The organism is Pontixanthobacter sp., from assembly GCF_049682855.1.
Classification (GTDB): Bacteria; Pseudomonadota; Alphaproteobacteria; order Sphingomonadales; family Sphingomonadaceae; genus Pontixanthobacter.
In genome coordinates, this window is the sequence record NZ_JBAUIK010000009.1 from 1 (window position 1) to 56442 (window position 56442).

Sequence of the window (56442 nt, forward strand, 5' to 3'; positions counted from 1 at the left end):
ATAAAGCTACGGAGAGTGTCGCGCATGATATCAGGGTTTTTCCGGAACGGTTCGCACAATTCAGACCGGGTCGTTAGCCGCTGCCCGTCTTGCTGGCAATTCGCCACCTGATCCGTCGGTCCAGAAATATTGGAACGATTGACCCGGCTGACCATTGGTAAAATAACACACAAACAAGGAGTTAAATATGACCCAGGTACTTATTATCGCCACCAATGGATTTGAGCAAAGTGAGCTAGCCGAGCCAAAACAGCAGTTGGAAGATGCCGGCCATACAGTGACCATTGCCAGCATTGACGAAGGTGAGATCACCGGTTGGAAAGACAATAATTGGGGCGATAGCGTCACCGTGGACAAGACCTTCGGCAATGTCACCGTGGACGATTATGACGCATTGCTGCTCCCGGGCGGGCAGATCAACCCCGATATCCTGCGGATGAATGCCGATGCGATTGACATGATCCGCAGCTTTAACATGCGCGGCAAACCGATTGCAGCGATCTGCCATGCGCCGTGGCTTCTCGCAGAGGCCGATATCGTGCGGGACCGGACCGTGACCAGCTGGCCGTCCTTGCGCACCGATTTGCGTAACGCCGGGGCCAATGTGGTGGATCAGGAAGTGGCGATCGACGGTAATTTGATCACCAGCCGCAATCCCGACGATATTCCGGCCTTCACCGATGCATTGATCGAGATGATGGTCGCGGATAAAAAAATAGCCGCATAAATCCTCTTATATTCAATGGGATAGAAACCCTCACCTCTTTTTAGGGGTGGGGGTTTTCTCATTTCAGCTTGACACAATATTCGATAAAGGCACAATTGTGGCATAAATAAGGCTAAAAGGAGGCTACATTGAGGCAATTATCTACTGGCGCCCGAATGATGGGGCATTGGAAATATGGCGCAGCACTGGCATTGCTGGGCTTGTCGCTTGCTGGATGTTCTGAAAATGCCGAGACCAGCCCAGAGGCCAGCTCAGACATTAGCGCCACCACAAGCACGCCCGGCGCAGCGGCACCGCAGAGCGCGCCCGCCGATGCCGAAATGGCGGCGCCAAGCGAAGCGTTTGATCCGGCCATCGCTACATCCATGCCAAAATTGGCGTATCGCTATGGCTATTCATACGAGATACCTGGCGCTGACATGCCTGGCCTCATGCGCAAACACGCCAATGTGTGTGAACAGCAAGGGCCAAGCAGCTGCCGGATAATCGGTATGGAAGTGGACGGCAGGGCAGAGGACAATTCCATCCGCGGCACCTTGCAATTGGCGGTGGCCGCCCCGCATGCCCGGGCGGTTGGTGCATTGCTTGAAGATGAAGCGGAAACGTCCGGCGCGGAGCAGCTATCGGCCAATATCGCAGCTGATGATGTTGCGAAAAATCTGGTCGATACGCAGGCACGCATCCGGTCGCAGACACAATTGCGCGACCGCTTGCTCGAAGTGCTCAAGACACGGCGCGGATCGGTGGAGGATCTGATCGCGGCGGAACGGCAGGTCGCCCAGGTGAATGAGGAGATTGACCAGGCGAAAAGCTGGCTGGCCGAAACGAAGGGACGCGTATCCTTCAGCACGCTCGACATCCAATATTCCGCCGCCAATGCCCCGGCATCATCCTTCACCGACCCAATCGAGGGGGCACTTGGTTCAATGGGTGCGATCTTTGGCTGGGTCATTGCGATGCTGCTGATGGTCGGCGCGGCGGTGCTGCCGATTGGTGCTGCCGTCTGGCTTGGCCGCACCATTAACCGGCGTTTGACCGCAGCCGAAGCGGCGGTTGCAGAAGGATAGGCTTACCGGATTGGAGGGGCGCTCCACTCGCATATTTCAGCGCCTCTCCCATGCCGCATTTCTGCGCCGCGCGATCAGCGCGACATATCCTGACTATCCTTCGGGATCGCCACGGTCAGCCCGTCCATCGTCTCGCTCAGATCAATCTGGCAGGACAAGCGACTGGTGCGCTGCACGCCGTAAGCGAGGTCGAGCATATCTTCCTCTTCCTCGCTCGCTTCTGGCAAACGGTCAAACCAGTCGGCATCGACGATGACATGGCAGGTGGAGCACGCCATCTGCCCTTCGCACGTCCCCTCCAGCGGCATGCCTGCGCCCTGCCCGGCTTCGAGCAGCGAAATGCCGATGGCTGCATCGCATTCCACCATATCGCCAGTGACCGGCCTGAAACGAATACGGACCATTACACCTCCTGCGCTTTGGCTGCGGCCAATATCACTTTTGCCGCCCTGTCCAGCTGTTCCATTGCCGTATAGCGTCCGAAACCCAGACGGATCGAGCTCTTGGCCTGTGCATCCTCCAGCCCGATGGCTTTGAGCACATGGCTGGGCCGTCCCGATCCGCTGGCGCAGGCCGATCCGGCGGAAAAACATACGCTGCGCGCATCGGATATCAACCGCGCCGCATCGAGCCCGTCTTTACGGATATTGAGATTACCCTGCCAGCGTGCATCGGCGCTACCGTTCAGCTCCCATCCGTCAAACAGCTCGCGTGCTCTGACCCATAGCGCGGCGATATGATCGGCATCATCCTGCATCCGTTCCTGCGCCAGCTTGGCCGCCGCGCCAAACCCTGCACACAGTGCCGGGCTGAGCGTTCCTGACCGCACGCCGCCCTCCTGCCCCCCGCCGTAAAGCAGCGGATCAATCTCCAGCCCATCACGCATCCACAGCGCGCCGATGCCTTTGGGGCCGTGGATTTTATGCGCGGAGATGGCGATGAAGTCGCATGCCCCGGCAATTTCCATCCGGCCATAGGCTTGCACTGCATCGCACAGAACCAATGCGCCATTCTCGCGCGCAATGGTGGCTATATCGCCCAGCGGATTGATCGTGCCAATCTCATTATTGACCATCATCGCCGCGATAATGGCGGTATCTTTTGTGGCGGCACCGCGCAGCGCGCTCAAATCAGCCCGGCCATCGGGTTTGACAGGCAGAATTTCAAATCCTCTGCCGCGCTTTTCAACCGGCGCCGCGCAATCGCGCACGGCGGAATGTTCGGTCGCAAATGTCAGCACATCGCCGGATGCGCCTCGCAGTACCATATTGAGCGCCTCGGTCGCGCCGCTGGTAAACACCACTGTCCCGCCCGGCGGCATCAACGCCGCGACACGGTCACGCGCGAGTTCTACAGCGGCGGCGGCACTGCGGCCCATCTTATGCGCGCTATGCGGATTGCCAAATCCCTGCCCGTCCGGCCCGTCCAGCCAGCGCAGCATCGCATCGCGCGCTTCGGGAGCGAGCGGAGTGGTCGCCTGATAATCGAGATAGATCATAACGCAGCCTTTATGGCCTGCCACGAAACAGGTGACAAAGGTGACACGGTGTCACTTTCAACAAACAAGGGTAAACTACTGATTCAAAGCTCCTATATTGACGGTAGCGAATGCGGACGGACAGGAAAACGCGGGTCTTTACGCTGCTGTGCCCTCTCGCAGACTACATATAGTAATAGGCTGCGCAACCAGCTGTAGGAAAGCCATAGTTTAATTTGGTAGCGCGCCGGTTTGAATTTCCAGAATTAAGCCCACGTCAGACATGTCCCTTCACGATATCGAATGTCTGATTTTGGGTGCGGAAACAGACTGTCTGCTTACGGCGAGCCGACATAAAGAGCAGCTTTAGCTAGATCACGCTAACCAACATTTCGACTGGTAGATCTATATGCCGGTCAAAAAAACTACTCTTCTACCGGATCTGCTTTGTTCACAACACGTGCTCGTAAAACGCCCGATAGCGCGGAAAACTTGAATTGATGCTAGGGTGTCAGAACCATTCAATTCTGACACCCTATTATCAATCAACCGCCGTCACGGAGTTGTGAAAAGCTTTACGTTCGTGGGACCGCCTGAAAGGCTGAAAACGCGGTCGATTGGCATATACAGGGCATAAGCAGTCGAGCCGCTACCATCACCAATGACATGTAGGCCCAATGCCGAAACCTCAGTTGTTGAGCTGACCACAGTCGACGTGAACCAAGGGCCACCGCTGTCTCCGCCGGCACTGATATTTGCTTGTTTGGATTTCGAAACTTTGACGAAGCGACCGTTTGGCCCGAAGTAGGTGTAGGGCCAGCTTAAGCTAACAACCTCTCCACAGGTCAAATCCGTGGTGTTACCTTGCTTGCAGACATACATTCCAATCCATGATGCGGATTGCCGAATGAAATTTTTCGTGCGCAGCCAGCCTTGTGGTGATGCAAGCCCCCCTGTTTTCCCGCCTGGGTTATAGTAGTTCAACCAATAACCGGTCGTCATACCGGTAATATCAAGAAATGCCACATCAATGCTGTCTTTCGACAATTTCCAAACCGCACTTTCGAATGTTGTTCTCACACCGCCTCCCCAGTCGAGATATTTATCAGCGTCAGACTGTTCGAAACAATGACCCGCAGATAAAATACCTTGACGGTTTTTCTGTCCGCCAAAACTATATGTTACGGGAAATGCAAGAGAGCATGACGGAAGGAGATCATATCCGGCATAGGCGGCCTTTCCCGTGGTGGCACCGGTGGTGTATGCCTGTTCTGGGATAGGAAACGGAGAACTCTCAACCACAATATCTCCACGGAATGTGGCTGGTATGGCTGCCGAAACGATAGCGGCAGTCGCTCCGGGCGCTTGTATCAGAAAAGTATCGTTCCTTTTGTCGTAATCTACGACCGCCTCAGTTCCTGCCGTGCTAAGGGCGCTTTTAATCGCATCTTCCCCACTTTTCCGTTGTCCGCGATTGAATTTTGTTTTCTTGATTTTGACGTATTGCCTCATCGTGGACGGAACTAGCTTTAATAAATCGCTTTTCGCGCTGTTATCGTCATATAGTAGAAAGATGCGATATTGAGGCTCGTTTTCAACTACAATGCCAGCAAAATCCGGGTCAGAGGTAAAAGCCGGGTTCTCAAGTAGGGCGGCAATTTCGCCTTGAATCTGAACTCGCTCTTCGGCCTTCTTTTTCGACACACCGTAAGCGTTTTGTATATACGCTACGACAGGATTTTCGCCGGTCCCGGCTTCATTCGAGTTTTCCGGCGGCAGGGGAGGAGCGCTTTGGGCACTTAACCACTTGTGCTGACAGCAGCATTGCGGCTGCTAGATTACTTATGATCCGGGTTTCTTTCGTCATCGATTATCTCTCCAATAATAAGCACTGAGTCGGAACACTCCCGCTGTTCCACAGATAAGTTCGTAACGTCACCTGAACCGCCGCCGACAACGATTATCTCTTCGCCAATCGCAACGTGTTTGTCCCGAATGACGATATTTGCTCCTGCAGAGGTGCGATCGATAGATGCTTCACCAGCAATTATTGCATTATATCGTTTGCCGCCAAGCACGGAAAAAAGAAGGCAGTTTCCGTCTATCACAAATTGACCTCTTGAAATTGCTTCTGGAGCAGGCTGGGAGTTGCTTCCCCCGATCACGACATTTACAAATCGGTCTGGCTCTAGCGCAATGTTTTGCGTTTGCCGTTCGGCAGGGCCAGAACATCCAGCTACCAGCAAAAAAGCGAATAACCCTGAAGTATTTTTGACCATTCACAATAAACAATCGGGTTAAGGTATTGTTCCTACACTGACTCATCATCTGCTGCCCGTTCGTGGGCCTTCCCATCTTCATGCTCCCCCTCTCTCGTGCCGTCTGCCGCTCATTGCGTGCTATCTTGATTGCATCAGGCGACGTTTCGGCTGTCAGTGTCGATCGCCGCTTAGTGCCGCGTCCGGCTGATCGCGACATAGGTGGTTTTCGCGTCCCCCGGTCATCGCTCGGTAGCTTGCCACATGCGTAATGGAGCAGTCGCCGGTCGCGCTCTGGTCACTAGCATGTGGCCCGCACAACCGTGGCGAAGGCTCTGGTCGTAGGTTTCGCCCAGTAATAGCGTAGGTTTTCTCCTGCGCGATTATCTGGCGGTGGCAAGTCGATTGAACGTCGGCTTTTGGTAGTAACAAAATGACATATGAATGACCGACTTTGGGTCGATAGCAGCCGTTCGCATTGCATCAGCCCAATGGCCGCTTTAGACACGCAGCAGACATGTCCCGTCATGCAATCCAATGTCTGGGATTGGGGTGGTTAGCGGAATAGTGGCTTGGTACTCTCAAAAGGTCATATGCTGGCAAAATGGCGGACCATCTGCCTTCCGTCATCCCGGACTTGATCCGGGATCACGCTTTTCTTGAAACACTGCGCCAAAAAAGAGCTGGACCCCGGATCAGGTCCGGCGTGACGGTGTGGTTTAAGACAGGCTGGTCCACGCCTTAGTAAACGTCTCCAGTTCCTCAGGCGTAGTATTCCAGCCCAGACTGACGCGGATGGTGCGTGCGGCGGTATCATCATCCACCCCGAACGCATCCAGCACGCGGCTTTTCTTGAGAGTGCCAGACGAACACGCGCTGCCTGCCGATACTGCAATGCCCATCGCATCGAGGCGGATCAGCAAAGCCTGGGCACTGATTGCGGGGTGCGTGAGCGCGCCGATAAAATCGACCTGCTTTCCGAATTTCAGGCGCGCATCGCCAAACTGGTCGTAGAAAGCTTCCCGCTTTGCCGATGTGGTGTGCCAGCCAGTATTTTCCAGCGCGGCAGCAAATCCTAGTGCTGCGGGCAGATTTTCGGTCCCGCGCCGATACCCGCGCTCATGCCCGCCGCCGGGATGCAGCAACCCGTAATCGCGCACCAGCAATGCTCCGATCCCGATCGGTCCGCCCAATTTATGCGCCGAGACGATCGCCATATCCGTTTCCGGTAATTCCAGCTTGCCCGCGCTTTGTGAACAATCGGACAGCGTCACCGCATCATAACTGGCCAGAATTTCGGCTGCATCGGTCCCCTGCAGTACCGCGCCGGTTTCAGAATTGACGTGCTGCATACATATCAGCGTGCGCCGCTCTTTCTCCTCAGGGCTGGTGCTGGCCGCGCCCACCGCTTCATGGATATTGCCGCGGCTGACCGATCCGTTGCTGTCCACCGGAAAAATCGCGTCAAAAGTCTCCAGCCCCGGCAGGAACACGGCATCATGCTCGACTTCACTCACGGCTTTGCGCTGTGCCTGAACATGATTGATGGCAAGCGCGGCGGCCTCACTCGCACCGCTGGTGAAAATAACTTCGCCGTCCCAATCCAGCGCGCGCTTCACCCGCACGCGGGCATCTTCCAATGCCTGTTTGGCTTTGCGGCCCTCGGCGTGCGGGCTGCTGGGGTTCGCCCAAATGGCGAAACCTTGCTCCATCGCGGCCACAGCTTCGGGCCGGATCGGCGTGGTTGCAGCATGGTCGAGATAGATACGGTCGGTGATCGGCGCCTCTTGATATGGTTATCGCAATTGCGAAATGCGTATGTAACACTATATAGACAGCGAAATACGGCGCGCTACCCGCGTGTCCGACCCATCTGACAGGTTGTTTTCATGCCATCCGTAATTTTCCCCGGTCCAGAAGGCCGTCTTGAAGGCCGTTATACCCCCGCACCGCGTCCGCGCGCGCCCGTGGCGATGATCCTGCACCCGCATCCGCAGGGCGGCGGCACCATGAACGAACAGATGACGCAAAAACTGTTCAAAACCTTCACCGATCGCGGGTTTGCCACCCTGCGGTTCAACTTTCGCGGCGTGGGGCGCAGCCAGGGCAGTTTTGATAATGGTATTGGCGAACTCAGCGATGCAGCAGCCGCGCTCGATTGGGTCCAGTCGATCCATGCAGAGGCGCAGACGACTTGGGTGGCCGGGGTATCCTTTGGCGCGCTGATCGGCATGCAATTGCTCATGCGCCGCCCCGAAGTGCGCGGCTTTATATCGATTGCGCCGCCCGCCAATATGTATGATTTCAGCTTTCTGGCCCCGTGCCCGGCATCGGGCATTTTCATCCAGGGTACCGCCGACACCGTCGTTCAGCCCAGCGCGGTCAAGAAACTGGTCGATAAATTACGGACCCAGAAGCATATCACGATCCATCACGAGGAAATCGCCCGTGCCAACCACTTCTTTGAAAACGAACAGAAAGAACTGATGGCATCGGTCGATAATTATCTTGATTTCCGCCTGGACCCGGCCTGCCCGATCAAATGATTATGAAGTCCGCTATCTAACCACCTGTTTTATATGCCTAAACAAATGAGTTGCAATGTGCAACGCGAAAATGCTTGTCAACATCATGTAACGTTGTAACATTACCTCTACTGATATTTTGAATAGGTGATTATAGCTGAGGAGAGAGATGATGGCGTTTATCGACGAAGGGATGCCCGCCGACCGCAAAAAAGCGGCGGCTGGGGTGATTATCATTCACGCGGCAATCGGGACGATACTTGTTACCGGACTGGCGACGAAATTTATTCCCGCAGAACCCGCCACGCCGCTGATCGGCGAAAATATCGAAGTCACCCTCCCCGTTCCGCCGCCCCCTCCACCAGAGACATTGCCGGATGAGCGGGTCGTCAACCCGCCCACTGCCGCGCCGGAAATCTATGTACCGGACCCGCCGATTGTGCTGGATCGCGGCGATCCTGAAGTGACCACGGCAGCCGAACCCCTGCGGCTTGACCGTACGCTTGAGGTCGCTGCTGGAACCGTCGGCGCAGGGCCGATCGGGCTGCCGTCACCGGCCCCGCCGGCACCCACTGCGTTTGATCCGATACCGGCCAAGCCCAGCAATGCGCCCGGCGGCTGGATCACGCAGTCCGATTACCGGCCCAGCTGGATCAACCGCGAATATACCGGCGTCGCAAAATTCAGGCTGTCGGTGGACAGGAACGGGCGCGCATCGAATTGCCAGATCCTGTCATCCACGGGCCATGCGGTGCTGGATACTGCCACCTGCCAGTTGACGCAGCGCCGCGCCCGTTTCACCGCTGCGCGCGATGCCAATGGTGACCGGGTGGCAGGCACCTATACGGCCTCGATCCGCTGGGAACTGCCCGATTAACGTCATCTGGCTGGCGGTAATTGGCTGGCGGTGATTGACTGGTCGTGACTGGCTAAAGGTGTTCAGCGCAACGTCTAGGCGGGCCTCCGCGCCGTTCAATTGTATCGAGGGGGGATGCCCCGCCCGCACCGGGTATGGTCCAGATCGCGACATTGATCATCGCGATCACCGCCAGCAGCACCATCAGCAGCACCTGCTTGACCGGCGCGCCCCGCCTCCACAATGCAAACGCGCCCAGCATCAATCCAAATGCGGCCAGAACCAAAATCGACAACACGATATTCATGGTGCCGCGTTAGACGCAACGGGCCCGGTTTTGAACCGCTTTCATAATCAGCCCCCAGACCAGATGCTTGGCCGCTGACTGAATGCGCGTGATCGCTCAACCTGTGCGGCGGATCGTGCATCAGAAACAGGGCCGATGCCGCGTTCTGTGAATGGATGCATCGCTCTGGCTTGCGGTGCACGCGGCTACGGGCCAAAGAGGACCTATGAAACGCGCCCTGTATTACGGTGATAATCTGCATGTTCTGCGCGGGCATATTGGCGATGAGAGCGTCGATCTGATTTATCTCGACCCGCCGTTCAATTCCAACGCCAATTACAACATTCTGTTCAAATCACCCGAAGGGCAGGATAGCGACGCGCAGATCGAAGCGTTTGAGGATACGTGGCACTGGAACGACACCGCCGAGGATGCCTTTGACGAGGTGATGAGGAGCGGCAACACACACGCCTTTGAATTGCTCCGGTCGATGCGCGCATTTTTGGGCGATAATGACATGATGGCCTATCTCGCCATGATGGCGATCCGCCTGATCGAACTGCACCGCGTGCTGAAGCCAACCGGCAGCCTGTATCTCCACTGCGATCCCACCGCCAGCCATTATCTCAAGCTGCTGCTGGATGGGGTGTTTGGGCCGACGAATTTCAAGAACGAGATTGTTTGGAAGCGTACTAGTTCTCACGGAAATGTGAGTGCTGGGTATGGCGATGTCACCGACACAATCTTCTATTATTCCAAAGGCTCTAAAGTGATTTGGAATAATCCGATGCAGCCTCTTTCGGAAAAGAATGTAAGCGAAAAATACACCTTCGACGACGGAGACGGAAGACTCTACACAACCCGTGACATGCGCAACCCCGGCATGCGGCCTAATTTGCACTACGAATACAAAGCATCGAACGGTAAAACATATCAGCCACACCCTAACGGCTGGACATGCACCAGGAAAAAAATGGAGCAGTATGACAAGGAAGGTCGACTTTATTTTCCAAAGAAGGAAGGCGGTCGTATTCGGTTGAAACTCTACCTTGACGACCATCCGGGCCAACCAATGCAGACGCTTTGGGATGATATTCCTCCTATCAATTCCCGCGCCCAAGAACGTCTCGGCTACCCCACACAAAAGCCGCTGGCATTGCTTGAACGCATTATCGCCGCCTCCTCCAATGAAGGCGATGTGGTGCTCGATCCGTTTTGCGGATGCGGCACTGCGGTTCATGCGGCGCAGAAACTGGGCCGCCAATGGATTGGCATTGACGTTACACATCTTGCCATCACGTTGATTGAAAAACGCATGAAAGATGCCTTCCCCGGTATTGCTTTCAACGTTGAAGGCCGCCCGCAGGATCTGCAATCCGCGATGGATCTGGCACGCCGCGACAAATACCAGTTCCAGTGGTGGGCGGTCAGCATGGTCGATGCGCTCCCTTATGGCGGTAAGAAAAAGGGTGCCGATGGCGGGATAGACGGGCTGATCTATTTCAAGCCCGACGGCAAGAAAACCGAAAAAGCCATCGTCTCGGTCAAGGGCGGCCAGAATGTCTCGGTCACCATGATCCGCGACCTGCACAGCGCGATGGAGCGCGAGGGCGCGGTTTTTGGCGTGTTCATAACTGCCGTCCTGCCGACCGGCCCGATGGAAAAAGAAGCCGCCGCTGTGGGCCGATATCAACATCCCATAACCGGCCGCACATCAGCGCGGCTGCAAATCCTTACCTTGGCCGAATTGTTTCAGGGCAAGAAACCCGATATCCCGTGGGTCGATGCCGCCATGCTGAAATCCGCAAGGCGCGAAGTGGACGAGAAAAAGTCGCCCAAACTGCTCTAGCCTGCGGATCCTGCGCGCGGCGGCGAGCCCTCGCCCTACCCCGCACCAGCCGCAAAAAAACGCGGCGCTCCGCTCATGAACCGCCGCGTTTTGCGTGTTGTATTGCAGGCGCGGTCCGTCTCCGGACCCCTGCCCTAGCCTGAATAGGGCACTGAACTGTGGTGCAGATTGATCTTTAACGCACCATCGTCACCGCGCACATAGCCGAAGGTATATTCCACCTTGGTTTCGTTGCCATCGGTGTCGGTGAAATAATAATTGCCCATTGCCATCGCGCTGTCGCCATCGGTGACGGTGCCTTCATTTTCCCAGCGCACTGCGGTCCACGGCTTGATCGCGAAGCCTTTATCCTCTGTACCCTCGGTACCGATGAAATAACTCAGAGCCTCATCGGCTGTGCCGCGGAACTGGTCTTCAGAGGTGAGCGTCGGCTTGAACAGGATCGTGTCACCGCCGCCATAATTGTAGAAATCGGCAATATGCTTTTCAGCGGCAGCTTTCACATCGCCCTGTTCGGTGAAGACTTTACCGATTGCGACAATGCCCTGGCCCCATGCCTCCTGCGCAGCGGCGACCTCTTCTGCGGTGATCGGCGCGGCTGCGCCTGCCTCTGCGGCGGCAGCGTCACTGCTGGCGTTGTCCGTTTCCGCTGCTGTGCAGGCTGCCAAAGCGAATGGAGCAGCCGCCGCGAGAATTATAAACTTGAATGTCATAGCTGGTATCCTTCATTATGCCTAAGCGCAGATATGCCCGCGCGCTTCCTGCGGTAAAATGGCGGGCAAGGCCGCTAGCCCTTCCTGCAACAGATGGGATGCGATGCGGGATAGACCAATAGGAAATGACTAAGGGCCAAGATAGGTTCCATCTATCGCGTGGAAAGTCGAACACCGCCCCGAAGCCCGCTTAGCGAGACGCGGGTGCCGGCAAAAACGCGGGCGACAGCCAAAATGCGCGTCACGGCTATGCCCGCAAGGCATGAAGGCCTGTCCGATCGCCATTGTATCAGGCTCTGCATAAAAGGGCCGGGGCTTCGCACAAACGGCGGCGGGACCATATCCCGCCGCCGCTCCTCATCTCGTGCCGTGCCGCCTGACCTTTGGCGGAAGATCGCGCCGGTAGCGATTGATCCTGAAACGCTGCGCCCGCCGCCGCACCCGGCCAGCTCCGATCAAGCTGGTCCACCGGCTATTTTTTGCCGAACAGTCCTTTGGCCATATCGGCCAATTCGTTGAGCGGATTGCCATCGCCATCCTTGTCGATCATCGCAGCAAATTTTCCAAGCGACCCTTCGCCGCCAATCTGTTCCCTGATCTGGCGGATCAGGTCCGTGCTCATCCCTGTTTTGCTGGCCGCGCTTGCAACCGTATCGCCATCTTCCTGATGCGCTTCACCCAACGCGGCTACAGCCCTGGCCGCTTCGGCAGGATCGATCCCAAGCGTGTCAGCCATGTTTTTCACAGTGGGGTTGTCGGTAACCTGGCCCAGAATGCTGTCAAACACACTCATGCTACTCTCCTCTATCGATGGTCAGATGCCACCCTAATGCCGGATTGCCAAAGATACAGCCCCTATCCGCATTTGAGGCAGAGAGACGTCTCTTTATCCGGTAAAATCCTGTCAACTGGCGGAGCCCCCCAGGCCCCACCCAGACTGGCTATCGATCTGGCCAACGATCTGGCAATCAGGCTGATAGTCAGGCGGCGGTCGGGGCAGCCTCTCTGACACCGGCATCGACATGCGCTTCAAATTCGGCAAAATTATCGACGAAAAGCTGGACCAGCCTGTGCGCGGTCCGGTCATACTCGGCTGCATCCGCCCACGTCGAACGCGGGTCGAGAATGGCGCTGTCGATACCCGCAGCCTCCAGGCTCGGCACCCCGGCCGGAACATCAAAGCCAAAATTCGGATCCTTGCGGAACGCGCCATCATTCAGCGAGCCATCGAGCGCGGCATTCAGCAGCGCGCGCGTGGCCTTGATCGGCATGCGGCTGCCGGTGCCATATTTACCCCCGGTCCAGCCAGTATTGACCAGCCAGCACGCCACGCCGCCCTGGGCAATGCGTTCTTTCAACAGATTGCCGTAAACACTGGGGTGGCGCGGCATAAACGGAGCGCCGAAACAGGTGCTGAATGTCGCTTCCGGCTCGGTCACGCCGATTTCCGTACCGGCGACCTTGGCAGTATAGCCGGACAGGAAATGATACATCGCCTGATCGGGTGTCAGCCGTGCAATCGGCGGCAAAACACCAAACGCATCCGCCGTCAGCATAATTACGTTGCTGGGTACCGGCCCCAGATTATCTGCCGATGTGTTGGGGATCGATTCAATCGGATAGGCACCGCGCGTATTTTCCGCCAGCGTATTGTCATCAAAATCAAGCTCGCGCGTTACCGGGTCCATCACCACATTTTCCAGCACCGTACCGAATTTTCTGGTGGTGGCGTAGATTTCCGGCTCTGCCTCCTGCGACAGGCGGATCATCTTGGCGTAACATCCGCCTTCGAAGTTAAAGACCGCCGTATCTGACCAGCCATGCTCGTCATCACCAATCAGCGTGCGGCTGGCATCGGCCGACAAAGTCGTCTTGCCCGTGCCCGACAGACCAAAAAACACCGCCGTCTTGCCATCCGGCCCGATATTGCTGGAACAATGCATCGGCATGACCCCCTTGGCGGGCAGCAGATAATTGAGAATGCCGAACACGCTTTTCTTCATTTCGCCAGCATATTTGGTGCCGCCGATCAGAACCAGTTTTTCGGTCAGATTCACCGCGACAACGGTTGCGCTGCGGGTGCCATGACGCTCCGGGTCGGCGCGGAAGCTCGGCAGGTCGATAATGGTATATTCAGGCGCAAAATCCGCCAGTTCCTGCGCAGTCGGGCGAACCAGCAGAGTGCGGATAAACAGATTGTGCCAGGCAAGTTCGTTGATCACGCGGACATTGACGCGGTGTTCGGGCTGCGATCCGCCAAACAGATCAGCCACATACAGCGTGTCTTTCGTGCCCAGCGCCGCCAGAAAATCCTCTTTCAGATTGGCAAAATGGCCTGGCGTCATGGATGCGTTGACTTTGCCCCACCACACGGTGTCTTCGGTCGTTTCATCGCGCACGATGAATTTGTCTTTGGCAGAGCGGCCCGTATGCGCGCCGGTTTCCACCACCAGCGGCCCATGTCTGGCCAGACGCCCCTCGCCATTGGCCAGTGCCTGCTCCACCAGTTGCGGGGTCCCCAGATTGGGATGGATCACGGCATCGGTGTGGATATTCTGGCTGGAAAGCGATTTGGCTAGGGGGGCAATCACACATGTCTCCTGCACCGGTTGAGGGGGCCCGGCAATTGTGCCGGTTTACGGCGTCATCGACTCGTCTGCATACGAATGCAGATCATTTGGCAAGCGCATAGTGTGCCCCTGCCAATAGGTCAAACCGCTGCGGCACCTGATGCGGAAAAGCAGCCTTATTGGCATATCGGCCATGCCGCGCCATAAGACGCGCGGAGACACCATGCCAGAATCGCCCAACCCGCCATCCGATACCGCCGCGCAGGACAGTCCGGTAACCACCGGGCGGGTCATTGCTTTGGTCGATGATGACCGCAATATCCTGACGACCGTATCCATCGCCCTGCAGGCGGAAGGCTATGTCACGCGCGTCTATTCCGATGGGGAGGCCGCGCTGGGCGCGTTGCTGGAAAATCCGCCTGACCTGGCCGTGTTCGATATCAAGATGCCCAAAATGGACGGTATGGAACTGCTTCACAACCTGCGCCAGCATTCAGCTTTGCCGGTGATTTTCCTGACCAGCAAGGATGACGAGCAGGATGAGGAGGCGGGCCTTGAACAGGGCGCGGACGATTACATTGCTAAGCCGTTCAGCCTGCGGCTGCTGCTTGCCCGCATCCGCGCCATTCTGCGGCGCAGCGATGCACGTTCGGGTCGCCCGGCACCGGCGCTGGAGGCACTGCCCGGCCCGGCGCCGCAGACATTGGTCAGGGGCCGGCTCGAAATGGATCCGGCGCGCCATCATGTGATATGGGACGGCAAGCCCGTTTCCCTGACCGTGACAGAGTTTCTCATTCTGGAAGCACTGGCAGCGCGGCCCGGCGTAATCAAATCGCGTAATTTACTGATGGATGCAGCCTATCCCGACGATATCTTCGTGGATGACCGAACGGTCGACAGCCACATAAAACGCATGCGGCGAAAATTCCGCGCGGTGGACAAGAAATTCGATTCGATCGAAACGCTTTACGGTGCCGGATACAGCTTCACCGATGGCTGATAAGACGCCTTCCTTCCCGCGCAAATTATCGCCGAGCATCGATGCCGGGATCCAGCGGTTCAACTGGGCGCGCAGCATCTCGCTCACCGCGCGTATTCTGGCGGTGAACCTGCTCCCTCTCGCATTTCTGGGCGGGGGCATTTTCTACCTTGATGGCTACCGCGCGCAATTGCTGGACGAGCGGTACAAGTTGGCGCGTATCGAGGCGCAGATTACAGCCGAAGCCTTGGCAGGAGCAACGCGCGAGCGGCAGGAGGCCTTGCTAATCCAGATTGGCAAGGAACAGCGCATGCGGCTGCGCATGTTCGATGCGGAAGGCCGGCTGTGGGCCGATAGCTTTGCTCTGGCTGAACCATCCTTCAGCTTTGCCGATACCTCGGCCGATAATTGGCAACAGGATTTTGCCCAAACGCTCGACAAGATTGTCGATACCGTTGTCGCGGCCAAGCCGGTGCCCGACTATATCGAGCCTGAGGCCGATATCGCCGATGCCTGGCCCGAACTCGTCCGCGCACGCGAGGAAGGGGTGAGCCAGATACAATTGCGCGATTGGCCCGATGGCACCCCCGTCATCACCGCTGCGGCGCCGGTCGGGCTGGTCGGGGCGACGTTGCTGACCACCCGCAACGCGGTTGATATCACCGAAGCGGTGCGCAGCGCGCGCACGACGCTGGGTGTTTCGGTTCTGATCGCGCTGACCGCATCGATCCTGCTATCGCTCTATATGGCGCGGACCATCGTCGTGCCGCTGCAATCATTGTCCAAAGCCGCCATCCGGGTGCGTCTGGGGCGGGAGCGCGGCGTGGAAGTGCCTCGCCTGCCCGACCGCCGCGACGAAATCGGCCTGCTCGCGCGCGCCATATCCGATATGACAGAGGCGCTGCGCGAGCGGATTGATGCGGTGGAACATTTTGCCGCCGATGTGGCGCATGAAATCAAGAACCCGCTCGCCAGCCTGCGCAGCGCAATCGAATCGCTTGCCCGGGTGGATGACCCCGAACTGCGCCGCCAGCTGACGGACATTGCATCGCATGATGTGCGGCGGCTTGACCGTTTGATCACCGAAATTGCCGATGCCAGCCGGATCGATGCAGAACTATCGCGGGCAGTCTTTGAACAGATCGACCTGACCGTTCTCACCAAAGGCATCATTGACCGGCGGCAATACCGCGCGGAGAATGGCGAATTACGCGTCGAGCTGACGCATCCCCTGGGCAAAGCGATAGTCATGGGTGTGCCGGTGCGGCTGGAACGGGTGATCGAAAACCTGCTCGATAATGCGGTATCATTCTCCCCGCCCGAAGGAATTATCAAAGCGCATATCGCCATCGATGACAGCTGCGTCTCTCTGTCCGTCACCGATGAGGGGCAAGGCATTCCCGCAGAATCGCGAGAGAAAATTTTCCGGCGGTTCCATAGCGACCGCCCCGAAGGCGAGGATTTTGGCAATCACAGCGGTCTGGGCCTCGCGATCGCGCAGACCATTGTCGATGCACATGAGGGTACTCTGGCCGCTATCGACAAGGCCGATGGAACACCGGGTGCGTGCTTGCTGATGCGATTGCCCCGCGCCGGTCCCGATGGCGTCTGATGGCAGAGATATTGCGCCAGGCCACTGCGGTTGCGATTGATGGCCGCGCGGTTCTGATTGAAGGGCCGCCGGGTTGCGGAAAAACCGGGCTGGCGATCCAGTTGATTGATCGCGGCGGCGTTCTGATCGGCGATGACGGGGTTGCGTTAAGCGATCGGGGCGGCGTTCTGCTTGCCTCTCCCCCGTCGGCGACCCGGGGCCTCATCGAGATGCGCAATGTCGCAATCGTCTCTCTGCCGGCATGCGCTGCGCCGGTTGCATTGGTGCTGACCATCACCGACACCGCGCCGCGATTTATTGAACAGGCGCAGATGATCCGCATCCTCGGCCACCAGATCGCCCGGATTGATTTTACCCTGACCGGTGTAGCCGATCCGGTCAGAGCGGAATTCGCCCTGCGCCAATATGGCGCGGCCCCGGCGCGATGATGGCTGGCCTGCAGGCGCGCAAATAGGGTCAGGACCGATTGATCCTGCAGGCGCGCAAAACGATGGGTTCTGACCCTAGGGCCTTTCCATCATCTGCAATAGCGCGCACACACTGCCGTGCATGGCGGACGATTCGAACATTCCCTCACCCCCTGAAAAGCAACGTATCGTGCTGGTCACCGGCCTGTCCGGCGCGGGCAAGACCACGGCCCTGCGCGTACTGGAGGATCTGGGCTGGGAAGCGATCGATAATTTTCCGATCCGGCTGCTGAGCGGTCTGGTGGATCAAAATGCGCATGGCGGGCAGCATTCCTCGCTGGCAATCGGATTTGATTCGCGCACACGCGGATTTGTGCCCGATGATATTATCGCAACGGTAAAGGGCCTGACTGCCCGCGATGATCTGATTGTCACCACGCTGTTTCTCGATTGTGCCAGCGGCGAGTTGGAACGGCGCTATAATGAAACCCGTCGCCGCCACCCGATGGCCAGCGGGCGCCCCGTTCATATCGGAATTCAGGCGGAACGTGAACTGCTCGAACCGCTGCGCCGCTGGGCCGATGCGGTGGTGGATACGACCGAATTTGCCAGTAACCAGTTGCAGCAGGCCATCCGCGAACGGTTTTCCGGCAGCGCCCCGCAGAAAATGTCCGTCATTATTTCCAGTTTCGGTTTTGCCCGCGGCACGCCGCCCCTGGCCGATCTGGTATTTGATATGCGGTTCCTCGACAATCCCCACTGGATTGAGGAATTGCGCGAGCAAACCGGGCTGGATGAGCCGGTCGGGGCGCACATCCGGCAGGACCCCGCTTTTAATGAGGTATTTGGCCAGATACGCGAGCTGTTGCTGACCCTGCTGCCGCGTTACGCCGCGCAGGGGAAAAGCTACGTCAATATTGCCTTCGGCTGTACCGGCGGGCGGCACCGGTCCGTCTATATGACTGCACAGATGGCAGCAGCACTGACAGACGCAGGATTTGACCCCACAGTCATTCACCGCAATCTGGCATCGCGCGCAGCAGACGAGATCGAAGGCCGCACCAGGTGATCATTTTGTCTGTGCCGGTTTTGCTTTACTGCGCAGCCAGTTTGCGACAGGTGCTGTCGCCATGATCGGGATGATACTGGTAACCCACGGCAACCTTGCCGTAGAATTCGTGTCCGCGATGGAACATGTCGTGGGTCAGCAGGGCGCGATCGCCACAATCTGCATCGGCCCGCATGATGATATGGAACAACGGCGCGCCGACATCGCCCGTTCTGTGGCCGCTGTCGATGATGGTACGGGCGTCATTATCCTGACCGATCTGTTTGGCGGCACGCCTTCCAATCTGGCGATTTCTCTTCTGCAAACCGGCAAGGTGGAAGTGATCGCCGGGATCAATCTGCCCATGCTGATCCGCCTGGCCGAAGCGCGCAAGAAAAACGATATCGGCACAGCGGTTATTGCCGCGCGCGATGCAGGGCAGAATTACATTACTGTCGCCTCGGAATTTCTGGGCCATGATGGCGGCGCGAAATGATCGGAGTGCGCCATGCATGAGGCGAAGCGCGAACTGGTGATTGTGAACCAGCGCGGATTGCATGCCCGCGCCAGTGCCAAATTTGTTGGTGCCGTGGCCCAATTGCCAGGCGATGTTTCCGTCACCATTGCCAAGGGCGACAATCACGCCGCTGGCGGATCGATTTTGGGCCTCATGATGCTGGGCGCGGCCAAGGGTGATACCATTGTTCTGACGGTATCGGGGCCCGATGCCGATCGCGTTATCGAACCATTGGCAGCCATGATCGGCGATGGTTTCGGCGAAGAATAATGGCGTTTGAAACGGGCGATCCGCCCGGCCAATCGGGCCGCCGTGAGATTACCGGCTTTTCCAACCCCACGGTCAAATTTCTGCGCAGCCTGCGCGATAAAAAACACCGCAAGCGCGAGGGCAAGTTTCTCGCTGAGGGCTTACGTCTGCTGACCGATGCCCGCATATCCGGGCGCATTCCAGAGCTGCTGGTGATGGCGGCCCAGCGCGATCCGCATCCGTTGCTGGCTCAGCTGGAAGAAGCCGTCTTGTCCTGCGGTGGCCAGATCATCGATACCACCGCGGATATTCTGACCAAGATTACCGGCAAGGATAATGCGCAAACGGTGGTCGGTATGTTTGCCGAATTTGACACTTCTCTCGGCTCTCTCGACCGGTCGCGAGGCGATATCTGGATGGCGGCGCAGGCTCTGCGCGATCCGGGCAATCTGGGCACGATGCTGCGCACATGTGACGCGGTGGGCGCAGGCGGATTGATCCTGATTGATGACTGCGCCGATCCGTTCAGCGTCGAAGCGGTACGGGCCAGCATGGGCGCGGTGTTTACGCAGCAAATCGCGATGGCTGGATGGGACGAATTTTCCGGCTGGCTGCGCAGCGAGCCAGGGCAATTGCCCGGTCAATTGCCCGGACAACTGGTCGCCGCAAGTCTGCGCGATGCAGTGGATTATCGCGGTGCGCCCTACTCTGCGCCGTGCTTCATACTGATCGGCAACGAATCGCGCGGATTACCAGCGGAATATGAGGATGCGTGCGATCTGCGCGTTACCATGCCGATGAAAGGCCGCGCAGACAGCCTGAACGCGGCCGTTGCCGGTGCCGTGCTCGCTTATGAGGTTTTGGCGTCTTTCGATTGATCGGGGTTCGATGGATCGGGGTTCGATGGATTGGGAAGCGCCGCAGCTTCGTCAGCCTGAACATCCGCCGCAGTGTATCGCGGAGCGGACTCCACCAACGGCACCTCTTCAATCTCGCGCTTGCCGACTTCGATGCCCTTTTCCGCGAGCCGCTTGCCTGAAGACAGCACATTGCGTTCAAAACTACCGACAAATTTGTTGTAATTGCCAACTGCCGTTTCGAGGCCGGAGCCGACTCGTTTCAAGTGGGAAGAAGCTGTCTCCAGCCTGCTGTAGAGTTCCGCCCCCGCCTTACCGATTTCGCGGGCTTCATCGGCGAGCTGATCCTGCCGCCAGACCTGCGCGATAGTCCGCGCGATGGCGACCAGATTGGTGGGTGAGGCAAGCAAGACGCCGTTCTGGAAGGCAAAGTCCCACAGATCAGGATCAGCCTCCAGCGCAGCGGCGATAAAATGCTCGCCCGGGACAAACATCACCACATAATCGGGCGCTTCATCGAACTGGCTTTGATAGCTTTTTGCGCCCAATTGCTGGACATGATTGCGCATTGATTTCGCGTGCGCGGAAAGCGACAGTTTGCGCGCATCATCATCATCCGCTTCAAACGCCTGCTGATAGGCATTGAGCGATACTTTCGCGTCGATAATCAGCTTCTTCTGGCCTGGCACATTTACAATCGCATCAGGGCGCAGCCGGCCATCCGCGGTATTGATCGACTGTTCAAGATTGAAATCAGTATGCTGCGACAGGCCGCATTGCTCCAGCACATTCTGCAAGGCACGCTCGCCCCAGCGCCCACGCGCTTTTGGCGCATTGGTGAGCGAATTTCCGAGCCGCTGCGCCTCGCGCCGGACTTCCTCCTGGCCCTTCTGCATATTGTCGATCAGGCCGGTCAGCTGGCCGAACGCATCGACCCGCTTGGCTTCCAATGTGGCGACTTGTTCTTCATAATTTTTGAGCCGCTGGCCGACGGGTTCCAGCAAAGCCTTGATCCTCTGTTCGCCGGTTTCTTCGGATTGCTTGAAGCGTTCATCTGCGCGCCGCAGGAAAGCTTCTTGCGCTTTTCCAAGCACTTGCGCGCCGGTGTTTTCAAATTCTTTGAGTAGCTTTTCGCGGCTTTCCTCGAGCAGCTTTTTCTGCTCGGCAAAACCGGCCCGCTCTGCTTTGAACGCCGCATTTTCATCGCGCGCCATATCCAGCTTTGCGGCCAGATCATCCGCCCGCGCCGCACGGTCGCTCATGGTCGCGAGTTCAGGCGCCAACCGCGCAACCGTATCGCTCGCGTCTTTCGCCGCCGCATCGCGCTCTGCAAAACGTGATTTCCAATCGGCGACCGGGCGCGAGCCGAAATACCAGCCCGCCCCTCCACCTAAAGCAAGGCCAATGAGCAGGATGATGATTGTCAGAACTGTAGTATCCATACCGTGTGATAAGCGGAACGGACGGGGAACGCCAGTGCCTCTCTGCGATACTCACACAAATTCGTCATTCCCAGGAAAGTGGGAAAGCGAAGCTGTCCGAAAGACATTCTAGGATGTCACAGCGATTGGTTACTCTGGGTTCCCGCTTCCGCGCGAATGACGAGGATTCGGCTTGCAATGATGGGGTTTGGGCTTGCTGAGTAGGCCTCAAGCCGCCTTACGCAGCTTGCCCAGTTTCTTCAGCGCCATTTGCTTCTTTAAGCGGCTGAGGTGATCGATGAACAAAATGCCTTCCAGATGATCCATTTCGTGCTGGATGCAGGTTGCCATCAGCCCGTCCAAATCTTCCTCATGCGTGGTGCCATCAAGATCCTGATAGCGCACGCGGCAGGTCGCCGGGCGGTCCACATCGGCGTAAATTTCGGGGACTGACAGGCAGCCCTCCTGATAGGTCGCCAGCTCTTCCGCCGGATCAAGAATTTCCGGATTGATGAAAGTGCGTGGTTCTTTTTTCAGCGGATAATGCTTGTGGGAATGCTGCCCGTCACCGTGGTCATGGCCGCATTCTTCGGGCTCTGCATCGGTATCTTCTGGCTGAAGATCGATCACCAGCACCCGCTTGGGCACACCCACCTGGATCGCGGCAAGGCCAATGCCCGGCGCGTCATACATGGTGTCATACATATCCTCGACCAGTGTTTTGAGCTCATCATCGAACTCGGTCACAGGGGTCGAAACGGTTTTTAGCCGGGGGTCCGGCACTTCAAGAATTTCACGGATAGCCATGCGGAGTATTTAGCCCCTTGGTGTGCGAATTACAACGGTTTGGAAACCCACCCCGTTGCGACTGGTTTCGCGTTGCTCAACACGTCTCACTGCCCCTCCCTTGAGGGAGGGGATAAGGGGTGGGTGTACAGCAGCAGTGGAGTGGTTAATCAACCGGTCGACGCGCACGCAGCGCCTGCGCCAATGTGCCCTCATCGAGATAATCCAGTTCGCCGCCCACCGGCAAGCCATGCGCCAGCTGGGTAATCCGCACGGGAAAATCTTCCAGCCGCTCGGCGATATAATGCGCGGTGGTCTGCCCCTCCAATGTGGCATTCATCGCCAGCACAATTTCGTCCGTGCCGCCGCCCGCAACGCGGTCCAGCAAAGCGGCGATATTCAGATCTTCGGGCCGTATGCCGTCCATCGCCGACAGTTTCCCGCCCAGCACGTGATAGCGCCCGGTAAACAGTTTTGCGCGGTCGAGCGCCCACAGGTCAGCCACATCCTCCACCACGCAGATCGATTTCTGGTCACGGCGCGGATCGGCGCAAATGCCGCAGGGGTTTTGCGTATCGACATTGCTGCAAATGCGGCATTCCACCAGCCGGTCGCGCACCGCCTCCAGCGCATCGACCAGCGGGCCCAGCGCATTATCGCGGCGTTTGACCAACCACAGCACGGCGCGGCGCGCAGATCGCGGGCCAAGGCCGGGAAGCCGCGCCAATGCCGATGCCAGTGTTTCGATCTCTTGCGATGCCATGCCGGGCAAGATAGGGCGCTTGCAGCTCGATAGGAAGGCCAGCAGACCCCGCTATGCGCATCATTTTCATGGGAACGCCCGACTTTGCGGTGCCGACGCTCAACGCTGTGTATGAGGCAGGGCACGATATCGCGGCAGTCTATACCCAGCCGCCCCGCCCCGCCGGACGCGGTAAGAAGCTGCAACGATCCGCCGTTCATCACCGGGCCGAGGCGCTGGGGCTGGAAGTGCGCCACCCCGTATCATTGAAAAAGCCCGAAGCTCAGCAAGAGTTTGCCGCGCTGGAGGCCGATGTTGCGGTGGTGGCTGCCTATGGCCTGATCCTGCCGCGCGCGGTGCTGGATGCGCCAAAGCAGGGCTGCCTTAATGTCCATGCCTCCATCCTCCCGCGCTGGCGCGGGGCCGCCCCCATCCACCGCGCGATTATGGCGGGCGATGCGGTGACCGGGGTTACCATCATGCAGATGGAAGCGGGCCTAGATACCGGCCCCATGCTGGCCACCATCCGCACCCCGATAGAGGATAAGACCACTGGCGAACTGACTGCGGAACTGGCCGAATTGGGCGGGCGGTTAATGGCAGAGACCCTGCGCCAATTGCCCAATCACATCCCGGTGGCGCAGGATGAAAGCGAGGCAACGCACGCCGCGAAAATCGATAAGGCAGAGGCGCGGATCGACTGGACCGGCCATGCCGCAGTGATCGAACGCACAATCCGCGCCCTTGCGCCCTTTCCCGGCGCGTGGTTTGAACTGAACGGCGAACGGATCAAGGTTTTGAAAGCGAACATTGCAGAGGGTTCGGGCAATGCTGGGGAGACGCTGGATGACAGGCTGACCATCGCCTGCGCGACCGGCGCGGTCCGGCCCGTCATGGTCCAGCGCGCGGGCAAGCCGGCAATGGCACTGGACAGTTTTCTGCGCGGCACAAAGGTGCCAAGGGGGACCAGGCTCGCGTGACCCGCTACGCGCTGACTCTTGAATTTGATGGCGGACCTTTCATGGGCCTGCAACGTCAGGATCATGGCCCCAGCGTGCAGCAGGCGGTGGAAGACGCCGTGCAGGAATTTTCCGGCCAACAGGTGCGGATGCAATCGGCGGGCCGCACCGATGCGGGCGTCCATGCGTGCGGCATGGTATCGCATATCGATCTGGAAACGCACCTGTCGCTGTTCCGCATGCGCGAGGCGATCAATGCCTGTCTGCGTCCGCATCCGATTGCCGTAACGCAGATCGAAATGAAGCCCGATGACTGGCATGCGCGGTTCGATTGCACCGCGCGCAGTTATCTTTACAAAATCTGCAACCGGCGCGCGCCGCTGACATTCGATCGCGGCAAGGCGTGGCAAATCCCGCAGGAACTGGACGCAGCCGCGATGCACGATGCAGCGCAATTGCTGACCGGATTGCATGATTTCACCACTTTCCGCTCGGTCAATTGCCAGTCACAAAGCCCGGTCAAAACACTCGATCTGCTGGATGTACGCCGCAATGATGAATGGATTTACGTGAAGGCAGAGGCACGCAGTTTCCTCCATCATCAGGTTCGCTCGATGGTCGGCTGCCTCGCCTATGTCGGCATGGGCCGGTGGGACAATGCGCGCATATCCGCCGCGCTGGAGGCAAAAGATAGGCAGGCTTTGGGGTTGAATGCACCGCCCCACGGCCTCTACTTCGTGAAAGCATCATATCCAGAAACGGAACATCAATCACAGGAGAGTACCCAATGACGACGACCGGCAAACAGATTTTCACCACGCTCGATGCGGGCGGCAGCTTGACCGTCGAAGTGGGTGAGGCGACTTTCCCCGAACCGACGGGCGCACAAGTGCTCGTCAAAATGGAAGCGGCCCCGATCAATCCGTCGGACCTCGCATTGCTGTTCAGCGCCGCCGATCTGGAAAATGCGGACTATTCACCTGGCAAGATCGTCGCGCAGATGCCGGAACCGTTTCTATCGGGTTCCAAGGGGCGCCACGGCCAGCGTCTGCCGGTGGGCAATGAAGGTGCGGGTACTGTCATCGCCGCAGGTGAAGACCCTGCCGCACAGGCATTGGTCGGCCAGCGGGTCGCCTGCGTGCCGGGCAATGCCTTTAGCGAATATGCGATCGCGCCCGCCGCCATGTGCATGCCGCTGGGCGAGATTTCCTCTGTCGATGGCGCATCGGCATTCGTCAACCCGATGACGGCGCTGGGCTTTGTCGAAACCGCCAGAATGGAAGGGCACAATGCGATTATCCATCTGGCGGCGGCATCCAACCTGGGTCAAATGCTGAATCGCATCTGTCAGGAAGACGGGATGAAGCTGGTCAATATCGTCCGCAAACAGGACCACGCCGATCTGCTCAAATCACAAGGCGCAGAATATGTGGTAAATTCATCCGATGATGATTTCATGGACCAATTGCGCGGCGCGATTGATGCGACGGACGCCTATCTCGGTTTTGATCCGATTGGCGGCGGGAAAATGACCGATGCGGTTCTGAAAGCGATGGAACAGGTTGCAGCGAGGAAAATGACCGAATTTTCGCGCTATGGCTCTGATCAGGATAAGAAGATGTATATGTATGGCCGGCTGGATCTGGGCCCGACAATCCTGACCCCGTCATACGGCCTGCAATGGACCGTATCGGGCTGGCTGCTGACCCCGTTCCTTGCCAAAGCGGGGATGGAAACCGTGGTCCGTATGCGCATGCGCGTATTGACCAATATGAAAACGACATTCGCCAGCACGTATAAAGCCCATGTCAATCTGGAACAGATGCTGGAAAAAGACGCCGCGCTGGATTACCGGGCGATGAAAACCGGCGAGAAATATCTTGTCACGCCGCATGGCTGAGCTGCGTAACGTGTTTTAACGCCGCGAAAATTCCTCTTGCACGCGGGTGGGGTCAGTGATCCCGTTCGCGAGCAGGAGCTGCAACAGAATGCGCGCCCGGGCCGGGCCAAGCGCGCGGGCGGCAATGAAATTGGCGATATCATCCTCCGGCTCGCGGTCCACCAGCCCTTCATCGACACGTGATGAGCGCACGACCGGGACACCCTGCTCGACCGCCTGCGCCAAGGCATCGCGGATGGCGCGCGGGGCATTGCCGTGGCCAAACCCCGCCAGCACGATACCCTTCGCCCCGCCCGCCAATGCCTGCGTGATGCCGTCCACCGACATTCCGGCATAGGCATAGAGTATCGGTACGGCCGGCATATCATCATGAAAAGCGTAGCGTGCCGCCTCGCCCGCCCGCCATGCCGGGCCAAACCATTCGAGCGATGTCGGCGTCACATGCCCCACCGGGCCGCGCGGAAACCCCTTAAACGCATCGGTCATCTCGGTATGGGCTTTGCGCGCATCACGCGCGGCAAATATCCGGTCACTCATCACCAGCAGGACGCCCCGCCCCGGCGCATCCGCATCGCCCGCCACGCGCACCGCATTAACAAAATTGCGCAAACCATCGGTGCCCACCGCATCGGCTGCCCGCATCGCGCCCACCACCACCACCGGTTTGTTTGTCGGAAGCGTTTGATCGAGAAGAAAGGCGGTTTCCTCCGCCGTATCGGTCCCGTGAGTAATGATTATGCCGCGGCAGCTATCCTGCGCCAGGGCATCCATCGCGGCCCAGTGCAGCCGTGCCCACAGCGCCGGGCCGATATCTTCTGACCCGATATTGGCAAACTGTGTGCCGCGTATCGGCGTATCGATGCCAAGGCGCGCCAGCGCAGCCAGAAAATCATCGATCCCGATCTGCCCGGGCCGGTAATCACGCCGCGTTGCCGATCCGGCCACGCCCGCAATCGTCCCGCCAGTGGCAAACACCCTGATATGGGGGGCGGTGCTGTCAGCTCTATTCCGGGGCGCGTCCATCCCCCGCCCTTAGCCCGCGATGAAAAAAGGTTCAAAGAAATCCACTTTGGCAATTGATTTTGAACCTTTGGCCGCTATTAGCACATCTTCCGATGGCTATCGGGCGCTTAGCTCAGTTGGTAGAGCATCTCGTTTACACCGAGAGGGTCGGCGGTTCGAACCCGTCAGCGCCCACCATTTTGCGCAAAGCGAAATTATCCGGCGTATGGTTTGCCGCAAAAAATCCCGATCGAGAGCGACCGGGCCATCCATTGATCACATATATTACCCTGCCAGAGCCGCACGAATGGCTTCCTGAGTTTCGGCACTGGACCAGTCATATTCGCCGGTAACGCGCCATAATTCCTGACCATTTTCATCATACAGAATAGTCAGCGGCAATTGCCCGCCGCCCAGACCGAAGCCGAGCTGGTTTTCCGGGTCCATCCATGGTTCCAGCCGGTCGAACTGCATCTTGGCGAAGAACGGCTCCACTTTTTCGGCGCCTTGCAAATCCTGGCTGACGGTCAGCACGCGCAATTCGCCGTCCATGTCAGCGGCAAGATCATCCAGCATCGGCATTTCCACCACGCAGGGCGCGCACCATGTCGCCCACAGATTGACCAGCACCGGCATGCCCTGAAGCGCGCCGAGATTGCGCTGCTTCCCCGCCGGATCGACCACATTGATCGCGGGCAGCAAATCGCCCGCGCGGCGATCATCAATCACGCCTGACAAGCTTTGCTTCGTACCATCCAAATCGCCCTGTTCTTGCGCAGGCTCCGCGGCTTCCCTATCGCAGGCGCTGAGCGCCAGGCCCAGCCCGGCAAGCATGAAGGCAGTTTTTGTGAGCGACGACGATAATAGCACAGCAGGCTCCAACCAGATGTGGGGCGGACGGTTCGCACAGGGACCTAGTGCGATCATGCGCGAAATCAATGCCTCGATCCCGTTTGACAAGGCATTGTGGCAGCAGGATATCACCGCGAGCAAAGCGCATGTCGCCATGCTCGGCGCGCAGGATATCATCTCCGCCGCTGATGCTAAGACGATCACAGACGGGCTCGATGCAGTCGCTGCCGAATATGCGCGCGGCGGCGTGCCCGAAGATTGGGATCTGGAAGACATCCATATGACCACCGAAAGCCGCCTGGCGGAATTGATCGGGCCGGTTGCGGGGCGGCTGCATACCGCGCGCAGCCGTAACGATCAGGTGGCGACCGATTTCCGCCTATGGGTGCGCGAGACGATTGATCAAACCGATGCCGGTTTGGAAGCCCTGCAACGCGCTTTAGTTGCGCAGGCTGATACGCACGCGGCCAGCATCATGCCCGGCTTCACGCATTTGCAAACCGCACAGCCGGTTACTCTGGGCCACCATCTGATGGCCTATTACGAGATGATCCGGCGCGACCGGTCGCGGCTGGCAGATGCACGCACGCGGATGAATGAAAGCCCGCTCGGCTCTGCGGCATTGGCGGGCACCGGTTTCCCGATAGACCGCGATGCGACATCGGCTGCGCTGGGTTTTGACCGGCCCACCGCCAACAGCCTGGATGCCGTATCGGACCGCGATTTTGCACTGGATTATCTGATGGCGGCGAGCCAGATTTCGCTGCATCTTTCGCGCTTGGCCGAAGAGTTCATTATCTGGGCGAGCCAGCCCTTCGGCTTTGTGCGGATGGCCGATAGCCTTTCCACCGGCAGTTCGATCATGCCGCAAAAGAAAAACCCCGATGCGGCCGAATTGATACGCGGCCATGCGGGGCGGATTATCGGTGCCTGCACATCGCTGATGATTACCATGAAAGGTCTGCCGCTCGCCTATTCCAAGGATATGCAGGATGACAAGCCACCCGTATTCGAAGCCGCAGGACTGCTCGCCCTGTCGATTGCCGCAATGACCGGGATGGTGGCAGGCAGCACATTCAGGACAGACCGGATGCGGCAGGCGGCAGAGCTCGGCTATGCCACCGCGACCGATCTGGCCGACTGGCTGGTGACGCAGGCCGACATCCCCTTTCGCGAGGCGCATCACATCACCGGCGCAGCGGTGAAATTGGCGGAAAGCAAAGACGCGCCCTTGGATGAATTATCCATCGAAGAGCTGACCGCAATCGACAGCCGGATTGATGGCCGCGTCTATGCGGCGCTATCGGTTGAGGCATCGGTGGCCGCGCGCACATCCTATGGCGGAACCGCGCCCGATCAGGTACGTAGCCAGGTGACACGCGCCCGCGCCGTTTTGGGGATGGAGGAATAGGATCATGAAATATTGTTCACCGGCGTTCCCGGGCTCTCTCGCGCTTGCGGCACTACTCGGCCTGTCGGCATGCGCCCAAACCGCAGAGCTCGAACCGCTGGCGGGTAACACATTGCCGCCCACCCCGACCGGCGCGGCAACCCAGCCAACAGCGGCCGATCTGCTGGCACTTACGCCGCAGGCCGCGCCAGAACGCAGCGTTGAGCTGCGCCGCCGCAGCGAAGAGCGCGAAGACGATCCATTCGATCTTCCGCCCCCTGAATAAGTTCCCAGAGGCGACCTGATGGACCATTTTCAACTGCGCGATGGTGTGATGCACGCCGAAGATATTCCCCTGCCCCGCATTGCACAGGACATCGGCACGCCCGTCTATGTCTATTCGCGGGCCACGCTGGTGCGCCACGCGCGCGTATTCCGCGAGGCGCTGGGCGGGGTGAACAATCCGCATATCGCCTTTGCGGTTAAATCGAACCCCAACCTTGCGGTTCTCAAAGTATTGAGCCGCGAGGGATACGGCGCAGATGTGGTATCTGGCGGCGAGCTGACCCGCGCATTGGCCGCGGATATGAAGCCAGAGGATATCGTCTTTTCAGGCGTCGGCAAGAATGCTGCCGAATTGTTGCAGGGGCTGGATGCCGATATCGGCCAGTTCAATCTGGAATCCGAGGAGGAAGGCCGCGAGCTGGCCGAAATAGCGGCGCACGCTGGCAAGGTGGCGCGCTGCGCCCTGCGGGTAAACCCCGATGTCGATGCGCGCACCCATGCAAAAATCTCCACCGGCAAGGCGGAAAACAAATTTGGCGTGCCGATTGACCGCGCGGCCGAAATTTACAGCGCGCTGGCCGCTCTGCCGGGCCTGGAAATGCGCGGGATTGCGGTGCATATTGGCAGCCAGCTATCGACCCTTGAACCGCTTGAAACAGCCTTTGGAAAAGTCGGCGCGCTGATCGCAGAATTGCGTGCGGCGGGCCAGAGCGTCACTCATGCCGATCTCGGCGGCGGTCTGGGCGTGCCCTATAAAGCGGGCGAGGTGCTGCCCAGCCCGGCGGAATATGGCGCGATGGTGGCGCGGGTTACGGCGGATTGGGACTGCGCGCTGTCCTTTGAACCGGGCCGCGTGATTGCGGGCAATGCCGGCATTTTGCTGACCCGCGTGATCCGCGTGAAGCGCAGCTCCAACGCCAGCCCGTTTGTGGTGGTCGATGCGGCGATGAACGATCTCGCCCGCCCCGCCATGTACGGCGCATGGCATGATATCGAAGCGGTTGAGCCGACCGGCGGCAAAGGCACATCGCATATCGTCGGGCCAATCTGCGAAACGGGTGATACTTTTGCGATGAACCGCGAAATGGACACTCTGGAAGCGGGCGATCTGGCGATTTTCCGTACCGCCGGAGCGTATGGCGCCACGATGGCCAGCAGCTACAACTCGCGCGGCTTTGTCGCCGAAGTCCTGGTCGATGGCGATAAATATGCGGTGGTCGCGGACCGCCTGCCCCCCGCCGATATTATGGGCGCAGAACGCGTGCCCGACTGGCTGGAATAGTCAGGTGACCCACAATTATGTGACAGGCCGATGATCCGCTCGCTGCCTTTGCTGCACCGCATTGCCGGACAGCGCGTGGTCGTGGTGGGTGACGGCGAAATGGGTGAGGCGAAAAAGCGTCTGGTCGAGCGCGCGGGCGGGATCCCCTGCGGCGAGGCCGAAGCGCATCATGCCAAACTGGCCTTCATCGCCTTGGAAGACGAACGCGCCGCCGAAGCCGCCGCCAAGCGGCTGAGCGATAAGGGTCTGCTGATCAATGTCGCTGACCGGCCCGAATTGTGCGAATTTACCACGCCCAGCATTCTCGACCGCGATCCGGTGCTGATCGCGATTGGTACATCGGGCGCATCGGCGGGCATGGCCAAGCAATTGCGGCTCAGATTGGAAGCTATGCTGCCCCAAAGCCTCGGCACATTGGCGGATAAACTCCAATCGAGCCGCAATGCGATGCGCGCCCGCTGGGCCGACGGATCAGACCGCCGCAATGCTTTGGATGCAGCCCTGGCAGAAGGCGGCACGCTCGATTTGCTTGACCCCGCATCGGCCGAAAAGGTTGACGCCTGGCTCGCCTCACGCGAGAAACCGGCTGGCGCACAGACCATCGAAATTACTCTTACCAGCGACGACCCCGAAGATTTAACCCTGCGCCAGGCGCGCATCTTGGGCACCGTCGATACGCTGATCTACGACCCCGCCATACCCGCAGCAATATTGGACCGCTCCCGCGCTGATGCATTACGGCGCGAAATGCCCTTCGATCCACCAGAAGATGGGCTGACTGTGGTGCTGCGGATTGGGTGATGGGGTGGGTGTTTGTGATCCAATGGTCCAAAGGGCCGCGCTGGAGAGAGCAGAAAAACCCGGTTAGCTGCTGGTTCTTGAGCTTGATCGACAGAGTTCTGCGGGGCTGGGTATTTAACGGGCCTGTGAACGGATTATTGACCTGCGGCCCCAACCGCTGAGCGTCCGCTTGCGGCGCCAGAAAAGAAGACATTTCCTACACGCTGCTGAGCCGCTACACATATGTCGCTCTTTCCCATTGTCGTGCCCATTTTCAATTATCCGCTTTGGTCAGGATGCGTCGCCGCGTCGTTGGCGGCACAAACGCCCTGCCGATTCCGCAAAACCGCCTACCCCCCCGGGGGGGGTGGCAAAAACTTTCGCCCCGTCATTTTGAGTTAAAATGACTTAAAACCAATAATTTAATAAAAACCACACCGCTTGACACAGTGTCAATTGTGTCAAGCAAGTGTCAAGCGGCCGGTATTATACCGAGGCTGTGCCGTCATTCGCCAGTTCCGCAAAATAGCGGGCCATTGCGTCTGCTGCACTATCACTCAGCGCGATAAAGGCGCGGCGTTTGTCGCTTTCATCTTCTACCCGTTCGAGCAGGCCAGCCTCTATCATCTGGCCGATCCAGCGTAGCGCAGTCGTGGGCGGTACGGCGGCGGCGATACACAGCGATGTCACCGAAACGCGGATATGTTCTGCCCGCGCCGCTGTCAGATCGAGCAGAATATCCCATGCCGGATCGGCAAACAGAGCGGCATCAAAGTATCTTCCGCGCATTTGCCGCTGGCGGATAATCCGGCGCACCAGGCGCGGATCGGGCAGTGGCGGGCGTTTGGCGCGCACCAGCCGCCCTGAGCTGTCTTCCCCGTTCTGGCCCTTAAATTCCGGATCGGGGGATTCAAAACGGAATGCGCCGCCGCCCCTGCTTTGCCCCGCCGCGCCCATCCGCTCCAGCCGCTCGGCAATCTGCCCGACTTGTTCGGTCAAGCGGATCAATGTCAGCCGGTCATCATCATTTATCTCGCGCAGCCGCATGCCCGGCATTTTGGCTAATGCCCGGCCAAGCGCAATTACGCGCTCCCCCCTAGTGGGATCGACCAGCAGCTGCATGTCGGATGTTTCAAGGCAGCCGAATACGCCGTCAAGCGCCTCCACCGATGTGGAAACGATCAGCTGCGCGCCCGAATGCGTCGCCCGCCGATCAAGCCGTGAAAGAGCCGCCAGAACCTGCGCCGATGCGGCGGGACAATCGAGCAGGATCACATCACCCAGCGGAACCGCCGCTTCGCCCAGCAACAGATCCAGCGTGCCCACCTGCCCCAGCCGGAAACCGGCCGCCCTGGCATCATCGCGCATGGTATCGCGCATATGCGGCCGATCCGCATAGACTGACACGGCGAGCGCCACACCGGCGGCATCATTGGCGGCATCTGGCGTGATGCTTACCGGTTGATAATCAAAATCTGCTTGCGCCATGTCTGCACCTGTCCTGACCGACTCATGATGATAATAAGAACATAATGTGAACAAGTGAACGGCGCGTCAAGGCTGTATGTGGATTTGCGTTCCGTCGGGGATGGCATTCCATAACTCGGTTATTTCCGCATTGGACACGGCGATGCAGCCATTGGTCCAATCGCCGGCAATACGCGCATCCGGGCCAAGGTCGCGCATCACATTGGGCTGTCCATGAATGAAAATATTCCCGCCGGGATCGCCGCCCGCCGCCTGTGCAAATGCGCGATCTTGCGCATTGGGGTAGGATATCCGCAGGCTGAGATGATAGGCGCTGTCGGGGTTGCGCGCATCAATTATATAGCGGCCCTCCGGCGTGCGCTCGTCCCCTTCAAACCGCTTGTGCCCGGCGGGTGCATCGCCAAACCCGATATTGCGGTATGTTTTGACCAGTGCGCCGCCATAATACAGCGTGAGTGTCCGATCCGATTTATCGACCAAGACAAAATCGGCGGCAGCCGGCACGATATTGGCCGGTATAGGGTCCGGTGATGGCTGGCACGCGGCCAGCAGGATGGCTCCGGTCAGGGCGGCGTAACGCATGGTCACACGCTACGCTGCCGCTGCCGCTTCATCAATCCACAAACGGATCGCGCATCAGGATCGTATCGTCACGCTCGGGGCTGGTCGAAACCAGGGCCACCGGCGTTTCGATCAATTCCTGCACCCGCTGGATATATTTGATCGCGTTGGCGGGCAGATCGGCATAGCTGCGCGCACCGGCGGTGCTCTCGCTCCACCCTTCCATCTCCTCATAAATCGATTCCACATCGGCCTGATCGGCGGCGTGGCTGGGGAAATAATCCATGATCTTGCCGCGCAGCCGGTATCCGGTGCAGATTTTGACGGTGTCAAACCCGTCCAGCACATCCACCTTAGTCAGCGCAATTCCGGTGACCCCGCTGATGGAACAACTCTGGCGTACCAGTACCGCATCGAACCAGCCGCAGCGGCGCTGGCGACCGGTAACAGTGCCAAATTCGTGGCCGCGTTCACCAAGCCGCTGGCCATCTGCATCATCGAGCTCGGTTGGAAATGGGCCGGACCCGACCCGCGTGGTATAAGCCTTCACAATCCCCAGGACAAAACCGGTCGAATTGGGGCCGAGGCCCGAACCGCTCGCTGCAGTGCCGCTCACCGTGTTGGAACTGGTAACGAAAGGATAGGTGCCGTGATCGACATCGAGCAGCACGCCCTGTGCACCCTCAAACAGAATCTTGGCGCCCGCTTTGCGGACTTTCTTCAGCCGTTTCCACACTGGCTGCGCATATTGCAGCACGAAATCGGCGATTTCCTGAAGATCTTTCAGCAAGCGGTCACGGTCAACCGCAGGCTCGTCAAAACCCGCGCGCAGGGCATCGTGATGCGCGCATAGCCGGTCCAGTTGCGGGCCCATTTTATCAAGATGCGCCAGATCGCAGACACGGATCGCGCGGCGGCCCACCTTGTCTTCATAGGCCGGGCCGATACCGCGCCCGGTGGTACCAATCTTTCCCGTGCCAGCGGCGGCTTCACGCAGCCCGTCCAGATCACGGTGAATGGGCAGGATCAGCGGGCAATTATCGGCAATCGCAAAATTGTCGTGGGAAATAGTGACCCCTTGCGATTCCAGCTTTTCAATCTCGTCCTTAAGCGCCCACGGGTCGAGCACAACTCCGTTGCCAATGATTGATAGAGTTCCCGATACAATGCCCGATGGCAGCAGGCTGAGCTTGAACACCTCGCCATCAATAACCAGCGTGTGCCCCGCATTATGCCCGCCCTGAAAACGCACCACCGCGTCGGCCCGGCTGGCGAGCCAATCGACGATCTTGCCTTTGCCTTCATCGCCCCACTGGGCACCAATTACAGTCACATTAGCCATTTTCGGGTTTTATCTTTCTATTCTGCAGGCTGGTGGCACCGCAATGGCGCATATATCGCACGGACATGCGCGCCGGGACAGTATCCGCCATCTCAAGCGTATTTCTGATTGAGATGGAAGCCATTTTGGCATCCGCGACCGGATTTAACCGATTGGGCCCGTTGCAGCGTCAATCGGTCTTGAACACTTAGCATTATCCTGCGCTCTCTTTCCTCGCACTGAGCCCAATCGCTTCAAACCGCAAACCTGCAGAATAAAAAGATAAAACCCAGCACGTCACCTCTGCCCGGGGATCCTCAAACGTCCTTCGACAGGACTCGGCGCAAGGGATGGAATGAACGGACCCGCGGCCCGGAATATGCTGCAAGCGATAGATAGGGCGCGGGCGTTAAGTCAAGCAGAGTTGCCGCATTGCGCCGCGTGCAGCGATATGGCCGCGCAGAACCGAGAATATATCAGGCAGCTGACACCCAGGCGGTGGGCGGCGGTTGGCGGGCGGCGGTTGGCGGGCACATGTCAGACCAGCTTTACGGCAGCGCCCATTCATTCCGGGGGAATGACGCGGTGGAGATTACGCGGTGATATCGGCCGATAACGAAAAAGGGCCCCAGATTTCCCCGGAGCCCTTCATATCAATCGGTTATGCCTAGAAGCGCAGCGATGTTGTCAAACGCAGGCTGTGTGTATTGAGGTCGCTATTGGAGCGGCGCAAATCAGTCTGACCGTTCTGAATCAGGAAGGGGTTGGTCGGGCCCGCCGTACCCGGGCCGACTGTCACGACAAAATCATCATCGCTCAAACTCGTGTAGAGATATTCAAGGCCGATGCTGAGATTGCCGAGCACCATCGCTTCTGCGCCCCCGCCAACTTGATAGCCCCACGCATTGGTGCGTCCATTATTGGTAAAGCTGTTGGCTCCGTTGGTCGTATCGAAGCTGTTGTCGAGCTTAGCATATGCACCGCCGCCGGTTGCGTAGAACAGAATGCCGCCATTGGGCGTGTACCCTGCCCGCAAACGGGCGTTAATAGTGTAATCCACCTCGCGGTTCACAGTGTATGAGGCCGGTGTCGTGCTGAACCCTGTAACCGAATCGCGCAATTCAGTCCTGCCGCCTTCGACCAGCGCACCCACAACGAAATTGCCCATGCGTTTGTCCAAGCCGACACGGCCAAAATATTCGATACCATCCTTATCGCTTCGGCAACCTTGCCCCGGCCTGTTGCCATTGGCGGCCCCGCCACAAAAACCGGGGCTGAAGGCATCGGCACCGGTTACCGTTGATACCGTATTGTCAAAACTGCCATTGCCGGTTGTATCGAAAACAAGTGTCTCATTGCGGTCATTGGGCTGCGCCGAAATGCCGACAACGCCGCTGACATAGGGGCCGTCAAATGTTGCGGATGTATCGATATCCTGAGCTATAGCCGGGGTAGCCGCAATATATGTGGCTGCTGTGATCAAAGCAGATGTAGAAATTTTCATCGTGTTAGAACCTTTTTATTCCGGTCGTTGCCGGGTCTTGGGAAGGGGGGAAATTAAGCGCCCAAGAACAATCGCTAACAACACTACCGCTGATGAATGAAAGGTTTCCAAGAAAAATAATAATCGTCAGATCAAAGATAGCTGCGCCGCGGTTTGACAGACGATATTCATCGGAGCCGCCATTTGCGGGTTTGCCGCCGCGCGCGCGCAGGAAGGCCGCGAGCGCCTCTGGCGCTGCCTATGGCGGCGCAGCTCGTCAGCACATGGATATGCGGCTCGAAGATCGGGCTGGGATATGGGGCTGGGAGATGGGGCTGGGAGATGGGGCTGGCCAGAAATTTTGCCGCTGTGTTCAGTACGCTGTGGCATCGCCTCCGGACAGATGATGGGTGCAGCCCAGCACCTGCCCGTCATCCTGGCTACCCAGCGCCGCGACCGTACGCCAGCCAATCGCCCGAAGCCGCTCGGCAGCTGCCCTATCATGGCCCAGCGGCAGGAACAGCGTATCGCGCTGCGGCGCATCATCCAGCGTATCGATCAGCCGATCGAGATAGAGCGAGAAACCGGTTGCGGCTTCGTCTGTGCCGCGAATCGAATAGGTACCGCCCCGCCCCAATGCGCCGCGTGCGCCCTGTGCATAGATCGTGAAGCCAAACCAGCTTTGATATTCAAAACCGTGGCGCTCGGTGGGGTCAAGCGTCACGCGGGCTTGGTCCGCAACGCGCTGTGCAATCGCTTTCAACCCTTCGATACGGCTGGCCAATGCGCCGCCTGCATCGATGTTTTGAAGGCTGCCGATCGCATCGCTGAAATCGCCGGTGGCGTATAGTAATGGCAGATAGGCGCCGCCCCCCGCCTGTTTCAATCCGCCTGCATCTTTGGTGTCGAGTTCGCGGCGCACGGAGGATTTCTGATCATCCGATAATGGCATGGCATCGCGCGCCAGAGTATCGACCAGATCAGGCAGGGTAAAATCGACAGACACACCGGTCGCGCCCGCCGCTTTCAGCGATTCGATGGCCAGCTCGACCACTTCGGCTGCGGCGGCCACGGTGTCCGCACCGATAATCTCGGCGCCCAGTTGCAACCGCTGGCGGGCAGGATCAAGCTGATCAGCGGTGATGGTTGCGACTTCGCCGGCATAACACAGCCGCAATGGCCGCGCGCAGCCAGCCAGCGAAGTGGCGGCAATACGCCCGATCTGTACAGTCATATCAGACCGCAACGCCAAAGTGCGCAGGCTGGATGGATCAGTGAAGCGGAACATGCGCCGCGGTGATACGCCGTCCATCCGCTCTGCCATCGATTTTTCAAATTCGACCAATGGCGGGCTGACCCGGTGATATCCGTGGCCATCCATCGCGTCGAGCACCGCGCGCATGGCGTGGGTCGCAATCGCCGCCTCACGCGGCAGCCGGTCGGACAGCCCGATCGGCAGCAGATCATCGGTCTTGGTCATAATGTCGCCCCTTATCCGCTCACCCAAAGCTTGTCGAAGGGTTGTTTTTTACCTTTGGCACCGCCCTCAACACATGGGTAATATTGCGGCAGGCCCTACATGATCGGTCCGGGAACGGGCGCGCTAAAATGCCAGGGCCTTTACCACCTTAACGCCCTCAAGCGCGGCGGCCTTCTCCACGACATCGGCTGGAATCGGCTGATCGACAGAAAGCAGCAGCACCGCTTCCCCGCCGCCATCACGGCGACCGAGATTGAAGTTTCCGATATTGATGCCGTTCTCACCCAGCAAAGACCCGATCCGCCCGATGAAACCGGGCGCATCCTCATTAACGATATACAGCATGTGACCGTTCAGATCGGCCTCGATACCAATGCCGAAAATGTTTACCAGACGCGGCGCAGCACTGCCGAACAACGTACCCGCGACAGAACGGTTGCCTTGCTCGGTCTCCACGGTCACGCGCAGCAGGGTATTGTAATATCCCTCCTTCTCGTTGCGGATCTCGCGCACTTCCATGCCGCGCTCCTTGGCGAGATACGGCGCGTTGACCATATTCACAGTGTCGGAATATTGGCGCATGAAACCGGCCAGAACCGCGCCGGTAATCGGTTTGCCATTCAGATCTGCAGCGGCCCCTTCGCGCTCGATACTGATTTTGGTCAGATTGCCATGCGCCAATTGGCCGACGAGTGACCCAAGATTTTCGGCCAATGCCATATATGGTTTGAGTTTGGGTGCTTCCTCTGCGCTGAGGCTGGGCATGTTCAGCGCATTGGTAACGCCGCCATTGACCAGATAATCCGACAATTGCTCTGCCACTTGCAGCGCGACATTGACTTGTGCCTCGGTCGTGGATGCGCCCAGATGCGGTGTACAGATAAAGTTTTTCGTGCCGAACAGCGCGTTGTCTTTCGCCGGTTCCTGAGCAAATACGTCCAGAGCCGCGCCTGCAATGTGATCATTTTCCAGCAGGTCTTTCAACGCTGCCTCGTCAATCAAACCACCGCGTGCGCAGTTGACAATCCTCACGCCCGGCTTGGTCTTTTCCAGGTTTTCACGGCTCAAAATATTGCGCGTCTGGTCAGTCAGCGGGGTGTGGAGCGTGATGAAATCAGCCCGGCCCAGCAAGCCGTCCAGATCCACTTTTTCAACCCCCATTTCAATCGCGCGTTCCTCCGTCAGAAACGGATCAAACGCGATCACTTTCATTTTCAAACCCAGCGCGCGACTGGCGACGATTGAGCCGATATTGCCCGCGCCAATCAGGCCAAGGGTCTTGCCGGTCACTTCCACGCCCATGAAGGCGCTTTTGGGCCATTCACCCTGTTGCGTTTGCGCGTCTGCTGCCGGAATTTGCCGGGCCAGAGCCATGACCAGCGCAATCGCATGTTCTGCCGTGGTGATAGAATTGCCAAACGGCGTATTCATCACCACCACGCCTTTCCCGCTGGCATAGGGAATATCGACATTATCGACGCCGATACCGGCGCGGCCAATGACTTTGAGATTGGTCGCCGCATCGAGAATTTCCGGCGTGACAGTGGTCGAGGAGCGGATTGCAAGACCATCATAATCACCGATGCGGGCGATCAGTTCTTCGGGTGTCTCGCCCGTGATCACATCCACATCGCAGCCGCGTTCTTCAAAAATACGGGCGGCGTTGGGGTCCATCTTATCGGAAATTAGAACGCGTGGTTTGGTTGTTGAGTGTGTCATATCAGAATACCTTTTGCTTCGCTGTGCCTGCGAGAGCGGGAATCCAAGAGCGGCAAATGATGCGCTCGGTAACTCCGGGTCGCTGCTTTCGCGGGAATGACGAGGGAATGCGTTAGATTGCAGTCAGGCCTGCAGCTCTGCATAGGCCCATTCGATCCACGGCAGCAGACGGCGCAGATCTTCCTGCTCCACCGTACCCCCGCACCAGATGCGCAGACTTGGCGGCGCATCGCGGTAGCCATTAAAGTCATAGCCGACGTCGAGTGCATCGAGTTTTGCGGCGATGGTCTTGGGCACTGCTGCCTGCTCTTCGGGCGAGAGACTGTCGTAATACTCGCCCTGAAACACGAAGCATACGCCGGTATTGGTGCGCTGCTGCGGATCGGCGACCATATTGCGCAGCCAAGGGGTGGCCTCAATCCAGTCTGTCAGGATTTTGGCATTGGCATTGGACCGGTCGAACATCGCCTGGCGTCCGCCAAGACCCTTCAGCCATTCCAGCGAGAGAATGTAATCTTCAACCGCGAGCATGCTGGGCGTGTTGATGGTCGCGCCGTCAAAGATAGCGCGATTGATCGCGTCACCCTTTTTCAGGCGGAACAGTTTGGGCAGCGGCCAGTCAGGATCATAACTTTCGATCCGGGCGATGGCTTTGGGACTGAGGATCAGCATCCCGTGCTGCGCCTCGGACCCCATCACTTTTTGCCAGCTAAAGGTGGTGGCATCAAGCTTTGGCCAATCCATTTCCTGCGCAAAGACCGCGCTTGTCGCATCATTGATGGTGATGCCTTCACGCCCTTCGGCCAACCAGTCCGTATTGGGAATGCGCGCGCCGGACGTTGTCCCGTTCCAGGTAAAGACCACATCATCGCCTTGCGGGATGCTCGCCAGATCGGGTATCTCGCCGTAATCGGCATCGAGCACGGTCAGCTCTTTCAGCTTCAGCTGTTTCACCGCATCCTGAATCCAGATATTGCCGAAACTTTCCCAGGCGGCGACTGTCGCAGGGCGCGCGCCAAGCATTGTCCACATGGCGCATTCGAGCGCGCCCGTGTCCGATCCGGGCATGATACCGACCAGGTAATCATCGGGCACACCCAGCAGCTCTCGCGTCAGGTCGATGGCATATTTCAGCCGCGCCTTGCCAACTGCCGAACGGTGCGAACGGCCCAAGGCCTGTGTTTCAAGGGAAGCCGCCGACCAGCCGGGAATTTTGGCAGTGGGACCGGACGAAAAAAATGGTCGCTCTGGTTTAAGAGCAGGTTCGTTACTCATTGTATTCTCTCCTTACAGAGAGCTCGCGCGGCGTTGGGACCGCGTGGCCCGTAGGCGGCAGTAAAGTTGCCTGCGGGCAAGTCAAGCCGTCACTTCCCCACAGCGGTGGATGGCGCGCGATTTGCGGCCAACTCCCTCTCGCCAAAGCAGGATTTGGTGCGTACAGCGCCAGGGTAATGCAGATATCTGACCTCCGGATTGCCCTGTTCAGCGGCAATTACAACATGACGCTGGACGGCGCCAACAAGGCGCTTAACCGGTTGGTGGAATATATGCTGCGCATGGGTGCACAGGTGCGCGTCTATTCGCCAACCATCGATACGCCCGCCTTTGAACCGCAGGGTGAATTGGTCAGTCTGCCATCCTTTGCGATCCCCGGCCGCTCAGAATATCACATCCCGACCGGCATTTCCGCCGCTACCCAGCGTGACCTGGAAACCTTCGCGCCAAATCTGCTGCATATTTCCTCGCCCGACTTCAGTGCCCGGGCAGCGGTGAAATGGGCGCGCAAACGCAATATCCCGGTGCTGGCCTCGGTCCATACGCGGTTTGAAACATATCCGCGCTATTACCGGCTCGGCTTTCTCGAGCCGGTTCTGGAAAGCTGGATACGCGGGCTCTACCGGCGCTGCGATGCACTGGTGACACCGTCACAAAGCATGGTCGAGGTGCTGCAGGAGCAGGACATGAATGACGATATCTCGATCTGGTCCCGCGGTGTGGACCGGACGATCTTCGCCTCGGACAGACGCGATACCCGGTGGCGCCGCGGGCTCGGAATTGCAGACGGCGATGTCGCGATTGTCTTCCTTGGCCGGCTGGTGATGGAAAAGGGGCTCGATATATTTGCCGAGACCATCATCGAATTGCGCCGCAGACAATTGCCGCATAAAGTGCTGGTGATCGGTGACGGTCCGGCGCGCAAATGGTTTCAGCAGAATCTGCCTGGCGGGATTTTTGCCGGTTTTCAAACGGGCGCGGATTTGGGCAAGGCTCTGGCCAGCGGTGATATTTTCTTCAACCCGTCAATCACCGAGACATTTGGCAATGTCACGCTGGAGGCGATGGCCTGCGGATTGCCGGTTGTCGCATCAGCCGCCACAGGCAGCCAAAGCCTGGTGCAGGACGGCGTGTCGGGCCATCTGGTCCCGCCTGGCAACCCGGTCAAACTGGCAGAAGCGATCGCCCCCTATCTGACCGATGATGCGTTACGGCTGGCGCACGGCGCAGCCGGTGAAAAACGCAGCCTTGACTATAGCTGGGACGCGATCAACCGGGCAATAGCCGATACCTATGTGCGCCTGACCGAAAACGCCCTGGATTAACCCTTTTCACTTACCGCAGAACGCGCTTGGCGCGCATCGCCCTGCTGTACCAGATCAGCAGGACAATGCTGATCCATATCACGGCTGTAAAGGCCCACATTCCTGGCGTATTCATGCTGTCTGGTATATCCGCGGTGGCAGTATGGACGGTCGACCCCGCCAGTCCAATTAACGACAGGATGAATGCCGGATAGGCAAACCGGCTGCGCAGCAGGATCAACAGCGATCCAATAAATGCGCCCCACACACCGACCGCCCAAAACGCATCGAACCACACCGGCAACGTGTAAAAATAATCGAGCTGCTGCGGCGTGAATGCGGCCATATACGCCTCATTGCGCGTCTGCGTCATGGTGTAATCCAGTGCTCCGCCCGAATTCCACAATGTTGAGAGCACCCCGATAACCCATATGTGCCACGGCGCTTTTACAGATATTTGGGCCATGATGTTCCCCTTCATCCTTTGCAGCCATCGTTACTAGCACGTCCCGCATGTCGCGCCAAACGCAGGCCTGATCTGCGCCGCTCACAGCGCGGTCAAGTTTTAGGCTGTAAAACGGCGCGCTCTGCCCTATCGCAGCGCAATGGCTGATCTTTTTGGTGACGATGCTGCAGATAGCGATCCGCACCCGGTTTCGCATGGCGATGCGCCGCTGGCGGATACATTGCGCCCGCAAACGCTGGCAGAGGTGATCGGGCAAACCCATCTGACCGGTCCCGACGGCGCGATTGGCCGGATGGTCGCGGCAGGCAGACTGTCCTCAATGATTTTGTGGGGTCCGCCGGGCACGGGTAAAACCACCACTGCGCGGCTGTTGGCTGGTGCTGTGGGTATGCGCTTCGAAGCGATCAGCGCGGTATTTTCAGGCGTAGCGGACCTCAAGAGAGTTTTTGCGCTGGCCGAAAAAGCCGCTGCGGCCGGACAGCGAACCTTGCTGTTCGTGGACGAGATCCACCGCTTCAACCGCGCGCAGCAGGACGGGTTTTTACCCTTTGTTGAACGCGGCACTGTGACACTTGTGGGTGCAACTACCGAAAATCCCAGCTTTGCCTTGAACGCTGCGCTGCTCAGCCGCGCGCAAGTGCTCATCCTGCACAGGCTGGACCGTGACGCGCTTGGCACGTTGCTTGACCGCGCAGAGGCGGTGAAAGGCCCCCTGCCCCTCACACGCGGTGCCCGCGATGCGTTGATCGCCTCGGCTGATGGTGATGGCCGGTTCCTGCTCAATCAGGCAGAAACGCTGTATGCCGCGCGCATTGACGAACCGCTTGATCCTGCTGCACTCGGAGCGTTTCTCCAGCGCCGCGTGGCGGTCTATGACAAGGACCGCGATGGGCATTACAACCTGATCAGCGCGCTGCATAAGAGCCTGCGCGGCTCTGACCCGCAGGCCGCGCTGTATTACATGGCGCGCATGCTGACCGCTGGTGAGGAACCGCTTTACGTGCTGCGCCGTCTGGTCCGGTTTGCGAGCGAGGATATCGGCCTGGCTGATCCGCAGGCGCTGGCGCAATGTCTTGCCGCGAAACAGGCCTATGAATTTCTTGGCAGCCCGGAAGGCGAAGTGGCGATCGTGCAGGCCTGCCTGTATCTCGCAACCGCGCCCAAATCGAATGCAGCCTATACTGCGCAAAAGGCGTCATTCAAAAGCGCGCAACACACCGGCAGCCTGATGCCGCCACACCATATCCTCAACGCGCCGACCAAGCTGATGAAAGATATCGGTTATGGCAAAGATTACGCCTATGACCATAATTCTGAAGATGGTTTTTCCGGCGATGATTACTGGCCCGAAGGCATGGAGCCGCACATTTTTTACGAACCGGCCCGGCGCGGCTTTGAACGCACAATAGCCGAGCGGATGGAATGGTGGAACAAAAAACGCGAAGAGCTGCGCGGCCAGTGAGCTTGGCGTGACCATGCCTGAATTCGGCTATTTCTGCGCAATTGACTGGTCTGGCGCTGCCGGGCCCAGGCAGAAGGGGATCGCGGTGGCCATCTGCAGCGCGGATGGCGGGGCACCGGCGCTTGTCCAGCGCGATACAGCATGGTCGCGCGCGGACGTGCTGCAAATTCTGCGCGATGATATGCCTGCCGATACGCTCATCGGCATGGATCTGGCCATTGCCCTGCCCTTCGCTGATTGCGGTGCGTATTTTCCCGGATGGAACGACAGCCCGCCGGATGCGCGCAGCCTGTGGAAATTGATCGATACACTCTGCCGCGATGACCCCCATCTGGAGGCTGGCAGCTTCGTCGATCATCCGCAGCTTTCGCGCTATTTCCGCCGTCATGGCGGGCGTGAGGGCGACCGGTTCCATATCCCGGCGGCGAACGACCGGCGCGGACGGCTGCGTGTGACCGAATATGCGCAGCAGGATCAAGGCTGCAAACCCTATTCCAATTTCAATCTGGTGGGCGCCGCACAGGTGGGCAAATCCAGCCTTACCGGTATGCGTTTGCTGCATCAGCTTGGCACCGCAATATCGGTCTGGCCGATTGATCCGTTACCCGAAACCGGCCCCGTCATCACCGAGATTTATACGGGTCTGGCCGCGATTGAGGCAGGCCGTCCGCCGGGTAGAACCAAACTGCGCGATTATCTGGAATTGAATACTGCACTCGGCATGCTCGATTCGCCGCCGGTTGCCCAAACAGGAGCGGTCGATGACCATTCAGCCGATGCCATTTTGACCGCTGCATGGCTCAGAAAAGCGGCTCAGGACCCGGCCAGATGGGCGCCAAAACGGCTGACGATGAAAATAGCTGCAACAGAGGGCTGGACCTTTGGTGCATTTTGAGTCAAAGGGCCCTTCCGCAACCGGCGCATGGCGTCTGGTTGCCTATGATGGGCCGGCTTAGCTCAGTTGGTAGAGCAGTTGATTTGTAATCATCAGGCCGCGGGTTCGACTCCTGCAGCCGGCACCATCAGCCATTCATGTATTTCCGCCATCCGTTTACGTACGGCAGCCGCTTATCCAATTTTTAAGTTTTAGGCCGCTATGCCTGTGCGATGCTAACGACACTTGCCCTGCTCGCCGCCAGCCTGTCCCCTGCCGAGAATGCTTTGGAACGCTCTTTCGAACGCTGTCTTGCGACTCGCTGGCGCGCAGCCAAAGCCAGCCGGGCCAGCGACGCGCATTCGCAGACCGAGCAGATTTTGGATCGATGCTATTCAGAAGCAATCAATAATCGCGGCACGGTCAGCGAAGACCGGGTGATATTCGTCATTGCGCCCGCGATGCAAAGATTTGCCAGCCAGGTTCGCGCATCACGCTAAGGCGCGCGATCACCCCGATCAGCGATCACCCCCGTCCGCGATATCCCGGCACACCCTGATCGGGTACCCATAATTGTTCTGGCGGCGCGCCGGTTTGCCAAAAAACATCAATTGGAATGCCGCCGCGCGGATACCAATAGCCACCGATACGCAGCCAGCGCGGCTTCATCTCTTCGTTCAGGCGTTGGCCGATACCGACCGTCACATCCTCGTGAAAGCCGTTATGATTACGAAAACTGCCAAGAAATAATTTGAGCGATTTCGACTCGACGATTGTCTCGCCCGGAGCATAGTCGATCACCAGATGCGCAAAATCGGGCGCACTGGTGACCGGGCATAGCGAAGTAAATTCGGGCGCTGCAAACCGCACAAGAAACAGCGACCCGGCGCGCGGATTGGGCACATAGTCCAGCACCGCTTCCTCCGGGCTGGCTGGCAAGGCGCTTTGCTGGCCAAGAAATTGTACGGTCGGGCTCTGCGATTCTGGTGTGTCACTCATGCCGCGCTGATGCCGTGATCGCGGCTTGCGCACAAGTCACCTGTGGCATTTCGCCAATTCATTGACTATTCAGCGCCGCGTTGGTCAGGTCCATCGCGGTCACAACTGTAATGGTTAGGGCCGTAAGGGTCAGGGCCGTAAGGGTTAGGGCCATATTTGGCAGGCCAGGGTCAGTGTAAAAGATCAATCATGAAACACGTCCACTATTTTTCATTGTTTGCAGCAATGCTGATTGTTCCTGCTGGCCTATTGGCAACGCCGGGGTCAGTGCGCGATTTCCAATTGCCGTCTGCCCCCACGCCAACGCCGAGCAGCGTGCCCGAAGTACAAGGCCCGGTTGACAGCGATGCGCCAATTGCCACGCGCCCGCGTGTCATTGCAGCGCCAACCCCAACGCCCACTACAACGCCAACGCCAACAACTGCGCCAACCCAGCCCGCCCCCATCCAGTCCGGCCCCATCCAATCCGGCCCAATCCAGTCTGGCCCAAACCAGTCCGGCCCGCGATCACCATCGTCACCGGCCGTGCAACAGGTGCCCGGCCGCCCCGAAACGCAGCAGCGCCCCGCCTCCGCCCCAACCTCCAGTCCCGCACCGGCACAATTGCCATCGGGAACTGCCGCAGATGCGCGGGCCAACAGACAAGCGGCAGACATCGCCATTGCCGAAGGTACCGCCTCGCCAAACCAGGCGCCGCTGCCTTGGCAGCCGGTCATGCCAGAGGGGCAAGCCAGCACTGATCTTGGCCCCGGTACCGGTCTGGGCTATGATCCCGGCATCTTTGCCGCGAATGCATTTGCCTGGCCGCATTATCTCTGGTGGATTGCGGGCTTGCTGATGGCTGCAGGCTTTGCGGTTTTCCTCATGGTAAAGCGGCGGCGCGGACCGGTTACCGCCAGCATTGCGGCCATAGAGCGTCCGTTCAGCGGCCAAGTAGCGGCCAAAGCTGAAACCGGCGATGCGCAAACCAAAGGCGCTCTTGCGGATATGGCGTTGCCGCACAGCAGGCAGGAACCCGCTTTTGCCGCACTGTCGGCATTGCCTGTACAGATCAGCGCCGAAGCCACTGCACTGAGCCGCAGCATGATGAACGCGGCGCTGACTTACCGCTTTACCCTGCGCAATCTGGGCGCGGCGTCGCTGACCGATGTGGCGATAAGAGCAGACATCACCACGGCCCATGCGAAGTCGCCCGTAACCGATCAGGTTGCGCAGGATGACACCGAGCTGCCTTTCACCAGCCTTATGCCGCGCATCGAAGCAGGCGCAAGCCAGGACTTGAATGGCGAATTGCGGATGCCGGTTTCGGCCATTCGGCTGATCACACAAGGCAATGCCAAGCTTTACGTTCCGCTGGTGCGATTGCGGGTGGAAGCGGCAGGCTTCGCTCCGCTGGTCCATACCTTTGTGGTCGGTATCAGGCCCGCCAGCAAAGGCGGCAAGTTGCTGCCATTCCGGCTGGATGAAATGGCGCAAACGTACAGGGACATCGGGTTTCGCGCGCTGAATTTCGGCATCTAGGGCCAGCGGCCAGGTTTTCAGCTATCAGCCTCGACGGCGCCATCAGCGCGCGCTAAGCAACCCTGATGAATACACTCGTTTCGACAGATTGGCTCGCGCAGCATTGCGGCGGCCCTGGCATTATCGTGCTCGACGCATCTGCGCATTTGCCCGCTGCGGGCCGTGATCCCGCAGCGGAGTTTGATCAAGCACATATTCCCGGTGCACGTTTTCTTGGCTTACCCAGCCTGACAGATACCGGCTCGGCGGTGCCAAGCGCGCTCCCGAATGCCGCGCAATTTGCGCAGCGAATGCAGGAGCTGGGCGTGACCGCGGCGGACCGTGTCGTATTATATGATAACAGCATGCTGCGCAGTTCTGCACGCGCCTATTTCATATTTACGATGTTCGGCTTCAGCAATGCGGCTGTGCTCGATGGCGGTCTGGGCAAATGGACAGCGGAAGGGCGTGATCTGGAAACGGGTGCCGCCGCGGTGGATGGATCACAGTTTCACATACCCCGCAGCGATCATCGCCGCGTGCGCAGCAAAGCGGACATGCTGGACAATATAGCAACCGGCACAGAGCAGGTTGTGGATGCGCGCGATGCCGGGCGGTTTACAGCTGACATAGAGGACGCCGTGCACGGCTTGGCCGGCGGCCATATTCCCGGCGCCCGCAATCTTCATTTCGTCCAGCTTTTGCAGGATGACGGGACGTTCAAGGACCCGGCCGGATTGCGCGCCGCGTTCCGCGCAGCAGGCATTGATCTTGCCGCGCCGGTCACGGCGAGTTGCGGCAGCGGTATGACCGCATCAGTTGTGCTGTTCGCGCTTGAATTGATCGGTCACGAACGCACCGCTCTGTACGATGGTAGCTGGTCCGAATGGGGCGCCGATCCCGAAACGCCCAAAGAGGCAGGACCAGCCGCATGAATGACAGCGCCCGCAGGGGCCTCGGCACGCGTCTGGTCGGTGCGGGCCGCCGGCCTGAATGGACCGGTCCGGTTGTCAATCCGCCTGTCTGGCGCGCCAGCACGCATTTCTACACCGATTGCGATGATCTGAAAAACGGCCATCCCAATGAAGATGGCCAGTTTCATTACGGCACCCGTGGCGCGCCCACCCAATGGGCGCTGGCGGATGCGCTGACCGAATTAGAGCCTGGCGCGTTTGGTACGATGCTCTATCCCAGCGGTCTTGCGGCATTATCGCATTCGCTGCTCGCTGTGCTGAAGCAGGGCGATGTCCTGTTAATGACTGACAATGCGTATGATCCCAGCCGCGCACTCGCCAATACCATATTGAAAAATATGGGCGTGGAAACGCGCTTTTTCGATCCATTGGATCTGGACCGTTACGCTGAACTGTTCTGCAAGAGGACGAAAGCGGTTCTGCTTGAAAATCCTGGCAGTTTGACAATCGAAATGTGTGACATCCCGGCGCTGGCAAGGATTGCCCGCGATTGCGGCGCAGTAAGCCTGATCGACAATACATGGGCCAGCGCGCTGGGTTTTCCGGCTTTGCAACATGGCTGTGATATTTCGATTACGGCATTGACGAAACATGCTGGCGGCCATGCCGATGTGCTGATGGGCAGCGCCTCGGCAGGTGAGACGCTTTATCGCAGATTGCGCATGTGCGCGCAGCGGCTGGGCACGGTTGTTTCGCCGGATGATGCCGCGCTGGTTTTGCGCGGCCTCAGAACGATGGAACTGCGGTTGCAACGGACCACCAAAAGCGCCTTGGATATAGCGCAGTGGCTGGCCGCCCGGCCGGATGTGTCACAGGTCCTTTGCCCGATGCTTCCCAGATCGGCTGGTCACGATCTGTGGAAGCGCGATTTTTCGGGCGGGTGCGGATTGTTCAGCTTTATCCTCGCCGATGCGGAGGTTGACAGCCGCGCGCGGCTGGTCGATTCTCTTAATCTGTTTCATATCGGGTATAGCTGGGGCGGATATGAAAGCCTCGCCATTCCCATTGATCCAGCCAGCAACCGATCTGCATCGGCATGGCCGCCCCCGGCATGGGGTCGTGGCAAACATCTGGGTGTTCGCCTTGCGATCGGGCTGGAAGACCCTCTCGATCTGATTGCCGATCTGGAACAGGGTTTTGCCAGGATGGAGAATTCATGACCGCCGCTACTGCCAACCTTCAGCAAGCACCGGCAACAACAGCCAGTGCAGATGCCCAGCCGGCACCCGTGCCGCTGCGTGATCCCCAGACTGGCGAGCCGCTACGCAATGCAGATGGCGAACAGATGATGGGTATTCCCGCACCGCAACCTGCCCAGATGCTTGATCCTGAAACAGGCGAGCCTCTGCTCGATCCCGAAACAGGTGAACCTCTCTCGGCGATAGCCGATGTGGCTGCGCCGCCTGAACCAGAAGCGACCGAGGCGATAGGCGCGGCAGAGGATATAAAGGTCACGGTCAACGAGAAGAGCGAAACGCTGGGCAGTATGGTCGATACGCTGGACGCGATGGCGGTCAGCGTGGGCAACATGCGGATTTCGCTGTGGGACGGACTGATTGTTGTCGGGGTGATTTTCCTTGTCATTGCGCTCGCCTGGGGTGCAACCAGAGTGAGCGGGTCGTTGCTCAGGCGGCTGACCAAGCTCGATAATACGCAAAGACTATTGGCAGAAAAGCTGACCACCATTGCCATTTGGGGCGCAGCCTTCTTTCTGGGCATTGACCTGCTTGGCATTGATCTCACAGCATTGGCAGTGTTTTCCGGCGCGTTCGGCCTGGCAATCGGTTTCGGGCTGCAAAAGACTTTCGGCAATCTGATTGCGGGGATCATATTGCTGATGGATAAATCGATTAAACCTGGTGACGTGATCGCGGTCGCCGATCAGGCGGGCGCCACGACCTTCGGGCAAATTCGCAAGATCGGTATTCGCGCAGTGTCAATTACCACGCGCGATCATAAAGAGTATCTCATCCCGAATGAAAACCTGATGATCAATCAGGTTGAAAACTGGTCTTATTCTTCAAAACGCGTGAGAATGCAGATACCGGTTGGCGTATCCTATAGCTGCGATATCAAGCTTGCGGAGAGTTTGATGCTGGAAGCGGCCAAAAACTGTAAGCGGGTACTGAAAAGTCCGCCGCCTACTTGCTGGCTGGACGAATACGGCGACAGTTCGGTCAACTTTATCATCCATTGCTGGATAACCGATCCAGAAGGGGGGATTGGCAATATCAAATCCGAAGTGCTCAAAACACTTTGGGACCTGTTTCAGGATAATAAGATCGAGATACCCTTCCCCCAGCGCGATATCAACGTCAGAGGCAATCAGCAGATAGACCAGCTTATCGCGGCAGTTTCCCAGCGGGTCAGCCAGAAAGATGCCGGGTAACCCGCAATAGAGTTACAGGCCGGGCCTGATAACTTTCCTTGCCGAACTAAAATCCATTCTCACTGGCGAATGATCCTGCGCAGGCGCATTTCGCGGTCATGAAACACACTGGCACAGTCTATCTCGTCGGGGCCGGTCCCGGCGATCCCGAATTGTTGACCCTGCGTGCGGCGCGGCTGATCCAAAACGCCGCATTGATCGTACATGACGGGTTGGTCGATCCAGCGATACTTGCTTTGGCAAATGCTGACACCAGGCTGATCTCGGTGGCAAAGATACGCTCCAAACACACTTTGCCGCAGGATCAGATTAACGCATTGCTCGTGCGCGAGGCGCGTGCCGGCCGTGATGTGGTCCGGCTGAAAGGCGGCGATCCGTTCATTTTCGGGCGCGGGGGTGAGGAGATGGAGGATTGCCTGGCGGCCGGTGTGCCAGTGCATGTCGTGCCCGGCATCAGCGCCGCAAATGGCGCAGCGGCAGCATCGGGCATCGCGCTGACCCACCGTGACAGCGCCAGCATCGTCAGCTTTGTGGCAGGCCAGTGCAAGGAGCTGAAAGATCAGGACTGGGCCGGGCTGGCAGGTCAGAACCGTACTCTGGTGATCTATATGGGCGTCAACACCGCGCCGCAGATCGCTGAAAAACTGATCGAAGACGGACTGACGCCAGACATGCCCGTGGCGATCATAGAAAACGCCGCCCGGCCGGAAATGCGCGTGCTGCGCGGGCCGTTGGCGGCGTTGCCTGAACTTGTCGGCCGGCACAATGTCACCAGCCCTGCCCTGATCGTCATCGGCGAAGTGACCGCACGGGCGGACAATATCGTGGGGCAAATGGCGCTGGAGGCTGCACAATGATTATTCTCACCGGCAATGATCTAAAAACGGGCGCTGTCGTCTGGTGGGACGGCGCAGGCTGGTCGCTCCACCTCGAAGATGCGGTGGATGTTGGCGATGATGGCGAGACGATTATGGCGCGCGAGGAAAGCGCCCGCCGCGTCAATGTCCCCTATGGCGTCGAAGCCACTTTGACGGATGGCATTCCCCGCCCGGGCCATATCAAGGACCGCGTCCGGGCCCTTGGCCCGACCGTGCGCCCTGACCTGACACTGAAGCCCGATAATCCGGCTGCGATTGAGGAAATCGTCTGATGTATCAATATGACCAATATGACCGCGCGATGATCGATGCCCGCGTGGCGGAATTCCGCGATCAGGCGCAGCGCCGGATTGATGGCAGATTGACGGAGGACCAGTTCAAACCGCTGCGTTTGATGAACGGTCTCTATCTGCAATTGCACGCCTATATGCTGCGCGTAGCGGTACCGTACGGGACACTCAGCAGCACGCAGATGCACATGCTGGCCGATATCGCCGATAAATATGATCGGGGGTACGGGCATTTTACCACGCGCCAGAATATCCAGTATAATTGGATCAAGCTGGAGGATGCGGGCGATATTCTGGCCGATCTCGCTTCGGTCGAAATGCATGCCATCCAGACCAGCGGCAATTGCATCCGCAACATCAGCAGCGACCATTTTGCCGGTGCCGCCCAAGATGAGCTCACCGATCCGCGCCCCTATGCGGAATTGCTGCGGCAATGGTCCAGTTTCCATCCGGAATTTATGTATCTGCCGCGCAAGTTCAAAATCGCGGTGATCGCCAGCGATACCGACCGCGCGGCGATGCGGCTGCATGACATTGGTATCCAGATCGTGAAGAATGACGCTGGGGAAATGGGGGCATCATTCTTCGTCGGCGGCGGTATGGGGCGCACACCCATGATCGCCCCGAATATCCGCGCATTTGTGCCGCTCGACCAGTTGATCACATATTCGGAGGCCTGCCTGCGCGTCTATAATCGCTATGGCCGCCGCGATAATAAGTACAAGGCGCGAATCAAGATCCTGGTCCACGAATTGGGTGCGGAGGACTATACCCGCCAGGTCGAGGAAGAATTCGCCCTGCTGCTGGAGGAAGGCATCGAACCGCCAATTGCAGAGCTGGAGCGGATCAAACGCCAGTTCGCCGATCCGGCTTTTGAGGATGGCCCAAAAACCACCGACCGCAGCGATCTGGATTTCGCCTTGTGGGTGGAGCGCAATACGCACCGCCACAAGCATGATAGCTATGTCAGCGCGGTTATCAGCCTGAAACCGGTTGGCGGCATTCCCGGCGACGCCACGGCCGGACAGATGCATCTTATGGCCGATCTTGCCAGGCAATATAGCTTTGATGAATTGCGCGTCATGCATACGCAGAACATCGTCCTGCCGCATGTGAAAATCGCTGATCTTCACGCTGTGTGGACCAGGCTGGAGGAAGCCGGTTTGGGTACGCCCAATCTCGACCAGATCGGCGATATCATCGCGTGCCCCGGCCTCGATTATTGCAGCCTCGCCAATGCCCGCTCAATCCCGCTGGCGCAGAAGATTTCCGAACGGTTTAAAGCCAATGGCAAAGACAGTTCGCTGGGCGTATTGAAACTGAAGATCAGCGGCTGCATCAATGCCTGCGGGCACCACCATGCAGGCCATATCGGTATCCTTGGCGTGGATAAGAAAGGCGTCGAAAATTACCAATTGTCGCTTGGCGGCAGCGAGGCTGAAGATACCGCGCTCGGCAAAATTACCGGACGCGGTTTTGACGAGGATGGCGTGATCGAAGCGGTGGACATCGTAACCGATGTCTACCTGGCGCAGCGCAGCGAAGGGGAGCGGTTTCTCGATACTTACAACCGTATTGGCATGGCCCCGTTTAAGGAGGCACTGTATGACTAATCTCATCCGTCTGCGCGATGATGCGCCTGCCGCTGGTCCAGTTGCCACATTTGATGCCTGCTGCGATCAAAGCAACGCCGCGGCGGTGCGGATTGAGCCGGGCGATGATGCGCGCGCCTTGATCCCGTTTTTAGACCGTCTGACTCTGGTGGAAGTGAATTTTCCGGTTTTTGGTGACGGACGCGGATATTCAGCCGCGCGTATCCTTCGAGAGGCAGGCTACACCGGAGAAATCCGCGCGGTAGGCGACGTTCTGATCGACCAGCTGAACAACATGCGTCGCTGCGGTTTCGATGGCTTTGCCCCTGACACAGCTCTGGATATGGACGGGGTGACGGCGGCAATGCAGACATGGCCCGAAGTCTATCAGGCCGCCACTGACGGGCGTAACCCGATCTGGAACATACGGCATGGAATTGGCGCAGATAACGGATCATGAATGATCTGCGCGCCATAGACCGAATTGATACCGGACCGCGTTTTTCAGATGAGGACGCTATTCGGCTCAACCGCATGTTTCGCGGGCAGGACACGCGCGAGATGCTCGGCAACCTGATTGCAGACGGGCTGGCGGGCGATCTTGCCACCGTGTCGAGCTTTGGCGCGGAAAGTGCTGTTTTGCTGCATCTTATTGCCCAGGTCGCGCCCGATTTACCCGTATTATTTCTGGACACTGGCAAGCATTTTCCCGAAACGCTGACCTATCGCGATGACATTATGGGCACACTCGGCCTGACCAATCTGCGCACTCTGACACCCGATGCGGAAACCCTCGCGCAGAAGGATGAAAGCGGATTGCGCTGGTCTTATGATCCCGACGGGTGCTGCGAAATTCGCAAAGTCATCCCGCTGGCCAATGCGTTGTCGGATTATGACGCGACTCTGACGGGCCGCAAAGCCTTCCAATCCGCGACGCGCGCGCATCTGCCGCGTTTCGAAGTGGACACATCGGACAGTCAGGGGCGGCTGAAAATCAATCCGCTGATCGATTGGACAGCAAATGATATTGAGGCTTATTTTGAGGGCCACAATCTGCCCCGCCATCCGCTGGTAACCGAGGGCTATCCCTCTATCGGATGCGGTCCGTGCACCAATAAGGTTGCACCGGGCGAAGATCCGCGCTCCGGCCGCTGGAAAGGCTGGGACAAAACCGAATGCGGCATCCACAAACCTGGCGAGGAACCGTTCCTGTAACGCGCATTCCGGCGGCGCGTTACAGCCAGCCCTGGGCTTTGTACCATTCCGCCGTCGTTCTAAGTCCGTCCCTAGTGGCAATGGCTGGCTGCCAGATCTGCGCTGGCACTGCCTTGTCAGAGCGCGCAACCCAGTTGGGGTGGCACATATACCCCACGCGGTCTGCGGTGAGTTTCGCATGACCGCCGCGCAGCAACCCGTCCGCCTTTGCAGCGATGTTGAGAACCGTTTTTGGCAGAGGAATGCCAAAAGGTTTACGCCCGACAGCCGCGCCGATTGCCCCCGCCATCTCTGCATATGACCAGCCACCAGCGCGGCCATCATCGGGTTCAAAATTGCGGCGCCGCGTCTTGGGCGAAGTCGGTATGAGAGCGACTAGCAATTGCGCCAGATCATCGACATGGATCATCGAAGTCGCGCCGCCGGGGGGCAAGGGAATAAAACCCAGTTTCGCCGCCTTGAACAGTTCCAGCATATCCCTATCACGCGGGCCATAGACAGCTGGCGGGCGTACCGAGGTCCAGTTCAAGCCGCTGCCCATCACCAGCTCTTCCGCCGCCAGTTTCGACGCGCCATAGCGCGATAACTCCGGCTTGCGGGCGGATAGCGACGATACGAATATGAACCGCTGCACGCGCGCCGCTTTCGCAGCCGCGATCACCGCTGCCGTTCCGTCTACATTGGCGGCGTAAAAATTGGCCGGGTCGGGTGTATTGGTGAGGCCCGCAATATGTATCACGGCATCGGCACCGCTGACCAATCTGGTTAAGGCCGCATGATCTGACAGGCTACCGTGCACCCAGTCAATATCGGGCCGGTCAGCGGGCACTGTCCGCGCCAGAGCGCGCGCTTTTAGGCCCAGCCGAACGATGCGGTCCAGCACCGCCTGGCCGACAAATCCGGTGCCGCCGGTGATGGCCACAACGCCGCCGCTCATAACAGGACCATCTGATCGCGGTGAATCACGGCGGAGCGCGGGGCGTGACCCAATATCTCTGCCTGTTCATCGTGACGTTTGCCGCATAATTTCGCGCAGGATACGGCATCATATTCCGTGAGCCCCTGCGCAATTGCGCAGCCATCACCGTCCACTATCGACACCAATTCGCCGCGTTCAAACGTGCCCTCAACTTTGGTGATACCTGCGGCCAGCAGACTGGCCCCCTTCGCCAAGGCGGCAATACAGCCCTCATCCACGGTCAAACTGCCAGCCGCAGCAATCCGTCCGCCCAGCCAAGACCGCCTCGCCCGGTCGCTGCGCGTGGGCAAGAAAAGCGTCCCGATCTCATTCTTTATCGCGCTGCTGATCGGCGTATCCTGCGTGCCATTGATAATGGCCAATGCGATACCCGCGCGTTCGGCAATTTCGGCGGCCTGGATTTTCGATGCCATGCCGCCTGATCCCATGCCCGAGGCCGAGCGGCTGGTCGCCATTGCTCGAATATCATCGGTCACCCCGTGCACGGCCTGCACCAATTGCGCTGCCGGATCGGCTGGATCGCGGTCCATGAGGCCATCAATATCCGACAGCAATATTACAGCATCGGCCCCCGCCGCCTGCGCAACGCGGGCTGCCAGCCGGTCATTATCGCCAAACCGGATCTCTTCGGTTGCCACGCTGTCATTCTCGTTCACTACCGGCACTGCGCCGCAATCAAGCAAGCGCGACAGGGTGGAGGAGGCGTTGAGGTAACGGCTGCGCTCCTCCATATCGCCCAAAGTCACCAGAATTTGTGCGGCATTGAGATCATGCTGTGCCAACAGACCGTCCCATAG

The 56442-nt window shown here is 58.7% G+C and carries 58 protein-coding genes and 2 tRNA genes (1 of these 60 only partly in view); 34 read left to right on the top strand and 26 right to left on the bottom strand.

From position 1 onward, the window contains the following. The first annotated feature begins 187 nt into the window (after window positions 1-187). Together WA922_RS05730 and WA922_RS05735 are read left to right on the top strand one after the other, a co-directional pair. Entirely contained in the window at window positions 188-727 is a 540-nt protein-coding gene (locus WA922_RS05730; RefSeq protein ID WP_424770729.1) for a type 1 glutamine amidotransferase domain-containing protein, read from the top strand. A 155-nt stretch (window positions 728-882) separates the two neighbouring features. Beyond that, on the top strand, window positions 883-1794 hold the full coding sequence (locus tag WA922_RS05735) for a DUF4349 domain-containing protein (RefSeq protein ID WP_424770730.1): 912 nt from the start codon (window positions 883-885) through the stop codon (window positions 1792-1794). A gap of 74 nt (window positions 1795-1868) precedes the next feature. On the opposite strand, the gene WA922_RS05740 is transcribed toward WA922_RS05735, so the two are convergent. The 5 genes from WA922_RS05740 to WA922_RS05760 all read right to left on the bottom strand — a co-directional run bounded on the left by WA922_RS05740 (window position 1869) and on the right by WA922_RS05760 (window position 7295). Beyond that, the gene (locus WA922_RS05740; RefSeq protein ID WP_424770731.1) at window positions 1869-2198 is read right to left on the bottom strand and encodes a 2Fe-2S iron-sulfur cluster-binding protein; all 330 of its coding nucleotides are present in this window, start codon (window positions 2196-2198) and stop codon (window positions 1869-1871) included. Next, complete coding sequence (locus tag WA922_RS05745) at window positions 2198-3292, bottom strand: cysteine desulfurase family protein (RefSeq protein WP_424770732.1); 1095 nt, start codon at window positions 3290-3292, stop codon at window positions 2198-2200. Before WA922_RS05745 ends, WA922_RS05740 begins: the two co-directional genes overlap by 1 nt. Before the next feature lie 534 nt (window positions 3293-3826). Beyond that, entirely contained in the window at window positions 3827-4975 is a 1149-nt protein-coding gene (locus WA922_RS05750) for a hypothetical protein (protein ID WP_424770733.1), read from the bottom strand. A gap of 134 nt (window positions 4976-5109) precedes the next feature. Then, window positions 5110-5550, bottom strand: coding sequence for a hypothetical protein (locus tag WA922_RS05755; RefSeq protein ID WP_424770734.1), 441 nt, complete (start codon window positions 5548-5550; stop codon window positions 5110-5112). A 698-nt stretch (window positions 5551-6248) separates the two neighbouring features. Continuing rightward, a complete protein-coding gene (locus WA922_RS05760) occupies window positions 6249-7295 on the bottom strand; it encodes a cysteine desulfurase family protein (protein WP_424770997.1) in 1047 nt (348 codons plus the stop codon). Between the two features lie 123 nt (window positions 7296-7418). On the opposite strand from WA922_RS05760, the gene WA922_RS05765 reads away from it, so the two are divergent. Together WA922_RS05765 and WA922_RS05770 are read left to right on the top strand one after the other, a co-directional pair. After that, a complete protein-coding gene (locus tag WA922_RS05765) occupies window positions 7419-8075 on the top strand; it encodes an alpha/beta hydrolase (protein WP_424770735.1) in 657 nt (218 codons plus the stop codon). Window positions 8076-8223: 148 nt separating this feature from the next. Beyond that, window positions 8224-8931: a TonB family protein gene (locus tag WA922_RS05770; RefSeq protein ID WP_424770736.1), complete on the top strand. Its 708-nt coding sequence runs from the start codon at window positions 8224-8226 to the stop codon at window positions 8929-8931. Between the two features lie 52 nt (window positions 8932-8983). Here WA922_RS05770 and WA922_RS05775 read toward each other — a convergent pair whose 3' ends face one another. Then, window positions 8984-9217, bottom strand: a complete 234-nt coding sequence (locus tag WA922_RS05775; RefSeq protein WP_424770737.1) for a hypothetical protein — start codon at window positions 9215-9217, stop codon at window positions 8984-8986. A gap of 205 nt (window positions 9218-9422) precedes the next feature. Here WA922_RS05775 and WA922_RS05780 point away from each other — a divergent pair, with 205 nt between their 5' ends. Then, window positions 9423-11045 carry a DNA methyltransferase gene (locus WA922_RS05780; RefSeq protein ID WP_424770738.1) on the top strand — a complete coding sequence of 541 codons (1623 nt, stop codon included), beginning with the start codon at window positions 9423-9425 and terminating at the stop codon, window positions 11043-11045. A 134-nt stretch (window positions 11046-11179) separates the two neighbouring features. Here the strand turns inward: WA922_RS05780 and WA922_RS05785 are convergent, their stop codons facing one another. The 3 genes from WA922_RS05785 to WA922_RS05795 form a co-directional block, all read right to left on the bottom strand. Then, window positions 11180-11758, bottom strand: coding sequence for a phosphoribosyl-AMP cyclohydrolase (locus tag WA922_RS05785; RefSeq protein ID WP_424770739.1), 579 nt, complete (start codon window positions 11756-11758; stop codon window positions 11180-11182). Between the two features lie 472 nt (window positions 11759-12230). Next, window positions 12231-12551, bottom strand: coding sequence for a hypothetical protein (locus tag WA922_RS05790; protein WP_424770740.1), 321 nt, complete (start codon window positions 12549-12551; stop codon window positions 12231-12233). 187 nt (window positions 12552-12738) lie between these two features. Beyond that, a complete protein-coding gene (locus WA922_RS05795; protein ID WP_424770741.1) occupies window positions 12739-14349 on the bottom strand; it encodes a phosphoenolpyruvate carboxykinase in 1611 nt (536 codons plus the stop codon). Window positions 14350-14551: 202 nt separating this feature from the next. Between WA922_RS05795 and WA922_RS05800 the strand changes: the two genes are divergently transcribed. The 7 genes from WA922_RS05800 (at window position 14552) to WA922_RS05830 (ending at window position 20018) form a co-directional block, all read left to right on the top strand. Next, window positions 14552-15328: a response regulator transcription factor gene (locus tag WA922_RS05800; RefSeq protein ID WP_424770742.1), complete on the top strand. Its 777-nt coding sequence runs from the start codon at window positions 14552-14554 to the stop codon at window positions 15326-15328. After that, window positions 15321-16919, top strand: coding sequence for an ATP-binding protein (locus WA922_RS05805; protein ID WP_424770743.1), 1599 nt, complete (start codon window positions 15321-15323; stop codon window positions 16917-16919). Before WA922_RS05800 ends, WA922_RS05805 begins: the two co-directional genes overlap by 8 nt. Continuing rightward, window positions 16919-17347, top strand: a complete 429-nt coding sequence (locus WA922_RS05810) for an HPr kinase/phosphorylase (RefSeq protein WP_424770744.1) — start codon at window positions 16919-16921, stop codon at window positions 17345-17347. Before WA922_RS05805 ends, WA922_RS05810 begins: the two co-directional genes overlap by 1 nt. Window positions 17348-17468: 121 nt before the next feature. Then, window positions 17469-18395: an RNase adapter RapZ gene (rapZ, locus tag WA922_RS05815; RefSeq protein WP_424770745.1), complete on the top strand. Its 927-nt coding sequence runs from the start codon at window positions 17469-17471 to the stop codon at window positions 18393-18395. Window positions 18396-18456: 61 nt separating this feature from the next. Next, the gene (locus WA922_RS05820) at window positions 18457-18870 is read left to right on the top strand and encodes a PTS sugar transporter subunit IIA (protein WP_424770746.1); all 414 of its coding nucleotides are present in this window, start codon (window positions 18457-18459) and stop codon (window positions 18868-18870) included. Window positions 18871-18882: 12 nt separating this feature from the next. Continuing rightward, window positions 18883-19161, top strand: coding sequence for an HPr family phosphocarrier protein (locus WA922_RS05825; protein WP_424770747.1), 279 nt, complete (start codon window positions 18883-18885; stop codon window positions 19159-19161). Next, the gene (locus WA922_RS05830; RefSeq protein WP_424770748.1) at window positions 19161-20018 is read left to right on the top strand and encodes a TrmH family RNA methyltransferase; all 858 of its coding nucleotides are present in this window, start codon (window positions 19161-19163) and stop codon (window positions 20016-20018) included. Before WA922_RS05825 ends, WA922_RS05830 begins: the two co-directional genes overlap by 1 nt. Here the strand turns inward: WA922_RS05830 and WA922_RS05835 are convergent. The 3 genes from WA922_RS05835 to recR all read right to left on the bottom strand — a co-directional run bounded on the left by WA922_RS05835 (window position 19991) and on the right by recR (window position 22967). Beyond that, on the bottom strand, window positions 19991-21439 hold the full coding sequence (locus WA922_RS05835; RefSeq protein ID WP_424770749.1) for a DNA recombination protein RmuC: 1449 nt from the start codon (window positions 21437-21439) through the stop codon (window positions 19991-19993). The genes WA922_RS05830 and WA922_RS05835 overlap by 28 nt on opposite strands. A 207-nt stretch (window positions 21440-21646) precedes the next feature. Then, window positions 21647-22225, bottom strand: a complete 579-nt coding sequence (def, locus tag WA922_RS05840; RefSeq protein WP_424770750.1) for a peptide deformylase — start codon at window positions 22223-22225, stop codon at window positions 21647-21649. A gap of 145 nt (window positions 22226-22370) precedes the next feature. Continuing rightward, a complete protein-coding gene (gene recR, locus WA922_RS05845; RefSeq protein WP_424770751.1) occupies window positions 22371-22967 on the bottom strand; it encodes a recombination mediator RecR in 597 nt (198 codons plus the stop codon). 53 nt (window positions 22968-23020) lie between these two features. Between recR and fmt the strand changes: the two genes are divergently transcribed. The 3 genes from fmt to WA922_RS05860 are packed head-to-tail and all read left to right on the top strand — an operon-like array spanning window position 23021 to window position 25805. Next, window positions 23021-23926: a methionyl-tRNA formyltransferase gene (fmt, locus tag WA922_RS05850; RefSeq protein ID WP_424770752.1), complete on the top strand. Its 906-nt coding sequence runs from the start codon at window positions 23021-23023 to the stop codon at window positions 23924-23926. Next, window positions 23923-24696 carry a tRNA pseudouridine(38-40) synthase TruA gene (gene truA / locus WA922_RS05855; protein WP_424770753.1) on the top strand — a complete coding sequence of 258 codons (774 nt, stop codon included), beginning with the start codon at window positions 23923-23925 and terminating at the stop codon, window positions 24694-24696. The genes fmt and truA overlap by 4 nt, the downstream gene beginning before the upstream one ends. Next, a complete protein-coding gene (locus WA922_RS05860; RefSeq protein WP_424770754.1) occupies window positions 24693-25805 on the top strand; it encodes a zinc-binding dehydrogenase in 1113 nt (370 codons plus the stop codon). Before truA ends, WA922_RS05860 begins: the two co-directional genes overlap by 4 nt. A gap of 15 nt (window positions 25806-25820) precedes the next feature. Here WA922_RS05860 and WA922_RS05865 read toward each other — a convergent pair whose 3' ends face one another. Beyond that, on the bottom strand, window positions 25821-26828 hold the full coding sequence (locus WA922_RS05865) for an asparaginase (RefSeq protein ID WP_424770755.1): 1008 nt from the start codon (window positions 26826-26828) through the stop codon (window positions 25821-25823). A gap of 101 nt (window positions 26829-26929) precedes the next feature. Between WA922_RS05865 and WA922_RS05870 the strand changes: the two genes are divergently transcribed. Continuing rightward, a tRNA-Val gene (locus WA922_RS05870) sits at window positions 26930-27005 on the top strand. Between the two features lie 87 nt (window positions 27006-27092). Here WA922_RS05870 and WA922_RS05875 read toward each other — a convergent pair. Next, complete coding sequence (locus WA922_RS05875) at window positions 27093-27641, bottom strand: TlpA family protein disulfide reductase (RefSeq protein WP_424770756.1); 549 nt, start codon at window positions 27639-27641, stop codon at window positions 27093-27095. 52 nt (window positions 27642-27693) lie between these two features. On the opposite strand from WA922_RS05875, the gene argH reads away from it, so the two are divergent. The 4 genes from argH to WA922_RS05895 are packed head-to-tail and all read left to right on the top strand — an operon-like array spanning window position 27694 to window position 31417. Next, a complete protein-coding gene (argH, locus tag WA922_RS05880) occupies window positions 27694-29070 on the top strand; it encodes an argininosuccinate lyase (protein WP_424770998.1) in 1377 nt (458 codons plus the stop codon). A 4-nt stretch (window positions 29071-29074) separates the two neighbouring features. Beyond that, a complete protein-coding gene (locus WA922_RS05885; RefSeq protein ID WP_424770757.1) occupies window positions 29075-29335 on the top strand; it encodes a hypothetical protein in 261 nt (86 codons plus the stop codon). Window positions 29336-29353: 18 nt separating this feature from the next. Next, a complete protein-coding gene (gene lysA, locus WA922_RS05890; RefSeq protein WP_424770758.1) occupies window positions 29354-30616 on the top strand; it encodes a diaminopimelate decarboxylase in 1263 nt (420 codons plus the stop codon). A gap of 30 nt (window positions 30617-30646) precedes the next feature. Then, window positions 30647-31417, top strand: coding sequence for an NAD(P)-dependent oxidoreductase (locus tag WA922_RS05895; protein WP_424770759.1), 771 nt, complete (start codon window positions 30647-30649; stop codon window positions 31415-31417). Window positions 31418-31882: 465 nt separating this feature from the next. Here the strand turns inward: WA922_RS05895 and WA922_RS05900 are convergent, their stop codons facing one another. The 7 genes from WA922_RS05900 to WA922_RS05930 form a co-directional block, all read right to left on the bottom strand. Next, window positions 31883-32884: a winged helix DNA-binding protein gene (locus WA922_RS05900; RefSeq protein WP_424770760.1), complete on the bottom strand. Its 1002-nt coding sequence runs from the start codon at window positions 32882-32884 to the stop codon at window positions 31883-31885. Window positions 32885-32950: 66 nt separating this feature from the next. Next, window positions 32951-33466, bottom strand: coding sequence for a L,D-transpeptidase family protein (locus tag WA922_RS05905; RefSeq protein ID WP_424770761.1), 516 nt, complete (start codon window positions 33464-33466; stop codon window positions 32951-32953). 31 nt (window positions 33467-33497) lie between these two features. Then, window positions 33498-34787, bottom strand: a complete 1290-nt coding sequence (locus WA922_RS05910; protein WP_424770762.1) for an adenylosuccinate synthase — start codon at window positions 34785-34787, stop codon at window positions 33498-33500. A gap of 646 nt (window positions 34788-35433) precedes the next feature. Further along, window positions 35434-36270, bottom strand: coding sequence for an outer membrane protein (locus WA922_RS05915; protein WP_424770763.1), 837 nt, complete (start codon window positions 36268-36270; stop codon window positions 35434-35436). A gap of 352 nt (window positions 36271-36622) precedes the next feature. Continuing rightward, window positions 36623-37729, bottom strand: a complete 1107-nt coding sequence (locus WA922_RS05920; protein WP_424770764.1) for an ATP phosphoribosyltransferase regulatory subunit — start codon at window positions 37727-37729, stop codon at window positions 36623-36625. A gap of 123 nt (window positions 37730-37852) precedes the next feature. Further along, entirely contained in the window at window positions 37853-39448 is a 1596-nt protein-coding gene (serA, locus tag WA922_RS05925) for a phosphoglycerate dehydrogenase (RefSeq protein ID WP_424770765.1), read from the bottom strand. 123 nt (window positions 39449-39571) lie between these two features. Beyond that, on the bottom strand, window positions 39572-40723 hold the full coding sequence (locus WA922_RS05930; protein ID WP_424770766.1) for a phosphoserine transaminase: 1152 nt from the start codon (window positions 40721-40723) through the stop codon (window positions 39572-39574). 176 nt (window positions 40724-40899) lie between these two features. Between WA922_RS05930 and WA922_RS05935 the strand changes: the two genes are divergently transcribed. Then, the gene (locus WA922_RS05935) at window positions 40900-42048 is read left to right on the top strand and encodes a glycosyltransferase family 4 protein (RefSeq protein WP_424770767.1); all 1149 of its coding nucleotides are present in this window, start codon (window positions 40900-40902) and stop codon (window positions 42046-42048) included. Window positions 42049-42058: 10 nt separating this feature from the next. On the opposite strand, the gene WA922_RS05940 is transcribed toward WA922_RS05935, so the two are convergent. After that, window positions 42059-42493, bottom strand: coding sequence for a hypothetical protein (locus WA922_RS05940; protein WP_424770768.1), 435 nt, complete (start codon window positions 42491-42493; stop codon window positions 42059-42061). 139 nt (window positions 42494-42632) lie between these two features. On the opposite strand from WA922_RS05940, the gene WA922_RS05945 reads away from it, so the two are divergent. The 4 genes from WA922_RS05945 to WA922_RS05960 all read left to right on the top strand — a co-directional run bounded on the left by WA922_RS05945 (window position 42633) and on the right by WA922_RS05960 (window position 45329). Beyond that, complete coding sequence (locus tag WA922_RS05945; protein WP_424770769.1) at window positions 42633-43955, top strand: replication-associated recombination protein A; 1323 nt, start codon at window positions 42633-42635, stop codon at window positions 43953-43955. 13 nt (window positions 43956-43968) lie between these two features. Beyond that, window positions 43969-44850, top strand: a complete 882-nt coding sequence (locus tag WA922_RS05950; RefSeq protein ID WP_424770999.1) for a hypothetical protein — start codon at window positions 43969-43971, stop codon at window positions 44848-44850. A gap of 51 nt (window positions 44851-44901) precedes the next feature. After that, a tRNA-Thr gene (locus WA922_RS05955) sits at window positions 44902-44977 on the top strand. Between the two features lie 85 nt (window positions 44978-45062). Next, entirely contained in the window at window positions 45063-45329 is a 267-nt protein-coding gene (locus WA922_RS05960; protein WP_424770770.1) for a hypothetical protein, read from the top strand. 25 nt (window positions 45330-45354) lie between these two features. Here the strand turns inward: WA922_RS05960 and queF are convergent, their stop codons facing one another. Further along, window positions 45355-45828: a preQ(1) synthase gene (queF, locus tag WA922_RS05965; protein WP_424770771.1), complete on the bottom strand. Its 474-nt coding sequence runs from the start codon at window positions 45826-45828 to the stop codon at window positions 45355-45357. 203 nt (window positions 45829-46031) lie between these two features. Continuing rightward, the gene (locus WA922_RS05970; RefSeq protein WP_424770772.1) at window positions 46032-46544 is read right to left on the bottom strand and encodes a hypothetical protein; all 513 of its coding nucleotides are present in this window, start codon (window positions 46542-46544) and stop codon (window positions 46032-46034) included. On the opposite strand from WA922_RS05970, the gene WA922_RS05975 reads away from it, so the two are divergent. The 9 genes from WA922_RS05975 (at window position 46543) to WA922_RS06015 (ending at window position 54666) form a co-directional block, all read left to right on the top strand. Continuing rightward, window positions 46543-47349 (top strand): hypothetical protein, encoded by an 807-nt coding sequence (locus WA922_RS05975; protein ID WP_424770773.1) that lies wholly within the window; start codon window positions 46543-46545, stop codon window positions 47347-47349. The genes WA922_RS05970 and WA922_RS05975 overlap by 2 nt on opposite strands. A 65-nt stretch (window positions 47350-47414) precedes the next feature. Then, window positions 47415-48263 (top strand): sulfurtransferase, encoded by an 849-nt coding sequence (locus tag WA922_RS05980; RefSeq protein WP_424770774.1) that lies wholly within the window; start codon window positions 47415-47417, stop codon window positions 48261-48263. Further along, the gene (gene metC, locus WA922_RS05985; protein WP_424770775.1) at window positions 48260-49462 is read left to right on the top strand and encodes a cystathionine beta-lyase; all 1203 of its coding nucleotides are present in this window, start codon (window positions 48260-48262) and stop codon (window positions 49460-49462) included. The genes WA922_RS05980 and metC overlap by 4 nt, the downstream gene beginning before the upstream one ends. Then, window positions 49459-50691, top strand: coding sequence for a mechanosensitive ion channel domain-containing protein (locus WA922_RS05990; protein WP_424770776.1), 1233 nt, complete (start codon window positions 49459-49461; stop codon window positions 50689-50691). Before metC ends, WA922_RS05990 begins: the two co-directional genes overlap by 4 nt. Window positions 50692-50789: 98 nt before the next feature. After that, entirely contained in the window at window positions 50790-51548 is a 759-nt protein-coding gene (gene cobA, locus WA922_RS05995; RefSeq protein WP_424770777.1) for a uroporphyrinogen-III C-methyltransferase, read from the top strand. Beyond that, complete coding sequence (locus tag WA922_RS06000) at window positions 51545-51841, top strand: DUF2849 domain-containing protein (protein WP_424770778.1); 297 nt, start codon at window positions 51545-51547, stop codon at window positions 51839-51841. Before cobA ends, WA922_RS06000 begins: the two co-directional genes overlap by 4 nt. Beyond that, window positions 51841-53472: a nitrite/sulfite reductase gene (locus WA922_RS06005; protein ID WP_424770779.1), complete on the top strand. Its 1632-nt coding sequence runs from the start codon at window positions 51841-51843 to the stop codon at window positions 53470-53472. Before WA922_RS06000 ends, WA922_RS06005 begins: the two co-directional genes overlap by 1 nt. Further along, on the top strand, window positions 53465-53911 hold the full coding sequence (locus tag WA922_RS06010; protein WP_424770780.1) for a DUF934 domain-containing protein: 447 nt from the start codon (window positions 53465-53467) through the stop codon (window positions 53909-53911). Before WA922_RS06005 ends, WA922_RS06010 begins: the two co-directional genes overlap by 8 nt. Beyond that, window positions 53908-54666: a phosphoadenylyl-sulfate reductase gene (locus WA922_RS06015; protein ID WP_424770781.1), complete on the top strand. Its 759-nt coding sequence runs from the start codon at window positions 53908-53910 to the stop codon at window positions 54664-54666. Before WA922_RS06010 ends, WA922_RS06015 begins: the two co-directional genes overlap by 4 nt. Before the next feature lie 19 nt (window positions 54667-54685). Here the strand turns inward: WA922_RS06015 and WA922_RS06020 are convergent, their stop codons facing one another. Both WA922_RS06020 and proB read right to left on the bottom strand, forming a co-directional pair. Next, window positions 54686-55603 carry an NAD-dependent epimerase/dehydratase family protein gene (locus WA922_RS06020; protein ID WP_424770782.1) on the bottom strand — a complete coding sequence of 306 codons (918 nt, stop codon included), beginning with the start codon at window positions 55601-55603 and terminating at the stop codon, window positions 54686-54688. Next, window positions 55600-56442, bottom strand: the 3' portion of a protein-coding gene (proB, locus tag WA922_RS06025; RefSeq protein WP_424770783.1) for a glutamate 5-kinase. It continues 291 nt past the right edge of the window; 843 of the gene's 1134 nt are visible here — the last part of the coding sequence; its start codon lies beyond the right edge, outside the window; it ends in the stop codon at window positions 55600-55602. Before proB ends, WA922_RS06020 begins: the two co-directional genes overlap by 4 nt.

Coding starts and splice junctions, on each gene's coding strand:
- WA922_RS05730 (WP_424770729.1), top strand. CDS start 188: ATGACCCAGGTACTTATTATCGCCACCAATGGATTTGAGCAAAGTGAG.
- WA922_RS05735 (WP_424770730.1), top strand. CDS start 883: ATGATGGGGCATTGGAAATATGGCGCAGCACTGGCATTGCTGGGCTTG.
- WA922_RS05740 (WP_424770731.1), bottom strand. CDS start 2,198: ATGGTCCGTATTCGTTTCAGGCCGGTCACTGGCGATATGGTGGAATGC.
- WA922_RS05745 (WP_424770732.1), bottom strand. CDS start 3,292: ATGATCTATCTCGATTATCAGGCGACCACTCCGCTCGCTCCCGAAGCG.
- WA922_RS05755 (WP_424770734.1), bottom strand. CDS start 5,550: ATGGTCAAAAATACTTCAGGGTTATTCGCTTTTTTGCTGGTAGCTGGA.
- WA922_RS05765 (WP_424770735.1), top strand. CDS start 7,419: ATGCCATCCGTAATTTTCCCCGGTCCAGAAGGCCGTCTTGAAGGCCGT.
- WA922_RS05770 (WP_424770736.1), top strand. CDS start 8,224: ATGATGGCGTTTATCGACGAAGGGATGCCCGCCGACCGCAAAAAAGCG.
- WA922_RS05775 (WP_424770737.1), bottom strand. CDS start 9,217: ATGAATATCGTGTTGTCGATTTTGGTTCTGGCCGCATTTGGATTGATG.
- WA922_RS05780 (WP_424770738.1), top strand. CDS start 9,423: ATGAAACGCGCCCTGTATTACGGTGATAATCTGCATGTTCTGCGCGGG.
- WA922_RS05785 (WP_424770739.1), bottom strand. CDS start 11,758: ATGACATTCAAGTTTATAATTCTCGCGGCGGCTGCTCCATTCGCTTTG.
- WA922_RS05790 (WP_424770740.1), bottom strand. CDS start 12,551: ATGAGTGTGTTTGACAGCATTCTGGGCCAGGTTACCGACAACCCCACT.
- WA922_RS05800 (WP_424770742.1), top strand. CDS start 14,552: ATGCCAGAATCGCCCAACCCGCCATCCGATACCGCCGCGCAGGACAGT.
- WA922_RS05805 (WP_424770743.1), top strand. CDS start 15,321: ATGGCTGATAAGACGCCTTCCTTCCCGCGCAAATTATCGCCGAGCATC.
- WA922_RS05810 (WP_424770744.1), top strand. CDS start 16,919: ATGGCAGAGATATTGCGCCAGGCCACTGCGGTTGCGATTGATGGCCGC.
- rapZ (WP_424770745.1), top strand. CDS start 17,469: ATGGCGGACGATTCGAACATTCCCTCACCCCCTGAAAAGCAACGTATC.
- WA922_RS05820 (WP_424770746.1), top strand. CDS start 18,457: ATGATCGGGATGATACTGGTAACCCACGGCAACCTTGCCGTAGAATTC.
- WA922_RS05825 (WP_424770747.1), top strand. CDS start 18,883: ATGCATGAGGCGAAGCGCGAACTGGTGATTGTGAACCAGCGCGGATTG.
- WA922_RS05830 (WP_424770748.1), top strand. CDS start 19,161: ATGGCGTTTGAAACGGGCGATCCGCCCGGCCAATCGGGCCGCCGTGAG.
- WA922_RS05835 (WP_424770749.1), bottom strand. CDS start 21,439: ATGGATACTACAGTTCTGACAATCATCATCCTGCTCATTGGCCTTGCT.
- def (WP_424770750.1), bottom strand. CDS start 22,225: ATGGCTATCCGTGAAATTCTTGAAGTGCCGGACCCCCGGCTAAAAACC.
- recR (WP_424770751.1), bottom strand. CDS start 22,967: ATGGCATCGCAAGAGATCGAAACACTGGCATCGGCATTGGCGCGGCTT.
- fmt (WP_424770752.1), top strand. CDS start 23,021: ATGCGCATCATTTTCATGGGAACGCCCGACTTTGCGGTGCCGACGCTC.
- WA922_RS05860 (WP_424770754.1), top strand. CDS start 24,693: ATGACGACGACCGGCAAACAGATTTTCACCACGCTCGATGCGGGCGGC.
- WA922_RS05865 (WP_424770755.1), bottom strand. CDS start 26,828: ATGGACGCGCCCCGGAATAGAGCTGACAGCACCGCCCCCCATATCAGG.
- WA922_RS05875 (WP_424770756.1), bottom strand. CDS start 27,641: ATGCTTGCCGGGCTGGGCCTGGCGCTCAGCGCCTGCGATAGGGAAGCC.
- argH (WP_424770998.1), top strand. CDS start 27,694: ATGTGGGGCGGACGGTTCGCACAGGGACCTAGTGCGATCATGCGCGAA.
- WA922_RS05885 (WP_424770757.1), top strand. CDS start 29,075: ATGAAATATTGTTCACCGGCGTTCCCGGGCTCTCTCGCGCTTGCGGCA.
- lysA (WP_424770758.1), top strand. CDS start 29,354: ATGGACCATTTTCAACTGCGCGATGGTGTGATGCACGCCGAAGATATT.
- WA922_RS05895 (WP_424770759.1), top strand. CDS start 30,647: ATGATCCGCTCGCTGCCTTTGCTGCACCGCATTGCCGGACAGCGCGTG.
- WA922_RS05900 (WP_424770760.1), bottom strand. CDS start 32,884: ATGGCGCAAGCAGATTTTGATTATCAACCGGTAAGCATCACGCCAGAT.
- WA922_RS05905 (WP_424770761.1), bottom strand. CDS start 33,466: ATGCGTTACGCCGCCCTGACCGGAGCCATCCTGCTGGCCGCGTGCCAG.
- WA922_RS05910 (WP_424770762.1), bottom strand. CDS start 34,787: ATGGCTAATGTGACTGTAATTGGTGCCCAGTGGGGCGATGAAGGCAAA.
- WA922_RS05915 (WP_424770763.1), bottom strand. CDS start 36,270: ATGAAAATTTCTACATCTGCTTTGATCACAGCAGCCACATATATTGCG.
- WA922_RS05920 (WP_424770764.1), bottom strand. CDS start 37,729: ATGACCAAGACCGATGATCTGCTGCCGATCGGGCTGTCCGACCGGCTG.
- serA (WP_424770765.1), bottom strand. CDS start 39,448: ATGACACACTCAACAACCAAACCACGCGTTCTAATTTCCGATAAGATG.
- WA922_RS05930 (WP_424770766.1), bottom strand. CDS start 40,723: ATGAGTAACGAACCTGCTCTTAAACCAGAGCGACCATTTTTTTCGTCC.
- WA922_RS05935 (WP_424770767.1), top strand. CDS start 40,900: ATGCAGATATCTGACCTCCGGATTGCCCTGTTCAGCGGCAATTACAAC.
- WA922_RS05940 (WP_424770768.1), bottom strand. CDS start 42,493: ATGGCCCAAATATCTGTAAAAGCGCCGTGGCACATATGGGTTATCGGG.
- WA922_RS05945 (WP_424770769.1), top strand. CDS start 42,633: ATGGCTGATCTTTTTGGTGACGATGCTGCAGATAGCGATCCGCACCCG.
- WA922_RS05950 (WP_424770999.1), top strand. CDS start 43,969: ATGCCTGAATTCGGCTATTTCTGCGCAATTGACTGGTCTGGCGCTGCC.
- WA922_RS05960 (WP_424770770.1), top strand. CDS start 45,063: ATGCTAACGACACTTGCCCTGCTCGCCGCCAGCCTGTCCCCTGCCGAG.
- queF (WP_424770771.1), bottom strand. CDS start 45,828: ATGAGTGACACACCAGAATCGCAGAGCCCGACCGTACAATTTCTTGGC.
- WA922_RS05975 (WP_424770773.1), top strand. CDS start 46,543: ATGCCAGAGGGGCAAGCCAGCACTGATCTTGGCCCCGGTACCGGTCTG.
- WA922_RS05970 (WP_424770772.1), bottom strand. CDS start 46,544: ATGACCGGCTGCCAAGGCAGCGGCGCCTGGTTTGGCGAGGCGGTACCT.
- WA922_RS05980 (WP_424770774.1), top strand. CDS start 47,415: ATGAATACACTCGTTTCGACAGATTGGCTCGCGCAGCATTGCGGCGGC.
- metC (WP_424770775.1), top strand. CDS start 48,260: ATGAATGACAGCGCCCGCAGGGGCCTCGGCACGCGTCTGGTCGGTGCG.
- WA922_RS05990 (WP_424770776.1), top strand. CDS start 49,459: ATGACCGCCGCTACTGCCAACCTTCAGCAAGCACCGGCAACAACAGCC.
- cobA (WP_424770777.1), top strand. CDS start 50,790: ATGAAACACACTGGCACAGTCTATCTCGTCGGGGCCGGTCCCGGCGAT.
- WA922_RS06000 (WP_424770778.1), top strand. CDS start 51,545: ATGATTATTCTCACCGGCAATGATCTAAAAACGGGCGCTGTCGTCTGG.
- WA922_RS06005 (WP_424770779.1), top strand. CDS start 51,841: ATGTATCAATATGACCAATATGACCGCGCGATGATCGATGCCCGCGTG.
- WA922_RS06010 (WP_424770780.1), top strand. CDS start 53,465: ATGACTAATCTCATCCGTCTGCGCGATGATGCGCCTGCCGCTGGTCCA.
- WA922_RS06015 (WP_424770781.1), top strand. CDS start 53,908: ATGAATGATCTGCGCGCCATAGACCGAATTGATACCGGACCGCGTTTT.
- WA922_RS06020 (WP_424770782.1), bottom strand. CDS start 55,603: ATGAGCGGCGGCGTTGTGGCCATCACCGGCGGCACCGGATTTGTCGGC.